This window comes from Rhodopirellula baltica SH 1 (genome assembly GCF_000196115.1).
GTDB classification, from domain to species: Bacteria; Planctomycetota; Planctomycetia; order Pirellulales; family Pirellulaceae; genus Rhodopirellula; species Rhodopirellula baltica.
This window is the reverse complement of the sequence record NC_005027.1, coordinates 3,171,933-3,229,603: the sequence shown is the minus strand read 5'-3', so window position 1 is coordinate 3,229,603 and position 57,671 is coordinate 3,171,933. Positions and strand designations below refer to the sequence as shown.

The 57,671-nt window shown below is 55.6% G+C and carries 36 protein-coding genes and 1 tRNA gene (2 of these 37 cut by a window edge); 15 read left to right on the top strand and 22 right to left on the bottom strand.

Annotated elements, in window-relative coordinates:
• Positions 1–313: the start of a 3-dehydroquinate synthase gene (locus tag RB_RS12490; RefSeq protein WP_007332818.1), read on the bottom strand. 839 nt of this gene lie to the left of the window's left edge; the window shows 313 of its 1,152 coding nt (coding positions 1–313); its start codon is at positions 311–313; the stop codon falls past the left edge of the window.
• The gene (locus RB_RS12485; protein ID WP_007332819.1) at positions 310–1,179 is read right to left on the bottom strand and encodes an alpha/beta hydrolase; all 870 of its coding nucleotides are present in this window, start codon (positions 1,177–1,179) and stop codon (positions 310–312) included. Before RB_RS12485 ends, RB_RS12490 begins: the two co-directional genes overlap by 4 nt.
• A gap of 293 nt (positions 1,180–1,472) precedes the next feature.
• Between RB_RS12485 and RB_RS12475 the strand changes: the two genes are divergently transcribed.
• Positions 1,473–2,510 carry an aldo/keto reductase gene (locus RB_RS12475; protein WP_011120774.1) on the top strand — a complete coding sequence of 346 codons (1,038 nt, stop codon included), beginning with the start codon at positions 1,473–1,475 and terminating at the stop codon, positions 2,508–2,510.
• A gap of 480 nt (positions 2,511–2,990) precedes the next feature.
• Here RB_RS12475 and RB_RS12470 read toward each other — a convergent pair whose 3' ends face one another.
• A complete protein-coding gene (locus RB_RS12470; protein WP_011120772.1) occupies positions 2,991–3,554 on the bottom strand; it encodes a GrpB family protein in 564 nt (187 codons plus the stop codon).
• A gap of 302 nt (positions 3,555–3,856) precedes the next feature.
• Here RB_RS12470 and purE point away from each other — a divergent pair, with 302 nt between their 5' ends.
• The 3 genes from purE (at position 3,857) to RB_RS12450 (ending at position 10,511) form a co-directional block, all read left to right on the top strand.
• Positions 3,857–4,375: a 5-(carboxyamino)imidazole ribonucleotide mutase gene (purE, locus tag RB_RS12460; protein WP_007335444.1), complete on the top strand. Its 519-nt coding sequence runs from the start codon at positions 3,857–3,859 to the stop codon at positions 4,373–4,375.
• Positions 4,372–5,592, top strand: a complete 1,221-nt coding sequence (locus tag RB_RS12455; RefSeq protein ID WP_007335445.1) for a 5-(carboxyamino)imidazole ribonucleotide synthase — start codon at positions 4,372–4,374, stop codon at positions 5,590–5,592. The genes purE and RB_RS12455 overlap by 4 nt, the downstream gene beginning before the upstream one ends.
• A 425-nt stretch (positions 5,593–6,017) precedes the next feature.
• Positions 6,018–10,511 (top strand): hypothetical protein, encoded by a 4,494-nt coding sequence (locus RB_RS12450; protein WP_164921939.1) that lies wholly within the window; start codon positions 6,018–6,020, stop codon positions 10,509–10,511.
• 17 nt (positions 10,512–10,528) lie between these two features.
• On the opposite strand, the gene ribD is transcribed toward RB_RS12450, so the two are convergent.
• The 6 genes from ribD to RB_RS12420 form a co-directional block, all read right to left on the bottom strand.
• Complete coding sequence (gene ribD / locus RB_RS12445; RefSeq protein ID WP_164921938.1) at positions 10,529–11,713, bottom strand: bifunctional diaminohydroxyphosphoribosylaminopyrimidine deaminase/5-amino-6-(5-phosphoribosylamino)uracil reductase RibD; 1,185 nt, start codon at positions 11,711–11,713, stop codon at positions 10,529–10,531.
• Positions 11,713–14,007, bottom strand: a complete 2,295-nt coding sequence (locus RB_RS12440) for a tetratricopeptide repeat protein (RefSeq protein WP_007328585.1) — start codon at positions 14,005–14,007, stop codon at positions 11,713–11,715. The genes ribD and RB_RS12440 overlap by 1 nt, the downstream gene beginning before the upstream one ends.
• A gap of 76 nt (positions 14,008–14,083) precedes the next feature.
• On the bottom strand, positions 14,084–15,001 hold the full coding sequence (locus tag RB_RS12435) for a hypothetical protein (RefSeq protein ID WP_011120766.1): 918 nt from the start codon (positions 14,999–15,001) through the stop codon (positions 14,084–14,086).
• Positions 14,998–18,222 carry a M28 family peptidase gene (locus tag RB_RS12430; protein ID WP_011120765.1) on the bottom strand — a complete coding sequence of 1,075 codons (3,225 nt, stop codon included), beginning with the start codon at positions 18,220–18,222 and terminating at the stop codon, positions 14,998–15,000. The genes RB_RS12435 and RB_RS12430 overlap by 4 nt, the downstream gene beginning before the upstream one ends.
• Entirely contained in the window at positions 18,219–18,611 is a 393-nt protein-coding gene (locus tag RB_RS12425) for a hypothetical protein (RefSeq protein ID WP_007328582.1), read from the bottom strand. The genes RB_RS12430 and RB_RS12425 overlap by 4 nt, the downstream gene beginning before the upstream one ends.
• 23 nt (positions 18,612–18,634) lie before the next feature.
• Complete coding sequence (locus RB_RS12420; protein WP_164921937.1) at positions 18,635–20,617, bottom strand: Mur ligase family protein; 1,983 nt, start codon at positions 20,615–20,617, stop codon at positions 18,635–18,637.
• A 231-nt stretch (positions 20,618–20,848) separates the two neighbouring features.
• On the opposite strand from RB_RS12420, the gene RB_RS12415 reads away from it, so the two are divergent.
• From RB_RS12415 to RB_RS12395, 5 genes are all read left to right on the top strand, one after another.
• On the top strand, positions 20,849–21,358 hold the full coding sequence (locus tag RB_RS12415; RefSeq protein ID WP_007335453.1) for a hypothetical protein: 510 nt from the start codon (positions 20,849–20,851) through the stop codon (positions 21,356–21,358).
• A 60-nt stretch (positions 21,359–21,418) separates the two neighbouring features.
• Positions 21,419–24,709: a hypothetical protein gene (locus tag RB_RS12410; RefSeq protein WP_011120762.1), complete on the top strand. Its 3,291-nt coding sequence runs from the start codon at positions 21,419–21,421 to the stop codon at positions 24,707–24,709.
• 17 nt (positions 24,710–24,726) lie between these two features.
• The gene (locus tag RB_RS12405) at positions 24,727–26,676 is read left to right on the top strand and encodes a polymorphic toxin-type HINT domain-containing protein (protein WP_164921936.1); all 1,950 of its coding nucleotides are present in this window, start codon (positions 24,727–24,729) and stop codon (positions 26,674–26,676) included.
• Between the two features lie 310 nt (positions 26,677–26,986).
• Positions 26,987–28,420 (top strand): hypothetical protein, encoded by a 1,434-nt coding sequence (locus RB_RS12400; protein ID WP_164922843.1) that lies wholly within the window; start codon positions 26,987–26,989, stop codon positions 28,418–28,420.
• Positions 28,421–28,647: 227 nt separating this feature from the next.
• Entirely contained in the window at positions 28,648–29,367 is a 720-nt protein-coding gene (locus tag RB_RS12395; RefSeq protein ID WP_164921935.1) for a hypothetical protein, read from the top strand.
• A gap of 118 nt (positions 29,368–29,485) precedes the next feature.
• Here the strand turns inward: RB_RS12395 and RB_RS12390 are convergent, their stop codons facing one another.
• The 12 genes from RB_RS12390 to RB_RS12335 form a co-directional block, all read right to left on the bottom strand.
• The gene (locus RB_RS12390) at positions 29,486–30,805 is read right to left on the bottom strand and encodes a DUF1501 domain-containing protein (protein WP_011120758.1); all 1,320 of its coding nucleotides are present in this window, start codon (positions 30,803–30,805) and stop codon (positions 29,486–29,488) included.
• 74 nt (positions 30,806–30,879) lie between these two features.
• The gene (locus RB_RS12385) at positions 30,880–33,681 is read right to left on the bottom strand and encodes a DUF1549 and DUF1553 domain-containing protein (protein ID WP_164922841.1); all 2,802 of its coding nucleotides are present in this window, start codon (positions 33,679–33,681) and stop codon (positions 30,880–30,882) included.
• A gap of 369 nt (positions 33,682–34,050) precedes the next feature.
• Positions 34,051–36,018 carry a glucuronate isomerase gene (locus RB_RS12380; protein WP_011120754.1) on the bottom strand — a complete coding sequence of 656 codons (1,968 nt, stop codon included), beginning with the start codon at positions 36,016–36,018 and terminating at the stop codon, positions 34,051–34,053.
• Between the two features lie 113 nt (positions 36,019–36,131).
• A complete protein-coding gene (locus tag RB_RS12375) occupies positions 36,132–37,217 on the bottom strand; it encodes a site-2 protease family protein (RefSeq protein ID WP_011120753.1) in 1,086 nt (361 codons plus the stop codon).
• A 3-nt stretch (positions 37,218–37,220) separates the two neighbouring features.
• Positions 37,221–37,688: an aspartate 1-decarboxylase gene (panD, locus tag RB_RS12370; protein ID WP_164921934.1), complete on the bottom strand. Its 468-nt coding sequence runs from the start codon at positions 37,686–37,688 to the stop codon at positions 37,221–37,223.
• A 4-nt stretch (positions 37,689–37,692) separates the two neighbouring features.
• Positions 37,693–38,067 (bottom strand): response regulator, encoded by a 375-nt coding sequence (locus RB_RS12365; protein ID WP_008656289.1) that lies wholly within the window; start codon positions 38,065–38,067, stop codon positions 37,693–37,695.
• Positions 38,068–38,266: 199 nt separating this feature from the next.
• Positions 38,267–38,563: a hypothetical protein gene (locus RB_RS12360; protein WP_007332142.1), complete on the bottom strand. Its 297-nt coding sequence runs from the start codon at positions 38,561–38,563 to the stop codon at positions 38,267–38,269.
• A gap of 185 nt (positions 38,564–38,748) precedes the next feature.
• Positions 38,749–39,369 carry an RNA polymerase sigma factor SigZ gene (sigZ, locus tag RB_RS12355; protein ID WP_011120749.1) on the bottom strand — a complete coding sequence of 207 codons (621 nt, stop codon included), beginning with the start codon at positions 39,367–39,369 and terminating at the stop codon, positions 38,749–38,751.
• 124 nt (positions 39,370–39,493) lie between these two features.
• The gene (locus RB_RS12350; protein ID WP_164921933.1) at positions 39,494–41,041 is read right to left on the bottom strand and encodes an NAD(P)-binding domain-containing protein; all 1,548 of its coding nucleotides are present in this window, start codon (positions 41,039–41,041) and stop codon (positions 39,494–39,496) included.
• A gap of 232 nt (positions 41,042–41,273) precedes the next feature.
• A tRNA-Pro gene (locus RB_RS12345) sits at positions 41,274–41,347 on the bottom strand.
• 152 nt (positions 41,348–41,499) lie between these two features.
• The gene (locus RB_RS12340) at positions 41,500–41,964 is read right to left on the bottom strand and encodes a hypothetical protein (protein WP_007328560.1); all 465 of its coding nucleotides are present in this window, start codon (positions 41,962–41,964) and stop codon (positions 41,500–41,502) included.
• A gap of 223 nt (positions 41,965–42,187) precedes the next feature.
• Positions 42,188–42,793, bottom strand: a complete 606-nt coding sequence (locus tag RB_RS12335) for an HNH endonuclease (RefSeq protein WP_007328559.1) — start codon at positions 42,791–42,793, stop codon at positions 42,188–42,190.
• 235 nt (positions 42,794–43,028) lie between these two features.
• Between RB_RS12335 and RB_RS12330 the strand changes: the two genes are divergently transcribed.
• The 4 genes from RB_RS12330 to RB_RS12315 all read left to right on the top strand — a co-directional run bounded on the left by RB_RS12330 (position 43,029) and on the right by RB_RS12315 (position 50,716).
• Complete coding sequence (locus RB_RS12330; RefSeq protein ID WP_164921932.1) at positions 43,029–43,838, top strand: DUF456 domain-containing protein; 810 nt, start codon at positions 43,029–43,031, stop codon at positions 43,836–43,838.
• Positions 43,839–43,973: 135 nt separating this feature from the next.
• Complete coding sequence (gene smc / locus RB_RS12325) at positions 43,974–47,552, top strand: chromosome segregation protein SMC (protein WP_164921931.1); 3,579 nt, start codon at positions 43,974–43,976, stop codon at positions 47,550–47,552.
• Between the two features lie 19 nt (positions 47,553–47,571).
• A complete protein-coding gene (gene corA / locus RB_RS12320; RefSeq protein WP_007335471.1) occupies positions 47,572–48,696 on the top strand; it encodes a magnesium/cobalt transporter CorA in 1,125 nt (374 codons plus the stop codon).
• 169 nt (positions 48,697–48,865) lie between these two features.
• Complete coding sequence (locus RB_RS12315; RefSeq protein ID WP_011120741.1) at positions 48,866–50,716, top strand: phospho-sugar mutase; 1,851 nt, start codon at positions 48,866–48,868, stop codon at positions 50,714–50,716.
• A 16-nt stretch (positions 50,717–50,732) separates the two neighbouring features.
• On the opposite strand, the gene RB_RS12310 is transcribed toward RB_RS12315, so the two are convergent.
• A complete protein-coding gene (locus tag RB_RS12310; RefSeq protein ID WP_164921930.1) occupies positions 50,733–53,333 on the bottom strand; it encodes a DUF4159 domain-containing protein in 2,601 nt (866 codons plus the stop codon).
• On the opposite strand from RB_RS12310, the gene RB_RS12305 reads away from it, so the two are divergent.
• Complete coding sequence (locus RB_RS12305; RefSeq protein WP_011120739.1) at positions 53,245–54,348, top strand: AAA family ATPase; 1,104 nt, start codon at positions 53,245–53,247, stop codon at positions 54,346–54,348. The two genes, RB_RS12310 and RB_RS12305, sit on opposite strands and share 89 nt — an antisense overlap.
• Before the next feature lie 257 nt (positions 54,349–54,605).
• Positions 54,606–57,671: the 5' portion of a PSD1 and planctomycete cytochrome C domain-containing protein gene (locus RB_RS12300; RefSeq protein WP_164921929.1), read on the top strand. 21 nt of this gene lie beyond the right edge of the window; 3,066 of the gene's 3,087 nt are visible here — the first part of the coding sequence; it begins with the start codon at positions 54,606–54,608; its stop codon lies off the right edge, out of view.

Here is a 57,671-nt window from a genome sequence, read left to right as displayed (position 1 = left end):
GTGAGTTGATCGCGGCGAGCAGATCGCGAAGGGTGTGCTCGGAGTTTTTGCATGATTCACCACCGGGCACGATCATCGGTTCGCGAACCAACCGCATTGCGTTGCTGGTTCGCATTTGTGCGATCAATGCGGTGGCGAATTCGCCGCCCTCCAGGTTGCTGTCCAAGCAGAACAGAACCTTCGGCGCGGCGGTGTCACTTTGTTCGCCGTGCAGGACAGATTCCAGCACGGGGAAGTCGGCTTGAGAGACGTCGTCGGTTTGTCTCAGGCGATGAACAAATTTGACTTCGAATGAAATGTCATGTTCGGTCACGGCGTCAACTCTTTCCATCCACGCCACAGCCAACGCAACGAGTCGGGGAAGATCGAGCCCCCGTGTTTTCCGTTGTGGCCGCCTTCGCCGTAGACAAACTTGTAGTCGTATTCTTGAAAGGCCAGTGCGGCGGCCATTTGTTGGTTGGCCAAGGGCCAGTTGCCGTGGCTGTTGTCCAGGTCTCCGCTGCCGTCTTGCAGGAAGACTCGGATTGGCTTCGGGTCGGTTTTGCGAATCATGGCGGGGTAGTTATGTCCGCCACGGATGTTGACGAAGCTGCCGATGTGCGACATGACCTTTCGAAACGAGTCGGGACGGAACCAAGCGACCGAGAATGCACAGATGCCACCGGAGCTGTTTCCGCAGATGGCTCGCAGTTCAGGATTGTCGGTGATTTTGTATTGCTCTTGGATCACCGGCAGTAGTTCGGTCAGCAAGAACTCGGCGTAGTCACCCGAGACGGTGTCGTATTCAAAGGCTCGGTTGGATGGCGTGGGTTTCCAGCCTCGTTTGGGTGGCAGTTCGCCTTTGTGGCCTGGATCAACCATCACGGCGATTGTGACGGGCATGTCGCCTGCCGCGATCAGGTTGTCGAACACAGTCGGAAGACGAAAGTCACCGCCAGGGCCTTGGAATGTGTGCCCATCTTGAAAGACCATCAGCGCGGCGGGTTGTGAGCCATCGTATTGAGCCGGCACGTAGACGCTGTATCGCCGCCGGGTGCCTGGGAAGATTTTGCTGTCTGAAAACTCGTGCTGTGTGACCTTGCCTTGGGGAACACCCTCTTTGGGGTCAGAGTCGGCCGACCATGTGTAGGCTTCTTCCGCGGCGAGGTTGGTCGCCAATTGGGGTGTCAGCAGTACCACGAGTGCGGTCAGGAGGATGCTAGTTGAGGTGAGTCGACGGGAGGTGGGAAAGGTCCGTTGTGCGGCAGAAGGGCGAGAACGCTCTGGGGTAGGAATCATGCGGGTTTGGTTCTTGCGAGGTGGGATTTTGGCGGGAAACGACGAGGGAAAGGCGGGAAGCGATCAGCGGCAGCTCATACAGGCGGGTTTTGACGACGAACGGGCATGTGGTGGGATTCCAATGCGGTTTGAGCTAAAACCTCCGCCGTCAAAGACCGAACAGTGTAACCCAATTTTCTCTTGGTGGATCAGTCGTGCAACAGCGTCGTTTAGGAAGCAGCGGAATTGTCGTTTCTGACATTTGTATGGGAACGATGACGTTTGGGAGTTCCTGCGACGAATCGACCAGCCACGCGATTTGCGATCATGCGTTTGATGCCGGGATCAACTTCTTTGACGCGGCAGAGATTTATCCGGTCCCGCCCAAAGACGAAACCTTTGGTGTCACGGAAGAAATTTTTGGACGGTGGTTGCGAACCAAACCTCGAGATTTAGTAACGGTCGCTACCAAAGTGACGGGGCCCGGGCATGGATGGTTCACGCCGCCGGTTCGGCATGGTCGGACGACGCTGGATCGTCATCAAATTATTCGAGCATGTGAAGATTCGCTGCGTCGGTTGGGTGTGGAAACCATCGATCTGTATCAGATCCATTGGCCCGATCATGGGATGCCCTACGAGGAGGTGTTGGAATCATTGACTCATCTTCGCCGCACCGGAAAGGTTCGCGTGATCGGATGCAGTAACGAGACATCGTGGGGGTTGATGAAAAGTTTGTGGGCGGCCGACATTCACGGCGTTGATCGTTACCAAACCGTGCAAAACAATTTCAGCTTGATCAACCGTCGCTGTGAAAACGAGTTGGCTCAGGTTTGCCGTCGAGAGAACGTGAGTCTGTTGCCGTACTCCCCTTTGGGCGGCGGAGTTTTGACAGGTAAATACGAAAATGGACCGCCACCGGGAGGTCGTTTTTCGGAGTACCTGCAAACGGGGAATGATCGGCAAAAGGCAATGGCGCAGCGTTTCGTCAACGATCGCACCATTGAAACCGCGGTTCGAATGCACGAGATCGCTGAATCGATCGGAACGACGGGAACGGCGTTGTCAGTCGCATGGAGCAAGCAACATGACTTCGTCGCATCGACGATTGTCGGTGCCACGTCGATCGAGCAGTTGAAAGAAATTTTGGTCTCCGACGATATGATTTTGGATGATGAGACGATGGCACGAATCGATGCTGTCGAGGTCGAGATTCCGAACGCGATGACGGAAGATGGATTGCGGCGTCTGTAGGGAGTTTCTCTGGTCACAAACGCGATGTTGCTCGTAGGCCAGGTTCCACCTGGCGCGGGTGACTGGTCGATTGAGTTTTCTGCATCGATGACACCTGGAACGGTGCAGACGCCTCGCTTTGTTCCAAAGCATTGCCTTGGTTGCCAGGTGGGACCTGGCCTACAACTCGGCAAACCCGCTTCGGGGCGAGGGGAGCCAGGGCAATTTGGATAGGGGCATTCCATATGGTGCCATTCATCATTCGGAGTTCTCTGGTCACAGACGCGATGCTGCTCGTAGGCCAGGTTCCAGCTGGCGCGGGTGACTGGTCGATTGAATTTCGTGCGTCGATGACACCTGGAACGGTGCAGACGCCTCGCTTTGTTCGAAAGCATTGCCGTGGTTGCCGGGTGGAACCTGGCCTACAACTCGGCAAACTTGCTTCAGGGCGAGGGGAGCCAGGGTAATTTGGATAGGGGCATTCTATATAGTGCCACCTGTCTAGAGACCTGAGATTTGATCCTCGAGTCTCGAAAAGACAATCGCTTTGTCTTGTTCGTATCGGTTTGGATCGCCGCCGCTTTGCTTCCAGCGGTCCACTTTGATGCTTTCGAATCGCAGTGCTTCTTCGGGGTTGGCTCGCAAATAGTCTCGCATTTGAATCACTCGCTGGTGAGCGGGATTGCCCAGAACCATCAAGAGGACTTGGTGGGTGGTTTCGCCGTGTCGAGGTTTCTGCAACATCAGCGATTGATCCAACCACTTTGGCGTGGCCACGACTCGATAGTTGAGACCCTCGATGTGCAGAGAAGCGGCGTCGAGGCTGGAAAGATCGGAAACGAGAGCAACGACATCAATGATCGGTTGCGCGATCAGGCCGGAAATCGAAGTGCTGCCCACGTGGTCGATTTGTGTGACGTGACCCTGGCAGGATTGCAGTAGGCTGCTGCGGGTTTGTTCGAATTCTTGTTTCCAACGGGCGTCGTGATGCATCAGCCGGATGGGTGCGGGGCCCTCGGGATCCAATCCATCCCAAGGCGTCAGGTCGAATGGCGGCGATGTCATGGACGACTCAGGCGAATGGGTGGTTGTGGAAAGCGAGTGGTTGTGGAAAGCGGGCGATGGAAGACGATCGCAAGCGGTCAATGGGCCAGTGGTCTGTGCCAGGGCCAATGTGCTTGAGTCGATCGAACGTGCTCAAGTGGATCGAAGAGGGGCAATTCATCGCGGGGAGTCGTTGCGGTATAACCCGTGGCAGATTGTTGGCGTGGCCTGTGCTGGCTTTTTCGTCGAAGATTGAACGCTTTCCAGCTGGTTGGCACTGTCGTACCCGCATTGTTCCAGATGATTCGTATTCAGAGTAGCTGATGACTGACCAAGACGATTCCGCGACCGATTCGCTTTTGCCTCGTGTTGGTGTGATCATGGGCAGCCGCAATGACTGGGACACCATGTCAGCGGCCTGCGAGATGCTGGATCTTCTCGGCGTAGAGCATGAGCGATCCGTCGTTTCCGCTCACCGTACACCCGAACGCATGTTCGAATACGCTCGATCGGCCGCGTCCCGAGGATTGAAAGTCATCATTGCGGGAGCCGGTGGCGCCGCCCATCTGCCGGGAATGGTCGCTTCGGAAACGGTTTTGCCAGTGATCGGCGTGCCCATTCAAAGCCGGGCTTTGCAGGGATTGGATTCGTTGCTTTCCATCGTCCAGATGCCAGGTGGAATTCCGGTAGCGACGATGTCGATCGGTGTGGCGGGAGCGAAGAACGCAGGGGTGATGGCAGCTCGTATTTTGGCGACCCACGACGAGGCACTCCGCGGTCGTCTCGAGGCATTCGTTGCAAAACAACGTGACGACGTGATCGCATCGGCAGAGCTTCCATGAGTGACAACCAGATACCCAAAACCGAACAAACTTCTGCCTCAACACAAGTCATCCTCCCAGGTGCCACGATCGGTATGGTCGGTGGCGGACAGTTGGGACGGATGTTTGCCATGGCGGCGGCTCGCATGGGTTATCGCGTCGGTGTGTTCTGTGGCAGCAGCGATGAGCCGGCCGCCGAGGTGGCTGCGTTCACGGTTTGCGGCCCTCTGACAGATCATTCCGCGATCGAAGCGTTTGCAAAGCGTTGCGACGTAATCACGTTGGAATTTGAGAACATTCCCGCGGACACGATCGCGGCCTGCAGCAAACACGCCCCGACCTATCCCGATGCATCTGTCTTGGCGATGGCCCAAGATCGCTGGATTGAGAAGACGACGCTTCGCGAAGCGGGGATTCCGGTGGCTGGTTTTGAGCCGGTGCATGATCGCGAAACGGTAGTTGCTGCGGGCGAAAAGTTGGGGTGGCCGATCATCGTCAAGACTTGTCGAAGTGGCTATGACGGGAAGGGGCAGCATCGTCTGAACTCACCTGACGACGCAGCAAGTGTCGAATGGGCAGGGGCCGAGAGTGGCGGCGATGGCCAACCGCCATGGGTTGCCGAAGCGTTGGTTCCATTTGAACGAGAAGCGTCGGTGATTGTGGCCCGGACGCTGGATCAGCGAGTCGAGACGTTTCCGGTCTTCGAAAACGATCACCAAAATCACATCTTGGACGAAACCAAACTTCCCGCCGATGTTTCGCCTGAGATGGAAACCCAAGCTCGCGAAATCGCAAGGCGGGTGGCGGAGCACTTGGGATTGGTGGGGCTTTTGTGCGTGGAATTGTTCGTGACGAAGGACGAGTTGATCGTCAACGAGGTGGCGCCGCGGCCTCACAATTCGGGGCACGTGACGATCGAAGCGTGTGCGACCAGCCAGTTTGAACAGCATGTCCGAGCGATCTGTGGTTTGCCGCTTGGTGATACATCGATGGTCGTTCCGGCGGCCAGCATGTTGAATTTATTGGGTGACATCTGGGTGGCAGCTGAGTCCCATGGGGCGTCGCCCAATTGGGAATCGTGTCTGGAGACGCCTGGCGTTGCATTGCATTTGTATGGCAAGCACGCGGCGCCAGCGGGACGCAAGATGGGGCACCTCACCGCAGTCGGAAACGATCTGCCAGAGGTTTCCGAGCGTTTGCGTCTGGCTCGCGAGCGATTGCTCGGTGGCTTGGGCTGAGCGAGCTGGGCTGGGCTGAGTTGGGGAGAGTGGGTTGAGCTGAGGCGACTGGGCAGAGCTTGCGGTTGTGAGAGAGCCGGCTTGTTCACCGCGCTTGCTCGGGTTGTTTCGCCCCTGATTTTGGCCCGGAAATCGCGTTTCTATTCCTGCGAAGCCATTGAGAACCCGATTGCGGCGGACTGCTGCGGCGTTTCGCAACAAGTGTTGCAGAATGCTACACCCTACAATCGGAATTCTTGGCGGGTCACCAGCCGTTTGAAGCGGTTTTTTCGTGGAAATTGCAGTTTCCAGAAATAGACTGAGTGGTCCGCGCATGGCTTTTCGCTGTCTCGTCCCGCGTCTTTTCGCCGAGAATTACGATGAACCTGCCACCCGACGCATCCCAGCATCTCTCCTCTGGTCCCCACTCCTTCTCTGAGTTGTCGATGAAGATCTTTTCCACTTTTGGCTGCAAATTGTCGGCCTTGTTGACGTCGGCGGTCATGGCGACCGCGGTATCGGCGGCAGCACCGCCGGCGACCGAATCCCAATCTGTTTCCTCTGAAGCGACCATTCGCGTCGTTGCTCACACCACGGACGAGGGCGGTCAATCGATCGCAGCTTCGATCCAGCCGGGTGCTGAGGATGCCATGCTTCGAGCGGTACGACAGTCCGCCGGTGACATTGTCATCGTCGTCGATACGTCGGCCAGCCAAGTGGGAGCGTATCGTGAAGACGCTTTGAAAGCTGTTCGTGCCGCATTGGATTCGGTCAGCGAGCGTGACGTACGTGTGGCTTTGTTTGCCGCGGACGTGCAGGCGAACGAGCTGACCAGTGGTTTTGCTGCTCCCGGCGGCAGCGATTTGACATCCGCGACTGCGAAACTGACATCGCGTTTGCCGCTGGGCAACACGAACTTGGTGTCGGTTTTGGATACCGTCCGGGCATCGTTGACCGGTCGTCCTGAATCACGAACTCGCTCGATCGTTTATATCGGCGATGCCTCTTCGATTGATGCGGCTCAGAACCTTTCGCGTTTTGAGAATCTGATTGATGCTTTGCGAAACGATCATATCGCCGTTCACTCGGTCGCAATCGGGCCGACGAAGAACGTGGAAATGATGGGCGTCTTGGCAAATCAAACCGGTGGTGTTCTGGGGGTCGTGGGGACCGACGCAACGCCAGCCGAGATCGCTGATTTGGTCGCTGACGCGGCCGTGATGTCGCCCATCTGGATTTCTGAAATCAAATCGGACGCGAGCATCGACTGGGTTCACGGCAAACGTTTGCCGCCTCTGCGATTGGATCGCGATTCGATCTATTTGGGACAACTGAATTCGTCCGTTGAAGAAGTGTCGATCAATTTGGTCGGTGGCACGCTGAACAGCGATATTCAAATCAAGGCCAACTCGAGCGTCGAGTCGGACAACCTTGACTTCGCTTTCCTAACCGGTCTGATCGAAGAGCACAAAACCGCTCGCGGATTGTTGTTGGCAACCGCTGGTTCGCCGATGCTGCGACAAACGGCTCAAGCGATGACGGCCCGCGCAGAGTCGTTGGCTAACGCTGCCACGATGGCGATGCAACAAGGCAACATGCGAGGTGCTCGTGCGGTTGCTCTAGAAGCATTGCAAGCCGACCCGAATAACGCGGAGGCAAAAGCGGTCCTGAAGATGGCGACCCCGGAAGGCAAGCGATTGATCTTGCAAAACGGTGATGACAACCCATTCGATGACATCTTTGGTGGCGGTGGTGATGCCGCTGCGGATAGCCCATTCGGCGCAGAGCCCACCGATGGAGACGATGTCTTTGGTGCGGCGGCTGATGATACACCAGCGATGGACGCTCCTGCCGCAGAAGCACCTGCTGCAGAAACTCCGGCTCCCGCAGCACCAGCAGTCGATGCCGCTCCTGCTGCTGACGCCGGTTTTGGTGCTAACGACGATGTCTTCGGTGCTCCCGCGGATGTCGCACCAGCGAATCCTGCTCCAGCAAATCCGGGCGCAGCCATGGGAGGCGGAGGTCAGTTCGATGGCGGCTTCGGGCCTGTCGTTGGTGACAATGAATTGCGAGAAGACGGTGGCGATTTGTTGGGGCGTTTCGAGCAACTTCGTTCACGAGAAGAAGGTCGTTTGCGAGGCGAAGTCCGCGCTCAGTTGCGTGAAGCACGTCGATTGATTCGCCAAGACCCTGTTGGTGTCGCCGGCAGTCTGAAAAGCCTGCTTTCGCGTGTCGAGACGACGCCTGATATCGATCCGCAACTGCGTCGTGAATTGCTCGGCCAAGTTCGCTCGGCGATTCAGATTGCCAGCGCTCGTGAAGCCGATTTCCTTGAACAGGAAGCCAACCTCGAACAGCTCGCAGCAGGTGCCACCGCATCGGCTCGTTTGCTGCAAGAAACCTATCGACGTGAAGATCGTTTGAAACGATTGTCTTCGCAGATGAACGCTTTGATCGACGAGGGTCGCTACACCGAAGCCGATGGTGGCGTTTCTTTGGAAATGGCAGCCTTGGCTGGCGACACAATCACCGATGACAGTGTTCTCGGACGTCACGTGACTGACGAAACACTTGCGTTGCAAACCTATGCTCGTGACCGTCGTTATCGCGAACTGCGTCAACGTAACTTCGTGGACGCATTCTCGTTGGTGCTGAAGTCGGCGGTTCCATTCGTCGATGATCCACCGATCGTTTACCCCGAAGCTGAGACCTGGCAACGCCTGAGCCGTCGTCGTATCGAACGATACGGTTCAATCGAGTTGGTTGGCGACAGCGAAACGGAACAACGCATCGAAGCGAGTTTGTCCGATGAAGTCACCTATTCATTTCCCGACACTCCGTTGAATGATGCAATTCGAATCATCAGTGAAGATCGTCAGATCCCGATTCGAATCGACGTCTTCAGTCTGGAAGGTGAAGGTTTGTCCGAAGACATTCCGGTGAACATCTCGCTGGAAAACGTTTCGCTTCGATCATTCCTGCGATTGATGCTCCGTGATCAGAACTTGACTTACATGATCAAGGACGAAGTTCTGAACATCACCACCGTGACCGCAGCCGAAGACAACTTGGTCACGAAGGTTTATCCCGTCGGTGACTTGGTCGTGCCTATCGTTAGCCTCGGTGGCGGCGGCGGCATGGGCGGCGGCATGGGCGGCGGCATGGGTGGCGGCATGGGCGGCGGCATGGGTGGCGGCATGGGCGGCGGTGGCATGGGCGGCGGCGGTATGGGCGGAATGGGAGGCGGCGGTGGTATGTTTGTCGTACCTGATGACGCCTCGCTCCGATCCAAAACCAGTTCGTCTGCTGCTGCGACCACTCCGAAGTCTTCCGATGGCGAAGTGATCGAAAACATCGACCGTGCGATTCGTCTCGAAGTTCCAGAAGGAAAGTCGTTGGATCAGGTTTGGTCCGAGCATTTCGCCAACTGGAAAGTTGAATCGGCTCGGGACCTAACGATCTTGGATCGTCGAGTTCGTGCCACCGTGTCGCATCTGAACGTGAAGGCATCGGCAGCAGAAGAAGCTGGCGACAAAGCCGCCGCGAAGGATCATTTCAATGAGATTCGTGCGGTCATCGCAGGTGCTATCTCGGCCGGACACATTCAGCCTTGGATGTACCAGGCCTATGCGTTGTCGTTGGCCGCCACTGATGCACCCGATGCCGATGTCGAACGAGCTTTGCTTTCCGCTGCTGACTTTGCTGAAACGCCAGAAGATCTGCTGAACGTTGCTGCTCGATTGGAAGACATGGGGCAGCTCTCCGCCGCGATGAAGCTATGCCGTCAAATCTCGGCAGCCGACGTGGACCGCCGCGAACCTTACGTGATGGGGCTTCGGCTGGCAAAACGTTTGGATCAACCTGCCGATCTGGCTTGGGCTTGCGAGGGTGTTCTGGGATTGGCTTGGAGCGATAAGTTCCAACCTTTGGTCGAAGAAGCTCGTTTGGTGGCCCGTGCAACTCATCAAGAGTTGTTGGCCGAAGGTGACAACGAGTCAGCGAAGCAGTTCAGTGAAGCTCTGCGTCGTGCCGCATCTCATGACGCGATCGTACGAGTGAGTTGGACTGGTGATGCTGATATTGACTTGGCCGTTGAAGAACCATCGGGAACGGTTTGCTCATTGGATTCGCCTAACAGCACCAGTGGCGGTACCTTGCTCGGCGACGCTTACCCAGGTGCCAACGACGATGCCACCGGACAGGTCTCGGAAACTTACTTGTGCCCCAAAGGTTTCTCAGGTGAGTACCGCGTCTTGCTGCGTCGTATCTGGGGCAACGTTTCGACTGGCAAAGTAACCGTTGAGATTTTGACCGATGTGGGACGTCCTGAGCAAAAGTTCATTCGTCAGGACATTCCATTGATGGAACAAAACGCGTTGGTGATCTTTGAGGTCAAAGAAGGTCAACGCAAAGAGAAGCTCGCCGATGCCCAAGTGGAGCATCTGGCTGATTTCGGACGCAACGTGGGTCATGAAATGTTGGGGCAATTCATCGGCCCGGCAGCCGGTGGTGGCTTGAACAATCAACCCGCCAATGCACTGGGTGACAATCGCCAATTGCTGCAAGAATTCTTCAGCGATTATCCATCGTTGATCCCAGGGGCAACCGGCGGAGCGATCGGAACCGGCGGAGTGAATGGCATCAATGGATTCAACCCGCAGGGTGGAGTTGGTTATATGCCGGTTATTACTACTTTGCCTGAAGGTGCTTCGTTGACCACGTTGGCAATCATCTCTGCTGATCGACGTTATGTTCGAATCAGTCCGGCCCCGATCTTCTCTCAGATCAGTGATGTCACGACGTTCAACTTCGTTTCTGGCGATACCGGAGCTGGCGGTGGTGCCGGTGGTGGAGCTGCTGGAGGCGGAGCTGGTGGAATCGGCGGCGGCGGTGGTGCTGGCGGTGGAATCGGCGGAGGCGGCGGCGGATTTGGCAACTGAGTTGCAATCGGCCCAACCTATCGGCGATAGATCAATCGCACGTCGTTGTCGAATGAGTCCACGCGGCTCATTCGCAGCGACGTCGCATCGGATAAGGCTTTGATCCCAGGGTCACCCAGTGGCCCAGGGGCTGATCGTCCGCCGATGCATTTGCCAGCGATGAAGGCGTGTACCTCATCGATCTGATCCGCGGCGGCAAAGCTGCCGAGCAATTGGCTGCCGCCTTCAACCATCAGGTGGGTCATTGCGAGACCGCGTGGGTTGTCTTTGCTGCCCAGCCAAAGCAGAGACTGCTGAACCATTTCGATTGGATCAGCGGATTCGCATTGCCAAGTCTCGACGTCGTGATCCGCCAGTCGTGCGAGATCCGCGTTGGCAATCTGTGGTCCCGCGATAAGCCAGGTGGGCGTCTGCGAAGCGGTCTGAACAAGCTGGCTTTGCAGATCCGGCAATCGCGAGCGGGAATAAACCAACCGAACCAATTGGTTGGATCGATCCTCGGTGTGAGTACTCTTGGCCGCGGAAACTTTTGCAAGCTCGGACAGCCGAACGGTCAGCAAAGGATTGTCCGCAATGACTGTCCCCATTCCCACCGCGATGGCATCGACGCTGGCACGTAGTTCATGCACGGCACCGCGAGATGCTGGACCGGTGATCCACTTGCTCTCGCCCGTTTGCGTTGCAATGCGCCCATCCAAACTCATCGCCCATTTTGCGATGACCCAGGGCATGCCAGTGCGGACGCGTTTGAGATACGCGGCGAGCAGTTCCTCGCCGGCTTCCTTTGCGATGCCGGTGACGACTTCAATGCCTGCGGCACGAAGTTTCTCAATTCCGCCACCGTCAACTTGGTCAAATGGATCAACCACCGATACCACGACTCGAGCGACTTTCGCTCGGATCAGTGCATCCGCACAGGGCGGCGTTTTGCCATGGTGACAGCATGGCTCGAGCGAAACGTACGCGGTCGCTCCGGTGGCGTCATCGCAACTCGACAGGGCCTCGACTTCAGCATGAGGTCCCCCAAATCGTTGGTGGTATCCTTTGCCGATGCAGACCGAATCTCGGACCAACGCGCAGCCGACCGGAGGGTTCGGTTCAACCTTGCCTCGGCCCTGATATGCCAATTCGATGGCTTCGGTCATCCAGCGGACATCAACCGCCGAATGACCATTCGGGGCCGCGTTGGTCTCGCTTGGCATCAGTCCATTCCGGGGACCCAGAGCTTGCTTCCACCAGAAGCCTCGCCACCCGCTGGTCCGGCGGGGGCCGCTCCACCACCGTCGCCATCCGGTGTCCAAAGTCCGCCGCCGGCGGGTTCCTGTGCGGCTGGCCCCATACCGGGGGCTTGGCGTGGCGACCCGTCGGGGTTGATCAGTCCGAGCTGAGCGAGGATTTGTTGCAACCGGCCCATGACTTCGGGATTGTCGCTGTGTTTCTGAACAATCGCCTGAACGGTGTTTTGGAACAGGTCGATCTCTTGACGACGCAAACGCAGTCCGAGTTCCGCCAGCAACAGTGACGCGTCGGAGAGCTTGTGTTCCTCGGCGTAAGCTTTGGCTTTGTCCAAGTAGTCGACCGCCACGTCGGATTCCGTTGCACGCTGCATCAGGAACGAGTAGGCGATGATCTTCGCGCCAATGAAGCGACCTTCGTCGACCGATTCGGTGTCGGCTTCTAACAGAGCGAGTGATGCCCGGCGGCCGATTGAAGTGGCGGATATTTGCTGAGCACGCTGGATCAGGTAAATCAGGTTCTCAGGATCCAATTCCGATGGATCGATACGATCCAAATCGCTGCCGGGGATCTCTTCAAGTTCGTCGCCGGTGATTTTTTTGCGTTCAATCTTCGGCACGTTGCCGATTTCGCAAAGGCGATTGATCAGATTTTCGTCCCGAGCGACCAAGTTGTCTTCGCCTTCGATGTAGCGAATCATCGCAGCTCGAAGCAGAGTCTTGCTTTCGTCGCTGGCGGCTTCCTTCAAGGACACACCACCCAGCATTTTGACCGGAGTCGTGGACAGTGTTTCCGGAACGCGTTGGCTGATCAGCTCTTTGACCACTGCATCCAATTCGGACTGGTTTTCTGGACGGATCCCACCAATCTGAGGCGTTGCGATCATCGTCAGAGGCAGTTTGCCGATCTCTTCCGCTTCGACCCACTCCACGTTGGGAGCGACTTGCTGCATCAGTTCTTCGACCTGGGCTCGCTTGGTCGCGGGCAAGCCGATGATTTGAAGGCGAGCGGAACGGTCGGTTTCACGGCCGAACAGGAACACTGCGGCGAGGGCAACTGGAATGTTGTCAGCAGTCAGCTTTTCGCCTTCGCCAAGGACGTCGCTGTCCAAGATTTGGAAAGCGGAGCGAGGTGCGACATCGCCTTCGCGTTTGACTGATTCCAAGGCGTCAGCGGGCAATTCCTCAAAACGAGGGTTAGCGATCATCGCCATTTGGAACTCGTCGATCGATTCGACGTCAGCACTGAGTTCCAGGTGATCGACGGCCAGGCCATCGGCATCGGGGCTGGCCATTTGCGACATCGCGAGGAAACGAGCACGCTCGTCGAAGCTCAGTTCTTCGCATTGCGAAAGCTTGACCAGCGTTTCGGTCTGAGTTGCGTGGTCGCCTCTCCAGATGGCACAGTTGAGCAGTCCGGACAGGATGGCTGGCTGAAGCGGAGCGGAGCGCTGGAGCGATTCAAATTTGGTTTGTGCGAGGGCAACCTTGTTATTGGATAGCAACAAAGCAGCTTCGTCGTAGCGTTCAACCCAGTCCGCGTTTTCCGGTGGTGGAATGAGGTTCGGAACGGCTTTGGCAAGTTGGTTGACCGACGGGTCGCCATTGATTTGTTGGAGGACGTTGGCCGCCATCCGGCTGTCTTCATAGCCGGTGGAAACCAATGCCAACGTGGCATAAACGCGGGAAGTCAGCAGGATTCCGTTGCCAGCCAATGCGTATGCAAGGAGCGAAGCGACGTCCAAGACGAAGGAATCGACGGTTTGACCGCTTTCGGTCAACGCTTCCAGCATCAGCTCGGTCGCAGCTGACAAATCCTGGCGGAAAAGGGCTGCGGCGGCACTCTGCGTGAGTGCCAACGGGTTGGATGGTTGGAGACGACGGAATCTGTCCGCGTTTTCTTCCAAGGACGTGTATTCACGCAAATCCATGAACAAGCGGCCGCGAATGGCGAGAGCCCAAGCGGCGTCGGGGTGTTCTTCCAGGATCGTGCTCAATCGGTCCAAAGCGGGGACGAGTTGGCCCCCATCGATCATCTTCAGCACACGATCCAATTCGTGTACGGAATCCTTGCATTTGCAAAACTTGATCTTCTTGCCGCTACCGCAAGGGCATATCGAGTAGGTGTCGATGGACATAAACAGTCGCAATAAATGGAGGCGTGCGGACAGCTTGGCTGCCGAGTGAGCGAGTGAAGCTGGCAACTTACCACGCGGAACGATGTGTCCCAAGATGCGATCTGCCGTCGGATTGTCAGGCAAACGAATTTCGAGCGTTTCAGCGCATCACCGAATTCCCACGGCAGACGCAATGCATACGCAAGTGGATCGTCGCTCGCTATCGCGAGGGCGGATCCTCTGCGGGTTCGTCGGTCGGGTCGGTCGCCGACCGGTCGAGCCAACCGCGAAGCGGACCATCCTCGGGAATGGGGAATGATCCGTGGGCGGTCTGGCGATCGAGTTCTCGATACCGAATCTCGACCAGCTGAACGGTTCGGTCAAAGTGATCTCGAACGCGCTGGTTGATCAGCATTCGAACTTGGTCGGCTGATAAGCCTCGTGACCGGTCGTTTCGGCTCGTTCGATTGTTTGAATCAGGGCCACGGTTTGAACTAGGGCCATTGTTCCGTTCGGGAACGGCATCGTCGCCGAGCACCGATCGCATCTCGGACCGACTGAACCGCAGGCTCTCGTCCTTGCGAACCGCGGTCTCGAATCGGTTGAGCACGCGAGGGTCGGTCGATAGCCGGATGTGGTCCATCTCGTGCTGAACCAATTTCAGATTCCAGAACTGGCTGAGATCATCGGGTCGCCGGCGAAACCAAACCGTGTGGTCGACTTTGAGTTTCAATTCGGGGTAGCGAACTCGAACCACGATGCCCTCCTCGTTCCACCACCACCGACAACGACTGACGAAGTGATAAGAAAGATTGAAACGCGTTTCAGCATCGAACTCTCGATTGATGAAACCGGTTGATCGTAGACCGTACGTTTCCGATGGACGCGGGCCGCCGGAAATGAATTGAACCTGCCCCGCCTCAAGCAACCCAGCAATTTCTTCGCTCGGTGCGGGCAACGAAGATATGGCGATCGGCTCCGCGATCAATTTGTCTTCGTCGATCATTCCCTCCACGATGTCAAATCGCGGAGCGTCCTGGGCGATGACCGTTTGATGGTTGCAAACGAGATGCAGAATCAGACCGGCAATGCAAAGTTTGCAAAGCCTTCGCCAAGCGGTCTGATTCAGTGCGATCAATCTCGTGACCCGGGGGTGATAGACAACGTGACGTCTTGGCCTTCTCGATTGACAACGATCTCAACCGTTTCGCCGATCTTCAACGCTTCGATTGCATAAGTATAGTCGTAGATGTCTTCGATCTTTTGTGAGGCCAACTTCACAATCACGTCTCCGCCGCGAACGCCGGCGGTTTCGGCCGGCCCCCCCGAAGCGACTCCACTCAACTTCAAACCTTTGACTTCACCTGCCGCGTAATCAGGAATGGTGCCCAAGTAAGCGGTCAAACGGGCTCGCGGAACCTCCTCGGTGGATTGACCCTCGTCGAGTTTGAATTCTGGCACATCGCTGGACATCAAGAATCCGCGAGTTAGCAGACCAAACAAATTCGCGATGTCCGCGTTGCCGTCGTAGTTCAGTTTGTCGGGGGTATCGCGAGGGGTATGGTAGTCCTCGTGGGCACCTGTGAAGCCAGAAAGAATCGGCACCTTGCGAGCTACAAACGCCGACGCATCGGTTGGCAATCGTGTGCTGGTTCGATCAAGTTGCAAGGCGACACCAACCGGCACATTGCGGCGTTGGACTTCGCCTTCAAAACCGGGTGAGGACCCAATCCCTTGCACGATCAGCTTGTCGCGCAGTCGGCCGACCATGTCGAGGTTCAAATAGACTGCGACAGCATCTCCGAGTGATGCCGCATCGGGTGTCATCCCGTGAGCGTGAGCAATCGCGATGTCATCTTCGCTAGGTTCTTGAATCGGAGCGGCCGGGTACAGCTTGCTGAAGTCGTCGACAAACGCTTGTGATCCAAACAGCCCAAGTTCCTCACCGCTCCACGCCGCAACCATCAGGTCTCGTTTCATTTTCAAGCGACCGGAATTCCTTTGATCGACAAGATACTGAGCGATTTCCAGCATGGCCGCGACTCCGCTGGCGTTATCATCAGCACCAACGTGAACCTGGTTTTCCTCGTCCGATCGCGCCAGTGAGTTGCTGCCTCCGCCGCGACCGAGGTGATCGATGTGGGCACCCACCATCACGACCGGGAATTGCACGTCGTCGGTGGAGTTCGCTTCTGAATCAACAGGCAAACGGGCGATGACGTTTCGGCCAGTGCCGGTACGGCGATTGATTTCGATTGACGCTTCGACGGTGATGCCCGACATGGGAATTCCCATCGCCATCTTCCCATCGTCAAGATGCGATTGCAGTTCTTTCAAATCGTGCCCGCCGGCGCGAACCAGCTTGGATGCGACTTCGTTGCTGATTGAAATGGCTGCCAAGCTGACTTGTGCCTGGGATGCGTTGGCGTCGAAGCGAATCACATCGCGTTTCACTTGGCTAGTCGGGCCAGCAACGAAGATGATTCCGCGGGCGCCCAAATCACGGGCGATGGTGGCTTTTCGCCGAGGGTCGCCATAGCGTGCCATCCGTTGACGTTGCTCGGCTGAGATGTCTTGAGGCAAGTCTCGCAGCACGAGAACCCAGCGGTCAGCGACGTTCAGGTGAACGTAGCTGTCATATTCATCGTTCTCTTCGTCGCCGGGGACTTGCAATCCATATCCGGCGAAAACCACTTCGCCCGATTCGATGTCTCCGGTTTGCGAAAAAGAAAGCGGCGTCCAGGACTCGGTCAATTTCGCATCAGTCGTCGCGGAATCTCCACCGGGCGATGAGGTGGTGATCGTCAATTCGTTGGCTGGGCCCAGCGTTGAGCCTGCCGGGAATTCGAAGTCATGAAAGAACGTTCCGTTTTGCCCCGCGGGAACAAAGCCGAGGCTTTCTAAGTAAGCGGCAACATAGGCGGTCGCTCGCTTCTCACCCGGGGTTCCTGTTAATCGACCACCAAGTTCGGGACGAGTCAGATAGTCGACGTGTCGCATGACATCGCCTGGACGAAACCCTGGTGCGGTGGCGGTTAAGTTCGATCTTGCCAGCGAAGCATCTTCATCTGTCGAGTTATTGTCGCTCGACTCGGTCAAACCCAAGCGTCGGCGGGCGGTCTCAACATCAAAGTCCGCCAAGTAGATTTGCGAAGTGCTTTTCTTTGGTTCGCCATCTTCCATCACGATCTTGCCGTCGCTGTCGACAACGCGAGTTGTTGTCCAAGACAGTTGGTTGCCATTGGGAAGGAAGACGGGCAAACCATCAAAGCCTTCTGTGGTGGTCAATCGTACTGGTTCACCTTCGCCATCGGCACGGACGAGATACAGTTCAAAGTTCGCGAATCCGTGTTTGTTGGTCGTGAAGACCAGGAACTCTCCGCTGGGGTGATAAAATGGTGCCCAGCTCATCGCGTTGATTTCGGTCAATCGTTGGACATCGGAACCATCCGTTTTCATCGTAAAGATTTCTGCGGTGGCACCGTTGGGAGCGAACCGTCGCCAGCAAATCCGTTGGCCATCGGGCGAGAAGAATGGACCACCGTCGTAGCCCGGTTCGTTGGTCAATCGTTTCACGTTCGAACCATCCGCGTTCATGATGTAGAGATCAATCATGAAGGCGGGATCGCGTTCGAACTGTTCTCGCTCTCTCTCGGTCAATTCGCGTGAATAGGCAGCACGATTGGATGCGAAGACAATTTGTTTTCCATCCGGGCTGTAGCTGCCTTCGGCGTCGTAGCCCATTGCACTGGTCAGTGCCGTCAAACCCTTTGTTGAGCCAGGTTCGATTTGGTCCAGTTCAGCGGCGTACAGTTCATAGTTTGGGTCATAGTCCCACGAATAGCGTCGGGATTCGCCGGATGCACGAAAGTCGAGTTCTTCCTTTTGCAACCGTTCTGAGTTCGCGTCAGCATGGGTGCTGGCGAACAAAACTTTTTCGCCGTTGGGATGAATCCAACCGCAAGTGGTTTTTCCGAAGCCAGGCGAGACACGTTGGATATCGCCTGTTTCGAGATCGGACACATAGATTTGGTAAAACGGATTGGATGGATCTCGTTCGCTTTGGAACACCATCCGGGTTCCATCCGCACTGAAGTAGCCTTCGCCGGCTCGTCGACCTTCGAACGTCAGCTTACGGACGTTGGATAGCAAGTCAGATTCGTCTTGAGCGACCGCGAACGCGCTTCCGCTCAATAGCAATGCGAATGCTGCGAGAAGCCGGAGTGGCGACGGCGTCGCCAGAAGCGTTTTCGAAACCGAAGAATCGCGAGAATCAAACATGGCGGCGATCGAGCTTGCAGTGAAAATGGTGCGGGGACGGCAAAGGAAGGAAAGCGAACGACGTCGCTTCTGAATCAACTTAGCAGTCCTTTCGCACCCCGCAAACAGATCAACCCCTCACTCCAATCACGAAACAGTTCGACGCGCTGTTCGGGCGTGTCGAACACGCGGACTTGGCTGCGGTTGTGACGAATGTCTTCGTGAACCAGTCCGTACAGGTTGTGGTAGACCGGTTCGGGATCCGGTTGATCGTCGGGGGTTCGGAAATCAACACGGGCGCAAACATCAAATCGGAACAGTTGTTGCCAACCGGGCCGCTGAACCGCAACCAAACGCACGCCGCTGAGTTTTGCGGTCGCGCCGAAGTACCCATTTTGACTGAGGTGTCGACGAATGGATTGCTCCATTTCGCGATCGCCACACCACCCATCCCACTTGGATTGAAGTCGTTGCCACCAAGAGGTCATGAGTGTCTCAGAGGTAGAAAGAATCAGTTTCCGTCAAACAACTTGAGGTCGGGTTTGTCGGATTTCGTGGAACTGTTTGGACCCGTCAAGTCTTTGCCGGGTGTTGCATCGGCATGCGACCCTTTCAAGATCGATGGGTGTGAGTTCGCTTGGCGAGCTCTCTGGCTTTCTTCCGCACACGCCGCGATGACCTGCGTGACCGCGTCCAGTGACCGGCGTTCCGAGTCGGGATGGCTGCGGTCGATTCCGCCAACTACCAAGATCATGTCGTTGTTGCTTGCTTCGGCGTGAGCCCATTGAATGGCGCGGCTTGAATCCGCGACCAACCGCATGGCGGCAACGTCTTGAATCCCATCCAAAACACCGTGGCTCATCGACAAAAAGTTTGCTTTGTCCTTGTCGGCACAGGTCAAAACACAGTGGTCGGGCATGGATTCCAAAAGTCGCCCGTATTGCATTAGCGTTTCCGCATCGTCGTTTTCGCTCACCGACAAAACGCACCAAAGTTTGGGTCGCTTTGTGTTGTTCACGCTCGATGATCCATGCATCGGCAATGTCATCGGGGCGGTGCTGGCGGGAGTTTGCAGCAGCTCTTTGCGAGCGGCTTGCAGGGCGAACTTCACTCGTTCGGGCGATCCGCCAATATCCAGACGGACGACCGGATTGTTCTGGTCGGTTTCCCAGTCACCGCTGGTGATCGCTTCGAAACGTCCAGGCAATTCGCGAAGTTTGCAGAGCGATTCTGCGATCTGTGGCAATGGGTTTTCGGTCACGACGCCAACGGCTGCCGCGGCAGCCAAACACTCAGCGAAGTGTCCGCGACCGAGGAATGATTCCATCACGGCAGCTCGTGATTCGTGCCGTAACATGGCGGTCAGTGTTCCGTCCTCTAGCGAGATCGTTCGGATCGAAACGTCAGCTCCGTTGTCCACACCGTAGGTGACCACTTCGATGTTCTGTGATTGGGCCGCCGTGTGAGCAGCTGAAACGGCGCGTTGATCGGATTCAGGAACGATCAACACACCGCCCTGCCCTGCCAATTCAAAAGCACACTCGATGGGCGAAGGGCCAAAGTCGTTCCCGCCCATGTCAAGTCCGGTCACGACCACGATGTCGAGTTCGATTTGATCGTAGGCTCCCAGTCGCAATTGAGCTGAGTCCATCTCGGTGATGCTGACCGCGGCACCCGCATCGACCGCATCAGACAATGCATCAATCAGCGACGCGCCGTTGGTGACTTTGGCGGTGCCTGCTTCCGTGACAACGGAGTCACTCGAGCCAAGGTCCGTTTGGTAAGCAACACGGCAGGGGATGTCACGAAGAACCGATGCGGTTAGAAACGAAGTGATCGTTTTCCCTGCCGATCCAACGATTCCAATGGTGATGAGTTTTTGGTCGGGGCGATCGGTTTGATTGGATCGAATTTCCGCGAGAGCACGATCCGTATCGGCAACGATCGCTTGTGGAATCGGAGCGGGAAGAATTTGCTCGGTCAGAATGCCAGCGGCACCTCGAGCGAGCGCTTGCGAAATCAACTCAACCGGGCAGTCGTCGCCCAAGCGATAGACCACCAATTGACCGGGTTGGCAGGTTTCCGCCGATTGAGCGATCGAGGTGAACTCGATGTCAGAACCGGAGAAGAAACGGACTTTCTTCAGCAATCCAGACAGGCGAGCGGTGGCGTCATCACGTTTGGTTGCGGATGAATGGGAGGTCGCCGATTCTTGTTCCGTCGCCGCGGCCAACTTCGCCGTTCGAGATTGAATCTGCTCGGTGGCAGAAGATTGTTCTACTCGGCGAACCGTTTGGACGCTTGTGCCCGAGGGATCGGTCCACTTCACCGCTTCGTGAGGCGGAAGAGAAGATGAGCCGAAAGATGACCGGAAAGTTCCGCCCGGTTTTGTTTGGCTCAACCATTGATCGATTGCGTGACGCATCTCGTCGCCTCCTTGCTGACGTGAATGGATCGTCTCGGTGCTTCTTTGTTCACGCGAATCCAGTTTCACGCGAACCCAATTCCTGGAAAGCACACTTCTTGGGAAATCCTTTCCCAAGATTTTCGTGGCCGAAACATTCCGTCTCGTCCACGCAGTCAAATTGTTCCCATCCTTGAAAATCAGTCAAGGTCGAAAATCATTTTGTTGATCCTGACAGATTCCCGGTGGGAGGCTTCCCAGCCCGATTCGCGGGAAGGCTACAATGAAAAGAGTCAATTCACTGCAATGGAAGGTAGCAACATGGCCTCACAAGCGAACAATTCACGCCGTTTAAGCGTCAACGCGGCGTTTATGCAGGACATTAAGAATGACAATCGCGATCTGAAAATATTGATGGATCGTTTGGCTGTTCTGACGCACCCGCGGGAGGCGGCTGCGAATCACTGGCCTGAATTGATTCAGCTTTTCAGTGATTTGAATGACCAATTGGCTCTGCACTTTGGTTTGGAAGAGGCCTACGGGTACTTTGATCAAGCCTTGGATGCCGACCCCGAAATGTCGATCGCGGCCGAGACACTGCGTAGTCAGCATGCCGTTTTGTTCGAAGATTCAAGACACTTGGCCGAAGCGGCTGCGCACGCATGCACCGGAGACGCGCCGATCGAAGGTGTCACTCCCGAAGTCACCACCGCGCAAGAAAAGGTTTTGGTTCGGTACGACTCATTCGTGAAACAGTTTCACGAGCACGAGGAAGCGGAGCTGAAGTTGATTCTCGATGCGTTGGACGAAGACTTGGGCGTTGGCGACTGAGCGGCGGTTGACGGTCGAGTGACGTTGCACCGAATTTATACCCTTTGATGAGGGACAGGCATGTTGATTCGAGTTTGGCTCCTTCGAAGTGCTTCCGGTCTGGCGATCGCACTCACTCTGCTGTTCTCGTCATCTGCGCCAGCGCAACAAGAAGCAGAGGATGCCGCTCGTGAAGCATTGAATGCGGCGGGCATCACAAATCGTTTTGAAAACGTCCCGCGGGCGCAAACGCCGGATAGCGCAGCGTTTCTCGATGTCGCCCCGCCGCTGAGTTACCGGGTGGCACAGCAGGCTTTTTTTCAGGGCGATGTCACTCGAGCGATTGCCATCCTGAATCGGCTTCAGCAACAAATCACGCCTCGCGATTTTACGCGACACCAGTTAGGGCAAATACCAATTCGGACGTTGTTGGGTGAGTGCCATCTTCAAGCCGGCGATTTAGCGACGGCAGCGGAACACTACGAAGCGGCCTTACAAGTCGTGGTCGATCGTCCAACGTTTCTGTCGGGGATTCAGTGGAGAGTTTTGACTGCGCCCACGAGTGAAAGTGATCCTGAACGGGATTCTGTTAGGCATAGAGATCCCCGGGGAACCCGACGCCGACCATGGGAAGAGCTTCCAAATGTGCTCACTCGAACCGAACTAGACCTATGGCCATCGGCTCGCAACGTTCCATTGGTGTTATTGCGGCGGTATCTGTTGGCCGGCGTCCCTTCCGGCACATGGACGATCGATGCTGAGCTGCCAGAAGAAATCGATCAGCTTCGTGGGTTGGACATCGCCGAAACGCTGCGGCAATTGTCGGTGGCCGCTTATCGATTGCGTTGGTTACGAGGCCGCGAAGCTTTGTTGCAAGACGCTAATGCACCGCGCGTGCTTGCTGCGACAGTGCCACCAGGTGTGCTGGGGACGGATCGACGATTTCATGCAGCGGGAACGTTGGTCACATCCTCTCGAACGGCGTTGCGTTACTACGCCGGTGATGACTCTGACATTCAGCTGTCCGAACCGTTGGACCAAATCTCGGGAGGGTTCCATGTGCTGACGCCGATCGCCCGGCTGACTCGCATGCGTTCACTTGGAAATCGCTGGTGGTTGAATCGACAAATTGCTGACGGGCAGCTCCCGTTGCCGGCTGGGCAGGCAGCTGTCGTGCTGCCATCCCCACAAGATATGGAAGAATATGTCGCAACCGCCGTATCAACATCCGAGATCGCCTTCGCGCTCTTTCAGTTTCAACTTGCGATCGAAAGTTATGAACTGGCGTTGGAAGAAATTGATCGTTGGGATGAGACATCCAGATTGGCGGGTCAACTCGAGAACGAGTTGACCGCTCGATCCGAATTCCTGAGGACGGAAGCCCCCTCGATCGCATTTCAGTTGCGTATTTTGGCGGCGAGGGCTGCTTTGTTGGCCGGACGTCCCGCCGCGGCCCAAAGCCATCTGGCTTTGGCGGAACGCTATCGTCGCTCACGCCGCTTGAATCTTCCGCGGTCGACTGCCATGGCGCGTTGGTTGCAACTTCAAGCTGGCGTTCATGGACTGGTTGATTCCGCTCAACTGGACCCGCAAAAAGCCAACGAGATCAATCTCCAAACGTTGGATGAGTTAAAACGCCAGCGTCACGTTTGGGACGAGACGCTCAATCAGAGTCGGATGTTTGCTCGTGGGATTCAAGAAAACGCCCAACCGAATCTTGAACGCTCCATCACCCATCCGATGGGATACCGTTTCTCACGACTTCGCGACGGGCGAAGAAATCAAATTCCGATCGCAACACGAAGTCAGCGTTATCAAACGCATTGGAATGAATCGCAAGCGGGGCGAGATCTAACGTCGTTTGATCATTTCTGTTTCACGCTGGATCGCGATACATGGACGGGATTGGGGATCGAACTTGCCGCCGCAGCGGATGACGATGAGCGGGTCGCGGCTCGCATGGATGAGCATCAATCTTCATTGGCTCGAAGTTCGTTCGGTGAATATCCTACCGTCACTGATTTGCGAACAGCGCTCCGGCAGGTCTCTCTCAATGACGAATTGTCGTTGAACGATTTCTTTCAGAACCACGATGAGTTGGTCGAAGCGTTGCAACCGCTGATCCCTTCGATGTCGCTCAATCCAAAGGTGTTGGGAATGGAGGCAGCGATTTTGCACGAACGCTTGCAAGCTCAACTGGCCGCCTTGGCGCTTGAGCAGATCATGTTGCCTCAAGTCGAACCACCACCAATTCCCCTTCGCAATGGCCGGCCAAATTGGCGTGAATTGCCTGATGGTGTCGCAATCGTTTCTTTTCACATGACCGATGACGAACTGGTTGGGTCGTTGGTGCATCGGGGGCAGGCGAGTCATTGGCAAGTTGAAGATGTCAGCGAGCTGCGTCAGCAAAGTGGACGTTGGGTGACGCAAATTCTGAGTTCGCCAACATTGGTCGATGCGATCGGGAAGGAGGCGGTCCGCCGGAGGATGCAACAACTGGAACTGGATCTGACAAAACGATTGTTTCCTCCTTTATGCGGAATCGATCATCCGGAAATCAAAAACGTGGTGGTGGTTCCCAGCGGATTCTTGTGGCAGTTCCCTTTTGAGGAACTGGTGGTCCAAATCGAAGAGAACAATCAAACGCTCCGTTGGAAGGATCGATACTCGGTCGTGTACGCTCACACCGTCGGAACAGCGATGCAAATTGGGACATCGAGTCGGCGTCCCTTTGCTCCGGAGGAATTCGATCCGGTGGTGAAGTGGGCGACTGATAAGCCAGACGACTTTCCTTCCCTGAATCAGGCTCCACCGGAACAGCTATTCCCAGGACCGAGAGCGACTTGGGGTGATGCGGTCTGGTGGGGCAATACCGGTCGAAACGTTTTGGCCGCCCACGACACTGTCACTCCGCTCTCTTCCTTTTCTGCCGGTCCATTCACCCGAGGAGATGAGCCATGGGATCGACGGCTTGTGCAGATCGGGAATGAAAAATTGAGAAGCTGGGTCGACCTCAGTTCACGTTTCCCGGAACTGAGAAAAGTGTCTACGGTGTTTCAAACGGAAATTCAGAATCATTTGTTCGTTCAAGCGAGTCGCGGTCATGCGGCAGGGCTGGATGACTTGGTGATGGCTCGGTTGCCTATTTTGCCTGAATCCAGCGAGCTACTGATGGAGGAGCTTTCGATGGAACTTGGACACGTTCCTTTCGCGGAGGCATGGAATCGCTCAACGGAAATCTTGCGAGTGTCGGATTTTACTTTCCCAGAGGGGGTGAATCTTGTACCCTTGAACGAAGATGCGGGAGGATTGTCCGGCAATCACCCACTTGTGCAGACTCCCTACATCCATCTCCCCTTTTCTGGCCTCTGAAGTCACTGGAGTTGAAAATGAAGGCGACGCGATTCGATGCTTGGTTTGGTGTTCGATATTCGATGGGACTATTTCTCGTCGGTGCGACTTGTTGGGCGGCAACCGGGGTTGAGTCCCAGGCAGTCGGTGCAGATGCGGATTGGTCTGCCAAGTTGGTTGACGCTTCATCGACGGGTGACGTCGCTCTTCGCGAGCAACTGCTTGCCAATCCTCCCGACGACTCCGAAGTTCAGTCATTAGCAAATGCTTTGAAAGGGCAAATGAAAGACGCCCATGGTCAGTGGGTATCGATTGATGAAACGATCAAGGACGTCAGTCACGCCAATCGCGTGACTGAATACGAGAGCCGTCGTGACTCGATGGATGACACGGCCGCCGATCACTGGCAACTTTCGCGTTGGTGCCGTGGCCAGCACATGCCCGGCCGCGCTCGTGCACATGCATTGCGTGTTGTCGAACTGCAACGTGACCACGTCGCGGCACATCGCTATCTCGGCAATGTTCAAGTGAGGGATGCTTGGGTCCTGGCAGAAGAGGCTGTTCAGCAAGAAAAACAGCTTCGCGAGACGGAACGGAACCTAAAGGCTTATTCGCCTAAAATTCACGCGATTGCAGAGTCGTTCAAGTTGAACGACTCCGGCGTGTTGAAAAAGGCTCGCAAACAACTGACGCGGATCGACACGCCAGACGCCATTGATGCGGTTTTGTTAGAGGCATCCAATGGAACGGATGAATTCGCCGTCGCAGCCGTTGAGTGGTTGCAAGATCGAGAGGAAGCTGACGCCGCAGTCGCACTTGCCCGGTTGGCTGTGTTTGATCAACGGAGAGGACTTCGCGACTTGGCGACGCAGTCGTTGAAGAAAGTCGATCCAGCTTTGTTCGTTCCAACCATGTTGGATTGGTGCCAGGGGACTATCGAGTCAACTCACAGTTTGGTCTTCAACGAAGGGGACCGATCCTACCAAGTCGTTCGGCAATATCGTCGAGAAGATGCGGAAGGTGTGAAGGTTTTAGATTCCGTGACGCAAGTGTTTGCAGTGCAAGGTGGGCAGGCTGTAGGTGGCGGTGTGATCGCTAGCCGCGACGCGGTGGAGAGTCTTCATACGGAAAGTGCTCGCGATGCCAGTGTGGTTCGGTCCGAAGCGGAGCGATTCAATGAACGCAGTCGTTTCCTGCAAAGTCGCACCGCTGCGGTGATCGGACAGCTCGATTCAAGCTTCAGTGGTGAACAGTCCGCGGAAAGCATTTGTGATTGGTGGTTCGCCTATCGCGGATATGGTGACACGGGAATTCCCCCGGTCGAACGCCGGCTGGTACGAAATGTCGCCTATCGTGCGGTGGGCAATTCCGCTCCGATTGGATCGTCGCCGATTCGAGTTCGAGCATTGTCTAATCGCTCAGGGAGTCAGAAAGGGGATTCCTCGGAGCCGCAGGGACCCCAGGAAAAGCAGACATGGGCACAAAAAAAAGCCGCTTCGGTTCCACAGGCCACGATCGGCGTCTACGTTCGTCCAGCTGCGGATTGTTTGGTGGCCGGAACGCTTGTCTGGACCGATCGCGGTATGCGACCTGTTGAAAGTTTGCGATTGGGCGATCAAGTCTTGAGCTGTGATGTGCAAACAGGGTCGCTGAGCTACCAAAGCGTTCTACGGCAAACGGTTCGCGAACCCGAGCCGCTAACCAAAATCCAGCTCGGTAGTGATGAGATTGTCGCTTCCAAAGGTCACCCGTTCTGGGTGGTCGGGCGTGGTTGGACGACGACGGAACAGCTTGTTCCAGGCGATGCACTGCACGGTGCTGATGGGGTGGCAGTGATCGATTCGCTCTCTCCTGCGAATACCGACAAGACTTACAACCTGGTTGTGGAACAGACCCACAGTTACTTCGTTGGCAAATCCCGAATTCTGTCTCACGACGCGGAAGTCGAGCGACCAGATGGAATCGCGATGCCCGGCGTTGCTCTTTAGGTCCAACGCTCCCTGCGAGTCAGCCGGGATTGGTTCCGCTGGTTTGTGAACGAAAATCTTCTTCGCCGCGATTCGATGCTCTCGAGTCGCGGCGATTTTCGTTGAGTGTTAGCTGATATGCACCATTCTCAATCTGAAGATGATGCGCCGTCGGTCCGGAGTTTCCGTTGACACCCGGGGTCGGCATTTGATAACTGAAACTTGAGCTAAAAAATCATTCATCTCTGGTTTCAGGAAAATCCCGTTGTTTCAACGGTCTGCCGTCTCTGCGAACGCTTCACCCAACCCAAGTGGTTCGGGGCGTTTGCGCGTGCACTTTGCCAGTGAAAACGAGCAAGTTTGCCGTTTGAGATGCGTAAATGTCGAAGCAAACTCCCGCTCAAACCAAAACGCCAAACTGGTCCGCGTGCTGTTGATCGCGGTGGCATGTTCGGTTGTTTTCGCAATGACCGGGTGTCGAGGACGTGCCAAGCAAGAAGTTTACAGTCAAAAAATGGCTCGTGAAATTCGGCTACTCGAAGATCAACTCTACGAAGCCGACTACGAGAATCGCGTTCTGATCGAAAAATTGCGACGAGCGAAGGCGGCCGCGGCAGCTGCTGCAACCAATCCTCCGCCTACCCAACGTCGAACTCCAAATCTCAGCCAAGGTTTGTCGAAACCGAGCGTCACTGATACGAAGCGACCACCAGATCCCGTCGTGGACCCCGAGCCGAACTCGTCTAAAGGCGATGCTGGCGAATCCGACAACTTCGATATGGGGAATGGTTTGGAGGACCCTGAGTTCATCGATCCGGGCGTTCCAGACAAGTTCTCACCGCGAGATCAACCGCTGGTGGATCCTGATGACTCGCCGTCGAGTGACTCGGGTGCGACACCAGGAACGGAAGACATCCCGCCAGGTACGAAGAAGCAATTGGACACGCCATTTGACTTCGGAAACGGAATGGATCTCGATTCGATGATCGATCCGGGGGAACCATTCATTCCGGATACCGATCCCGGATCGTTGTTGCCTGCTCCAACCCAACCCGTTCCTCCTGGACTAAATGATTTGAAGTTCGACCCAGTCGTGCCTGGCGATCCAGTGCCGCCCAGCTCTCCTTCGGGACGTCCTGACAATCCGCCGGGACAGATTGAATTGCCAGCCGGTCTGGGGATGCTCGGTGGACTTGGGAAGGTCAACGGAGCACCGGAGAAAATCGAACTTTATGCCGCGAAGCTTTTAGTCAACGAGAAAAATTCGTTGCCTCGTTTCGTAAGCGACACCTCATCAACGCAGCAATCAGCCACCAATCCAGATTACCCACCCACGGAAGGAATCGATGTCGTTGTTGATTCGATGGATCAATATGGACATGGAATAGCATTGATCGGCGAGTCTCATGATCCGCTGACCAAGTTGGCGTCGTCGGAAAAGCCTCAACCGAAGGCGATGCCCGCATCGCTTGAACAAACCTTTTTGAGCGTTGTTGTATTGGACGCCTCCAAGACCGGTGATGACGCGAAGCTCGGACGATGGGACTTTGGTCCAGATCAATTGGTTCGTTTGCAGCAAATGTCGGCGGTCGATTTGCCACGAGAGTCACTACGAATTCCCATTCGATGGAAAGACAAACAACCGACCGGTGAGAAAGTGGTCGTGTTCGTGCGTCTGAAGCAGGGTGAACGAGATGTTCGCTGTGACGTCGAGATGGATTTGCGGTCCAAAGCATCCGTTGCGGGTTGGTTACCGCGACGCTGATTTCCAGCGAAGCAGTTCTTCGAATACGCCCATCTGTTCGGTTACGCCCGTCTGGCTGCGCCGAGGTGGCGATTGTGCCGATTGGATCGATTGTTGAATTCGGCTTTTAGCAACCGGTGCGGATTTTGGTGCGACTGCACCGGGCTGGAGCGAAAGAGTTGTGAGGGATGACCTAGGTTTGAAAGTCATTTCTAAACCGATCCTCTCCAATCAGCTTGGTTGTTCCCATGGGTATGAACTCCATCGATCCCGCTATGGACCTCAGTTCATTACCAGTCGTCCCGATTTTCGTGATGATGGCTGCGCTTTGTTTGATCACCGTCGCTGTCTATGGCTTTTCGATGAAGTGGAGTCTTTCCCTAGCGGGTTGTGGTGAGCACAGCTTTGCGTGGTCCTTCTTCGTCTCCGTCGCAGCGGGCATGGCGAGTGGGGTGGTGTCGATCGTCTGCGTCTTTGCCGCCGATTCGATCCCTCCGTACTTGCCCTTCATCCTGATGTTAATCGCTTCCATTCTGACGATTTCCGTCATGACGCAGAGTGGTCCCATCTCAGCGAGCGTCGCCTACTTCGCCTTCGTGGTCATCGGCGGTTTTGGAATGGTACTCAGTGTTGTCCTGCTCGCGGTCGTATCCACTTCATTCATTGATATGGATGAGTTCGCAAAAGTGGCTCAATCGATGGAGCCCGGTGTGATGCAGGACGCTGAAACGACTAGCGACGAGGAAGACATCTGGGCCAACATGCCATCGCAATTTGACAATGCATTCTTCGAGAGTGAGGAAGCGGTCAGCGAGGTCAGTGCGTCGAGTGAAGCACAGTTGATGGATGACGAAAGTCCATCAACGCAGCCGTATCTTGATGAGCGAATTGATACCGGATCGCAAGGTCCGCACGCTCCACGGAAGGCAAACCCAAACGCCGTCCAGGTCAATCCGTTCGTTCAATAAGCAACGGTCGTCGAAGCAAGGGTTGCCGCCTTTCGACGCGGCGAACCGGCGCGAGCTTCGCACAACGGCACCCGCAAAACCTTTCAAATCGATTGCCAACTCGCGTGTGGAAAACGCGTTAGCTGAATAATGCGTCGATCGGTCGACCGTCGCGAACCAAAGTAATGGGACGTCCGGTTTCGCTTGCGAATTCCATCGTGGGATCGATCCCCAAATTGCGATAGAAACTCGCAGCGACGTCATCGGGGGTGATCGCTTCGTGCCGCGGACCAGATGCGGTGTCATCGCTCTCTCCGATCACCTGCCCACCGCGTACGTTGCCGCCTGCCATCAGCATGAACATGCAACGAGGATAATGGTCTCGACCACCTTCTGCACTGCGATCATTGATCTTCGGCGTGCGGCCAAATTCGCCCGTGACGAAAACCGCGGTGGAATCGAGCAGCCCACGCTGTTCCAACCCGGTCAGCAGGCCGCTGAGTCCCGAGTCCAACTTGGGTAGCTGTTGTTCTTTCAGCTTTGTGAAGTTGTCTTGGTGCGTATCCCAACCACCTAATTGCAGCGACACAAAACGAACATCGGATTCAATCAAACGCAATGCGAGGAGACAGCTTTGACTGAAGGCATCGTCCGCAAACTGCTTTCGCATGCTCTCGGGTTCACGTGAGATGTCAAAGGCTTCGCGGGCTCGTGACGACGTGATCATCGCGTAAGCTTGCTCGCCAAAGCGGTCCAATCCTTGGAGCAACGATTCGTTTTTCTCGATGGATGCGAATCGACGATCGAGTTTCTTGAGGAGGCTCTGACGGCGTGTGACTTCGTCGATGGAAACGTTTCCCGGTAGTGCAATTCCACGTACCGAGAAGGGTTTGTTCGGAGCTGGAGTTGACTTGGTTTCCAATGCGGCATGTTGAATGCCTAGGAACCCTGCACCGTGTGACGCTTTCGGAATCGCGACGTGGTTGGGAATGTCATGATCGCCAGGACATTCACGTGTCATCACTGCACCGTAGCTGGGGTATTCCAGCGATGGGATGGGGCGTGTGCCGCAGTTGATGTATTCGCGACCTAGTTGGTGTGCCGCGAGTGTGTGGCTGACGCCCCGTAGGATCGCAAATTTATCCGCGACTTGTGCCAGTTTCGGCAGGTGCTCACTGATTTGAACGCCAGGAACGTTCGTTGAGATGGGATTGAACGGTCCGCGAACCTCATCACTCGCATCGGGTTTTGGATCGAACGTGTCGATGTGCGAGGGGCCACCGTTGAGCTCGATGAAAATGGCTCGTTTAGCGCCGCCCGGCAATACGCGCCCGGTTTCTTCAGCTCGGAGCAACGAAGGCAGCGATATTCCATTCAATGCAACCGCACCCAAACCCAGTGTTCCCGCACGAAGAAAATCGCGGCGAACGATTCCATCACATGTTCGATGAAGTTTCATTTGGAAGTTCCTGGGAAAAACGGTGAGTGCGTGATTGAGGTTGGAACTGGCCGCGCATCACGCGGCAGGAAATGTCAGTGAGTGATGATGAATTCTTTGGTATTAACCAATGCCCACATCAGCGACTCGATGCCGACTTTGGGAGAGTCAGATTCAGCGATGAACTGAAGCGAAGTTTCGCGTTCATCCGCGTCGGGGAAACGAGACAGGGTTCGCAGGTAGGCGTCATTGACGACCTGTTCCATTGAGGTGCCTGGTTCTGGTTGTTGATCAGATTCGACTCGAGTCAATTCCCATGCGCTTGGATCATCAAGCAAGTCGGATAGCTTTGGCGAATCGAATCCGTACTGGCTTAGCTTCTCTCGAACTCGTTTGTATTCATCGCGGATCCGATCTTGGTTGGCACGACGTTGTTTCGGAGCCATCTTTTTGTACCGCTTGATCTTTGCAATGGTCTGATTTTGAAATTGCTCGGCTCGACGTAAGACTTGCGCATCAACTCCGGCGTCGCCTGACTCGATCCCAAGCGATTTCATCGTTTGCGTGACCCAGCCATCTTTCGATCCGAGTTGGCGATACATTTCGAAGTCGTTTCGCAAATAGATCGACTGAAGCAAGCTGGGCGAATCACTGCGGTCGCAATCGCAATTGCTTTCCCGTTCTGATTGGCCGAATACTTGGAGAGCAAAGTTTCGATTGTTGCGATTCTGAGTGACTCCGTTGGCAATCGCCATTTGCTCCATTTCGTCTCGCATGCGATCTGCTTCTTCGCTGGACTGGGTCGCAAGCAACACGGCATCGTGAATCACTTCCGCCGGCAGTCGTCGTGGAACGTGACGGGCAAAGTTGTGGTCGTCATGTTCGTTGCTGGCGTTGGTGTCCATGCTTCGCTGATACGCATCGCTCGTCGCGATTTCGCGAGAGAGCCACTTCAAGTCATAGCCGCTGTGAATGAATCCGCTTGCAAGCTCGTCGAGTAGTTCGGCATTGCTAGGAGCATTGGCGAGGTTCATATCATCGGTTGGGTCGATGATGCCAATGCCAAAGTAGTTTGCCCAAACGCGATTGACGATTGCTTTTGCGAAGTATGGATTATCCTTTTGGCGAAGCCAGTTCATCAGCTCACCTCGTGGATCACGGTCCAATGCAACCGGTTCTGATTGTCCTAAGATGAAGCCTTCAGGAATGCTGAGCGGAGCAGCCTTGGGATTCTTTTTTGCTTTGGCTTTTGCACGTCGCTTCAGCGATTGAATTGCTGAGTCGTTGTAGACCAGTTCAGGGAATGGAACCGTTTCGCCTTGCGCGGCGGCCTTGTAGATTTTGCGGCGTAGGTCGCCGTTGCGAAGTTTTTCTTCGCCGGTGATTTTCGAGATCAGCTCATCGCGGTCGGCTTTCGAGTCTCGTGCGACAGTGTTTGGACGAGCTTCGATGCTTTTGAAGAGCATGGCGAACTGATCGAAGTCATCTTTGGACCATTGATCAAACGGATGTTTGTGGCACTGAGCACATTCAATTCGAATCCCAAGGAACGAGTAGGCAAATCCAATCGCTCGTTCTTCGGGCTTTTGAAAGTTGCGACGAGCCCAATACAGCGGCATGCCGGAACGCTCCGCGAATTGCGATTCGTTGCCCGGGCGGCAGGCTTGTGTCATCGATTCGCAGTACTGCAGGTAAGACTCGTCTTCTTCGCGATTGTCAGCCATGACGATGCCTTCGACGATTTGGTCGTAAGGCAAATTGTCTTCCAGGCGAACCCGCAACCATTCGTACCAAAGCCGTGATGCTGAACCGCGAATCGGCAAGGCATTGTTGAGCTGCTCATCACTGTTGCCGGTCCAATCTGCAAGGCGGGTTGCCCACCAAGCTGCGTAGCCCGGCGAATCAAGCAGTTCGTCAATCAAACGTTCCCGTTTGTCCGAGCGAGTGTCGGCCAAGAACGCACGCACGTCTGCGGCGGCGGGAAGTGTGCCGGTGATGTCCAGGCTGGCTCTGCGGATGAAGTCGGAATCATCGCAGAGTCCTGACGGGGTAATGCCCAGTTTATCGAGTTTGACTTCAATCAGCTGATCAATTCGATGTTCGGAGGGAGTCGGTGAAGGATTGGGATCCGTTGCGACGACACGACGAATGACCGGAACCGGAACGACGGCCCGGTCGTACGCGATCACGACATGGGTGTCGCCAGTTTCGCCGGCGGAGACCAACCCGTTTTCGTCGATGACGGCAATCGCATCATCATTGGTCGTGAACCGGCATAGGTCAGTGACGTCTTCCCGGGTACCGTCCGCCCAGTGTGCAATGGCTGTCAGAGCCACCGATTGAGACTCGTTTTGGAATTGAATCTCGGATGGTTGAATCTCGAGGCGATCGAGTTCGTCGACGTTCTGATTGTCGAACTTGGCTCCTGCGGCGATCCAATTGCGAAGCGTGTTGTATTGCCAGCTACCTTCTTCCAAACGCTTGCCTCCCTCATGCATGTCCGCATCCGTTGGCTTGGCCAGGATCAGACTCTCGGCGACATCGTCGGTATCAACTCGGCCGGTGTCCGGATCGAGCAGTGCCGCGTGGTCGGCGCGGAAGTCGTAGCCAAACAACGAGAGTTGAAAGTCACCACGACCTTGGAAGGATCCATGGCATGCCCGCCCGTTGCATCCTAGGCGGCCAAGCAGCGGGGTGATGTGACGTTGGAAGTTTGGGGTTTCTTCGGACGTCCCATCGGACATGCGAATCGAAAGTGGCTGAGTAACGTCTTGCAGCTCACCATTTGTGGCCGAGGCCGTCGACGGGGCGGGAGATTCAGCCCGAGAAACACTGGCCGAGATTGTGAGAACCAAAACAGCTCCACAAATCAGCCCAACGTGGGCTGGCAAATTCAAGCTTCGTGTACGTCGCACCACGGTTTCTCCCTCAGGACATCAGCGTTGTCGCTTCATCGCGAACAACATCGCCATTCACAGCATTGAACGCGCGTCGACCTCCAAAGTACCGTCCGGGATAACGCAAATGGGGTAAGAAACCTGAGATTCACGCTTCTTAGCGGGTGCGAATTGAGCGGTCGAGTGGTTTTGCGGTGCCTTGAGGAACATTGGGCGAGCTGCGCGGCTGGTGAAGCCAGCAGTCCGGCTACGCCGCCACGACGAAATGCATCCGCAAAGATCGCGAAAGTTCGTTCCGCCCACGGAATCGACCGAGCGACCCGATGCAGGTTCAGCTTGCCGCTAGCGGCATGCACGAACCGAACCCGTTCAGGATTCCTTGGCAGGTTCTTCGTCGTCGTCGCTCAAGAAGTCCAAATCAAACTCTTCCAATTCCTCGACGGTCTCAGCGGTCGGGTCGGTTCGTTCAACAGGCGACTCGTCGCTGCTGGAGTGAGAGTCATCGCTTTCCGTGATGATGACATGGTCATCATCATCGTCGTCGTCACCGACCGGTAGCGTGAACTCGCCCGTGTTTGGATCCGCTTCCAACTGCAGAGAATCGTCGTCGGGACTGAAAGAGGACTCGCCGCGAAGCTGGGTGATTGGCTCACTCGGCGTTTCGTCATCCAGCAGATTGCCGACATCAAGCGGTTCGTCATCGACCAAACTCTCCAGTTGTTCGGCCGATGTTTCGCTCGAGACACTGTCATCAAGCAGTTCAACGTCATCGACGCCGAGTTCCTGGACTTCTTCGTCAGCGGGAAGAGCATCGACGTCCAATGATTCCAGTTCGTCGGATTCAATTTCGACCTGCTGAGTCTCCTCAACGGACGGGGTGGATCCGTAGTCCAACACTTCGGTGACTCCGGCGACCGCGGTTGCAACACCGAGTGCGCCGAGCGATTCGACGCCAGCGTTGGGAGCATCGGCATTGTCGCTGGAGTCTTCTTCGGATGTGGAGTTGGTTGCTCCCTTCGGCAACGGGAAAATCTCTTCAACGTTGTCGCGAAGCACTTTGCGTCCAAGTTCGACGGCTCGCTCGACGGACCATCCTCGATCGCAGACAAACTGATCGGCCAACACACCACTGAGCACTTTGCGGTACATGTCGAATTTCGGCCAGATGAATTCCAGTTTGTACGCGTCGCTGTAGTAGCCGATCTGTTTGGTTTGTGGAACGGCTTCGAGTCTCGCTGCCGCATCGCGAGCGATGAACGAAGGCGTGTTGCTGTACCACCAGTGGCCGTTGGTAATCACGTTGGGGAAGATCCATGCGTAGCTGACCAATTCTTGATTGGTAACGCTCGCCAAAACCGAAACGGGGAACTTCACGTTCGGGAAAGAATTGAACAATTCGCGATACTGAATCAGCGAGACTCGAGAGTCGTAAAGGTCTTGCCCTTGGAAAACGCCCTCGGGATAGACTTGCCGATTGACACCGATCATCAAGTCGAACGGCAGACCAAACTCATCGCAAAGTTCAGCGAGTGTCCAGAAAACTCGGCGAGCCAACGCGTCTCGATGCGACGCATCTGCGGAGATACCTTGTTGTAAAACAGCGTTGAGAGCCGTTGATGCTCGACCGTCACCAACCGGAGTCGGCGTGAAAGTGGGTGGGATCGAAATCGCACAAGCCCGGGCGCCACGGCTGACAAAATGCTCAAAGCGTTGCTTCAGGCTGGATCGCAAGCTTTCGAGGCTGCCGTCCAGTTCGATTCCGGTGCATGCTGCCAATCGGCCGCGGACTTCTGGTTTTGCAAGGTGAAAAACCAAGTCGTCCGTGCGAAGGCATGGGATGTAGGTTTCGGTGTCAAAGCCTTCCAGTGCATCGTCAAAATCATTGGTCAAAAAGACCGCTTGAACGTTGCTTTGGTCGAGCACCGTTTCGGACCACTGGGCCGACGCCATGATCGACTCGCTGCGGTCATAGAGTGCTTCCCAATTGTTCAGGTGCAGTCGATCTTCTTCAAAGCCAAAGAACGTGCGGCAAATTTCGATCAGCCAACTGTACTGGGCTGTGTTCTCGAGCGGTTGCAAACCACCCACCAAACGTTCGACCAACTCTTTTGGGCCGATCGCCTTGTCTTCGATCTGTGATTTCGGCATTCCCGCCGAGTGTGCCAGTTCCGTGTAGTAGTGGTAACCGAGCACATCGGCCAGCGTGGTCGATGCCGGCGAATGCGGGTTGATGTGCGAGTGCGGATCAATCAACCGAATCGACGTCAACGCTTCGTAAATTTCGGATTTTGGTCCGTTGGCAACGCTGGACGAGTCTGACATGGTGGCGGCATTCATGAGTGGCGAAATTCAATCGCACCAGGATACTCACTGATGCCCCAAGGATCGACCGTGGTATGTAACAACCTCGGACGGGATCCAGCAAAATTCCTTCGCAGAATCGTTGCCACTCAAAACACGAGTGAAGTCGATTCCAGCAGCTCGGTGATTACGGCCAGGATGATCTGAGATCCTTTGTCGAAACCGGTCGCATTTGCAAAGCTTTTGGAAAGATCGAGTCTTCCGACGGCGGGATCGTGCCAGCGATGGAGTGACCAGATCCACCATCCAAAAAGCGTACTCACCATGAAGGAGCCAAGATAAGCCAGCCCAACGATTCGCGATGCAAACGCGGTGGGAGGTGGCGTGATCAGCGACTCGTAGAGCTGCAGCACCAGCGATGCCTTTTGCGTTGGCGCGAGAGCACGGAGAGCGGTTTCGTCGATGGCCGATGCGATCGTGTCAATCGCTGTTTCGGGAATCCCGCTCTCGGTGGGCGGTGGAATCTCATTTTCGCACAGTCGCCGACTTAGCCAGCAGGTGCGGTAGGTCAATGGCATGGTGAACAGCAAAGGAAGGATCAATAGCAGCAACATCGGTTCGCCAATGAGAATCCCAAGCCCCACGATGACCAGCATCGTCAGCACACGACCCAAGGCTTCTCGCCAGGGTGACGGCCGGGCGAATGTGGATTGCACGATCCTGCCACCGTCCAGCGGTAGCAAAGGAAGCAAGTTCATCCAATTGAGCAACAGACCCAAACCACCCAGTTCGAAAAGCCAAGGGTGACTGCTGTTCATCAACAGGATTGGTACCGCCGAGACGGATGCGTTCGCGTCGGCGTTGCCTGCTGACGCGATCAAGAGCAACACCATCGAAATCGCGATTCCCGGTAACGGACCAGCAAAGTAGACGATGGCTTTTTTCCAACGCTGGATCCGGATCGGTTGGCCACTGACAGCGGCACCGAGCATGGGGACGAACACCATTCGAATGTTTCGGTACCCGAACGCACGCATGGCAACGAAGTGTCCACCTTCGTGCAGCAGCAGGATGCCAACCAGCATCAATACCAACCGGATGTCCCACCACAGCAGGCCAACCGCAACGAATAATGCGAGTGAGCCCAACAAGACGAAAGTTTGGCGTTGCCAATCGTTGGGCTGGGATTCCTTCGCCCGAACCGCAGCGACGAGCGAAACGCCCGAACCGGACATGCTCTAGCAACCTTCAGCGAGCGGTTGTCCGTCAGGCGTCATCTCAGTGGAGCGAACCAGGTGCGTGTCATCGGAATCGGATCGCAGGTTGGGACCCGCGATCTCAGGGCCGACGTGGGACAACTGATTGTTGTCATCAACAAAGATCAAACGAGGTTTGTGTGTCGCCGCATCGGCTTCGGGAACCATGGCGTACGCCGCCAAAATCACATGGTCGCCAGGACGAATCAAGTGAGCGGCGGCACCGTTGGCACACACGTCATTGGAATTTGGAAGTCCTTCGATCGCGTAGGTTTCCAAACGCGTGCCTCGAGTCACATTCCAAACATGCAAAGATTCGTAAGGGTGAATCTTTGCAGCAACCAACAGTTCCGGGGGAACGGTCAAGCTGCCTTCGTAGTTCACGTCTGCACCAGTCACCGTCGCGCGGTGAATCTTGGCCGCCAGCATTTTTCGATAAGGTGTGTCCACCAACTCAGTCCACCAGGTAGGGCTTCAGTTGTTCGATTGTTTTGTCCGAACCGATTTCCAATTTTCCAAACCCTCGCTCGGCCCCTTCGCTCATGGCCGCTTCTTGATGTTCGTCGTAATTGGTGACCAGCATCACGGGCACTTTGGCCAGATCAGGATCGGATTTGATTTGTTTGATCACATCCAAACCATCCGTGTAGTCGCGATCGAGTTTTCGATTGACCGTCACGAGGTCCACATTGCGCTTCTTCAACAATTCGATCGTGTCCTCGGCACCGTGGGTCTGCAACACCGCAGCGTCAAAGTGTGAGGTCACCATTTGACGAATGGCATTGAAATCAGGACCACAATTGCCGCAGTCGACTAGGGTTTTCGCCATCGGATGAAACTTCTCCGTCGAGGGGGTTCCAGGAAGTTGCCTGGGAACGATCGAACCGAAACATTCTGGTGTAACCGCGCCGGCATGAATCAACAAGGTGCAAGAGTCGTAACTGCTGAGAGCAACGATCGCGCCACTTCGACTGGAAATTGGCCTGATGGACGCGGGACACTGGGAATCGGGCCCCTCAAAACAGGCTTCACTGAGATAGTTCGTGATTTTGGATCCAACGTTGCATATCCGCATGGATCTGCGAAGGCGTGCGATTGTCGCTCAGTGACGGCGACGAGGCGATTGATAGCTCCTTGGCCAGCATTCGCAGGGCCATCGCGTGCAGTTGACCCAGCAAATGGTCGCGTTCTGCGACAGCTTGTCGCAAATCGGCTTTGGTCGCTCGAGACTCAGGCGGTGCCGGTGCACCTTCGACCAAGAATCTTTCAATCCAGTCTCGGTCGGGATCAATCGGGCGTTTGCAACTTCGGCAGGATTTGACCATGGGCGTTGTTTCAGTCCAGCGGACTGGATGGCCGCCTGGCTGGTTTGTCGTGGAAGGATAAGCGTGCTCGGGAAACCGCGATTTGCCAAAGGGTCCACCCTCGCCGCGGCAGTTCGAAACACAATTCGTGTGCCTCAAAGAAGTTTAGCACGTTCACCCAGTGAAGCCGAAGTTGTCGCGATGAATCAAGCGTCCAACCGGTGTGACTCGTTCGAGTGGTTCCTTTCATAGCCGATCAGGTTGCCGCGACGATCGTGCTCGAAACTGCAGCAGTCAAAGAGCACTTGCTTGAGTTTGGACCTGCCTCGTTGGACGCGAGATTTAGCACCGGACAACGATAGCCCCAGTTTGTTCGCGATCTCTTGTTGGGACAGTCCCTGGATTTCATACAGTTCGACCGCTTCGCGTTGCTCCTCAGGAAGTTGTGCCAGCATTTTGGGGAGCCAACCGATGACGACGTCTTCCAAGCTTTCTTCACGCTCACCGTTGGCTGCGATTTCATCGGCCAATGCGGCGGCCTCACGCGACTTCGAACGGTAGTGATCGACGACCAAGTTGCGAGCGATCTGGAACACCCAGGATCGGATGCGTTGTTGGTCATCGACTTCGTTCAGCTTGGTGTGAATGCGAACGAATGTTTCCTGCAGCAAGTCTTCGGCTACCTGAGCGGCGGAAACGCGACGGAGCAAGAATGTCCGAAGTTCTTCCCCGAACAAATTCCAGATCTCAGCGGTTGATGCACTGTCTGGCGACGGTGTGTGTCCCCTTTGTACAAGCCTTTTGTGCGATTCGCTATCTGTGTTCATCCGGTGATCACTCGATGTCGACTGCGCGCGAAATACTTGATGTGGGTTTCAATTGCTGACTCGAAACGAATGCGGTTCAAGGAGCTGACAAGAATATGACTGCGGTGATTACGCTTCGATCGAATCAACCGTTTGCTTCGCAGCGGTTGCTGGTTTCGATCGAGACATTTGTTTCGCAGGAAGAAGTGATTTCGCAGGAGTCACCCCGTTCTTGGTTCACCAGATCAGTGGAGCAAACACCGGTGGATGGCAGTGTGAGTTCGACCTTTCTCGCGGCCTCGTGATCGCCGGAGAGTTCGGCTGCGATGGATCGAACTTGTTCATAACCGGTCCGCATCAAAAACGTCGGTGCTCGACCATAGCTTTTCATGCCAGCCAAGTAGAACCCACGTTCGGGGTGTGTCAGTTCTTTCGCACCGTGCGGTGGAACAGTTCCGCAGCTGTGTTGATTCGGATCGATCAAAGGCCCGAGTGCTTTGGTCGCTTGCGTGGCGGCATCCAGTTCCAAACGAAGTTCGCGAAGCATATTCAAGTTGGGGCGAGCTCCGGTCGCCACGATGATCTCATCGACGATCACCTGCGAAACGCCATGGACGTCGAAGACTTCCAAGCCATCTGGATGCTCGCTGATGGCGCCGATTGAAAGGCCCGTCAGCAGGGTGGCTCTGCCGTCGTCGACAGCCGCTTTGACGCGAGTCCCCAGTGCGCCTCGGGCTTCGATTTCATCTGCCTGGCCACCGCCCCAAAGCTTGGCGGGGTTGGTGCGGCGGACGGCCCAAGCGATCATCGTTTCGGGGGCCTCATTGGCGAGTTCAACCAGGCTCAGCACCGCACCGGTGGCGGAGTGCCCAGAGCCAACGACCAGCACGCGTTTGCCAGCGTAGCGGTCTCGTTCGCGGTCCAACACATCGGGCATGCCGTAGCGAATGTGGTCTTGGAATTGTTGTTCGCCATCCGCCTCGATCCCGCCAGCTCCCATCGGGTTGGGCGTGTTCCAGGTGCCAGACGCATCGATGACCGCTCGGGCATAGAACCGACGTGGGCCGTCAGGGGTATCGGCCACGATCAAAAAGGGGGCCTCGTTGCGGTTGCCATCTTTCATTCGGTCGTGTCCATCGCGAGAGATGGTCGTGACTTGATGGTTCAGTTTCAAACGGGAGGCGATGCGTTCGTTGGCGGCAAGCGGATCCAAGTAGCGTTCCACCAACTCCTTCGCGAATGGGACCTCGTTGTCATCGGGAGCTTGCCACGAATGATCGGCTTGAAGGATTCGCTTGGAAGCTGGGTCGATCAGGTAAAACCAAGGAGTGAACAAGCGAACGTGTCGCCATTCCCAGATGCTCGCGGCAATTCGCTGACCCGCTTCGAGCAAGATGAAATCCTGGTCGCGTTGAATCAGATTCGCAGCGGCGGCCAGCCCGATCGGACCCGCCCCGATGATGGCGATGGGCAACGATTCGCGATTGTCGGCGTGAGAAGTTTTTGCCTCTGGCTTTGCGGAGATCGATGTCGGTTCAGTCGCGCCGCAGCACGAGTCCGCTGGGGCGGCGAGTTCACCACAGCATGGGGCATTGGACGCCGCCAGTGGAGGCGTCGACGTGGGGCTGGAAGGCTGAAAGACGTTGGCTTGTGGTTGGATGAAGTTGCGTGGATTGGGGAGCGATTGGATCATGGTTTTCCTTTTCAAGAACGGCTTCTCTTAAACAGAGACGAACTGGCCATTGAAAAGACGCAGTGGTCGGTTCACTTGGTGCCAACAAGTTTCCCGAGAGGGCGTGAGTCACATTGCGCACAACAGAACCGCAGCCAAGGGCTTTGATTCAGCGTGCCGTCAGAGGGGCTCTGATATGGATTGCCAAGAGGGCGGGCAGCCTGAAGAAAGGACTGCCCACGGCAAAAGAAAATCGGGGCGACACGATTCGAACGTGCGACCTTCTGGTCCCAAACCAGACGCTCTGCCAGGCTGAGCTACGCCCCGATAAGGCAGTTTTCGGACGACCTTGGAACGCCTGTGGAAGACGTTCGCGTCCGAGAAGGCGAGAGATTAGCGAACGTTTCCGTTTCTCGAAAGTCCACTTGGGAGTTCCGGGCCACAGAATTTTTTCGGCGGCCGAAATCTCTCACCCGCATTCAGTGTTGTTGTTGCTGCGCGATGGGTTCGCCGGTCCCGAGTTGAGCAAGTACCTGCAAAATTCCGTTCAGATGGGCCATTCGGGGACCAAACCGATCGATGAATTCGTTCAGCATGTATTCACCTTCGACCAAGTGATCGCCCGAGTCGTCGATCTCTTCGGTCAACGTTTGCAAAAACTCGGTCTGCACTTCGCTGAGCGTTTCGGCGGCGCGGCGGCAGGCGCGAGACAATTGCGGGTTAGCGTCTTTCCATTGCTGCAATTCACCCGCACGTTGCTTGTGCATCGCGGCATTCTGTTGAACCAATTCGGTCAACAATTTGGTCTGTTGCTGCTGGCTGACGACCAATTGACGCAGCAACCCAACCGTCAGTTCCTCGTTCGAAACTGGCACGCCAGCATCTGATTCCGCTGAAACATCGATGCGGAAAACGGGCGATGTGGGGTTGTCGTCGTAGGACATAAGCAATGATTCCGATTCGGGTCCGATGGGGTCGTGTCCGATGATGACCCGAGTATAACCACGCCGAAAATTGTTTGTCGAGCAAATCCTTATTTTCGGATCCAGAGGCAGCGGAAGGCAACGTTTGAACACGATCACGCCGGTTCCGGTGAGTCTGACGACCCACCGGGGTGACAAGCGAAATTCGTTCTCAAAACGCTGGTTTTGCTCTTGCCCAAATTGCCTATTTGGCCGTTTGCAGGAACGTCTTCCACGACGCGTACCGTGGGTCGTCCATTGAATGAGTCATCAATGGATTGAACCGAGGCTTGATCGGGCGGGAAAGCAGTTTCATGTGCGCTTGTTGCGGCGTGCGTCCGCCTTTGCGACTGTTGCAACGCAAACAGCAACACACGATGTTTTCCCAAGTCGTTCCGCCACCGTGAGACCGGGGCACGACGTGATCGAGGCTGAGTTTGTGCGTCGGTTCCGCTTTGCCGCAATACTGGCAAGTGTGATCATCGCGAGCGAACAGGTTCTTTCGATTGAATCGAACCGTTTGGGCCGGCATGCGATCGAACCGGGTCAATCGAGTGATCCGCGGGACCTTCATTTCAAACCCGACGGCCTGAATGTATTCATCCTCTGGTTGCTTTTGGTCTGATGCCAATTGGCTCAGTTCACACCAGCTATCGAAGTCGTACCCAATGAATTGTCCATCGTCGTTGTCAATGACTTCCGCACAATCGCGATACAAAAGCGTCAACGCTCGACGAACATTGACCACGCGAATCGCCATGTAAAAGCGATTCAGCACCAATACGTTGGTTTCTAAAACCCGTCCGCTCATTGTTGCGTCAGTCCTTTCCTCGATCAGAAAGTTGGCTTCGAAGTTGCCCCATCGTAGCGTTTGGGAAAAGAAGAAACCACAGTTTTCGTCGTCTCTTCACCCTTCACTCCGTCGTTCCTGCAACGAGACGGGGCTGGTTCCCAAGGCGCCAATGAGACGGGAAATTACAGGGTCTGGTTCACCCCGTGTGTCCATTTTGCCTTTCCACTTCAATTCTTCCGACAGAATTCACAGCATGACCGCATCGCAAATTGGATGGTTGCTCCTCGCAATTCTCTCGCCAACGGCGTTTGGAGTCGTGGCCGAGGCGAACGCTGGCGCACTCGCAGACAAGCACGTGGTGACATTGGTCGACGAGGAAACAATGGGGCGTGCGACCCGAGACGTAGAACCCTGGTTGGCTCAAGCGGATCCGATCACGACGGAAGAAGCCGGCGGCGGTTTTTGGGCGGGAGTCAGCGACGCATTGGTTTGGACACGGGATGCCGTTCGAGACGTGATGATGCCGATCGGTGTCGTTGCACTGGGAATCGGGTTGATTCTCGCATGCACGATGGCGTGGTTGCTGAATCTGGTCGCTCTGCCAGGCAATTGGTTGGCGATCGCCCTGATGGCTTTGTACGCGTGGCTGGGCCCGGAAACGGGGCGTTGGCAGCTCGGCCTGGTTTCGTTGGCGATCGCGTTTGTTCTGGGTTTGGTCGGCGAATTGGTGGAGTTTTTGGCGGGTGCGATGGGGGCCAGCCGAGCCGGCGCCAGTTGCCGAGCCACGTTGATGGCGATCGTGGGTTCAATCATTGGGGCCATCATCGGAGGGATCGTGGGCCTGCCGATTCCCGTCGTTGGCCCGGTTTTGGCGGCGATTTTGTTCGGAGGATTGGGGGCAACGGCGGGAGCCATGTTCGCGGAATGGAATGACGGAAAGAATTGGCGAGACAGTTGGCGGATCGGCCAAGCCGCGTTTTGGGGCCGAACGACCGGAACGGTCGGGAAAATGGTCGCAGGGCTGTTGGTTTTGGTTGTCTGCGCGTTTGGGGTGCTTTTTTGATCAGCAGGATTGTGGGCCGTTTCACGTGATCGAACTAGGATTTTGCCAGCATTTTGGCTAGTCTTGATCCATCGAAACCACGTTTCACCCGTCCGTCGTCTACTTCTTCTTTCGCTCCCGGCAACACAATCATTCATGCTCAAAGCACTCGAGCTGGCCGGTTTCAAGAGCTTCGCTGATCGAACGCGATTTGATTTTCCCGACGGCATCACGGTCGTCGTGGGACCGAACGGTTCTGGAAAGTCGAACATTGTCGATGCGATGAAATGGGTCTTGGGCAGTCAAAGTGCCAAGAGTCTGCGCGGAAAGGATATGTCGGATGTGATCTTCAAAGGATCACAAACTCGCGGACCCGCCGGCGCCGCCGAAGCGACGATCATCTTCGACAACACCGGCGGTCAGATGCCGGTCGACGCACCCGAGGTCCATGTGACTCGGCGAGTCTATCGCAGTGGCGAAGGCGAATACCTGATCAACCAACAAGCCGTCCGGCTGAAGGACGTCAAAGCTCTGATTCGCGGAACTGGTATCGGAATCGATGCCTACAGTCTGATCGAACAGGGCAAAGTCGATCGGATGCTGCAAGCCAACGCGAAAGATCGGCGGGCCATCTTTGAAGAAGCCGCCGGGATCAGTCGTTTCAAAGCCAAGAAGGTGGAAGCGGAGCGGCGGCTCGAACGAGTGCAGACGAACCTGACCCGGTTGGGCGACATCGTCGACGAAGTGGCGACGCGTCTGAAAACGCTGAAGAGCCAAGCGGGCAAAGCAGAACGCTATCGCCAAGCCAGTGACCGATTGAAGGAGCTTCGAACGGTTGTCGCTTGGAATGATTGGTTGACATTGTCGACTGAACTGAACGAAGCAACCACGCAGTTGGAAGCGGCCCAGCGTCAGCATCGCAAAGCCGATACTCTGCGTGAGTCGTTGGAAGAGCAACGGCAAGCTGCTGAAATGCAACTGCAAACGATTGCCGATGCCGCTCGCGAAGCAGAACAAAGCCGCAGCGAATTGTCGGGGGAAATTGCCCGCATTGGTGGTCGTCGCGAATCGGATCAGACAACGTTGGTCGAGCAACGACGCACATTGATCGGACATTACCGTCGTTTGCGTGCGATGCGAACCGAAGCGGGATCGGCGATCGCTGATTTGCGAAAGACAATTGCGGCGTTGGAAGTTGCCGAAGCGGAGCTGGCCGATGTCCAGCAAAAGAAAGAATCAATCGCCGCCAAACGTGATGTGGAACAAGCGACCGTTCATCGGATCGAATCCGCTCGCGATGATTTGCAACGCGATCACTTGGCAGCGGTGCGCCGCGTCGCCGAGCACGAGGCGAATCGAGGCCGGGTGGCTCAGCAAATGCGGGAAGCCGCGCGGGCTCTCGAGGAGATTGCTCGAAATTCGGTGACCGCCGAAGAAGGGCTGAAGACCGCCCTGCGAGATCATGACGAAGTTGCTCGCAACGTTTCGGAACTCGAGAAACGAATCACCGACGCACAACGCGAAGTCGAAATCGCTGACGCGAAAGTTTGCGAGACGCGGCGAGTCTTGGAACGGCGTCGGGAAGAAATTGGATCGCTGAAAATTCGCCTGCAAGGGATCACCGAACGAGCTCGCGTGCTGGACGAGCTGCAGCAGAAACAGGAAGGCGTCAGCGGCGGCGTTCGCGAAGTGCTGCGGATGAGCAATGCCGAGCTTAAAAAGGATTTGGTCGGGATCGTCGCGGATTGTTTTTCCGTCGATCGACAAGTCGCTCCGTTGATCGATGCGGCTTTGGGTCCACGTAGCCAGTACGTCATTGTTCGTGGTGGTTCGGTGAGCGATGCGATCAGCCGGGGTGATATCAAGATTGGTACCCGAGTCGGGATCATCCGTCTGGATGAACTTCCCAACCGGCGTCCCGGTGACAAGATTCGTTTGGATGGGTTGGCCGGCGTGATCGGTCGCGCCGACAAGATGATCGATTGCGAAGTCGAACTGGAACCATTGGTTCGCCATCTTCTCGGCAACACTTGGTTGGTCGACACGTTAGCCACGGCAATTGGATTGCGAAAACTGTCATCGGCGGGGTTACGCTTCGTGACCGCGTCGGGTGACTTGTTGGACAATGATGGATCCAGTGTCGTGGGGCCTCCCGGTGGCGAAACCGGATTGGTCAGCCGACGCAGTGAATTGGCGGCGGCGAAGTCCGAGATGCAGCACTACAGCTATCAAATTGCCGAAGCGGAAAAAGAAGTCGGTCGTTTGACGGGAGTTGTCGATAGCGAAGCGGCAGAGCTTGGTCGTCACGAGCAGGCGATGCGAAAATGGATCACGGAACACGCGGCCGCAGAAGCCAAGCTGCATCACGTGACCGAGCGATTGTCGGCTCGCCAGGCGACCGTGGACGAACTCAAACGATCGTCGGCTTCTCACACCGAATTGCTCGCAACGGCGAAGCAGCAAGACGGCGAACTGGCCGTTTCGATTCAAAAGGGAAAACAAGAGATCGAAACGCTGGAAGCTCAGCGGACCGAGGTGGATGTGCAACTGACGGCGGCGTCGGAGCAACTTCGCGAAGTGCAATCCGAGGCGATGAGCATTTCGGTCGAGGCCGCACGCAGCGAACAACGTGTCGAGTCGTTGACGATCGCCGCTGATGTCGCCCGTCGCGATCAAAGCCAGCGCGAAGCGGCGAACCAGGAAGTTCGCGATGCGATGACTCGAACGCGCGAGCGGATCACCGAGATCGAAACGCGAATCTTGGAAGCCGACAATCGCTTGGCGGAATTGATGATTGCGATGGAATCAGCCGACGCCAAGTTGCAAGTCTTGGCCGCGGAAGCCAATCAAGAACGCGAAGCCACTCGACGAGTCCAAACCGAATCGCAAGCAGCCATCAAGGCCGTCGCCAAGGCAACCGAAGCTGTCGCGACGATCAGTTCGGCTCGCGATGCCGCAGCGCTGAAACAATCCACGCTGGCGGATCGAATCGCCGAGGATTATCAGATCGATCTGCGGAACGATGAACCGCCCGAAGAACTCGCTGAGATTGAGGATCGATCATCGGTTGATGAAGAGATCAGTCGTCTTCGAGGCCAGGTGCAAAACGTTGGCTCGGTCAACATGGAAGCCTTGGAAGAACTCAACGAGTTGCAGGTTCGCTACGACGAATTGCATGGCCAGTACCAAGATTTGACCGCTGCAAAAGATTCGCTTCAACGCGTGATCGCTCGCATCAACGCCGATTCTCGCCGGTTGTTTTTGGATACGCTCGAAGCCATCCGAATTAACTTCCAAAAGCTGTATCGCAAATCGTTTGGCGGTGGTCATGCTGATTTGATCTTGGAAGAGTCGGACGATCCTTTGGAAGCTGGCGTCGAGATCGTTGCCACACCTCCTGGGAAACCAAGTTTCAGCAATTCGTTGTTGTCCGGTGGCGAAAAAGCGCTGACTGCCGTGGCATTGTTGATGTCAATCTTCCAGTATCGGCCCAGCCCGTTCTGTGTGCTGGACGAAGTGGACGCGCCGTTCGATGAAGCCAATATTGGCCGATTCGTGACCGTGTTGACGGAGTTTTTGGACCAATCCAAGTTCATCGTTGTGACGCACAGTAAAAAAACCATGACTGCGGCGACAACGTTGTACGGTGTCACGATGCAAGAGTCCGGGGTCAGCAAACAAGTCTCGATTCGGTTCGAAGATGTCAGCGAAGACGGACAAATCAACGCCGCGTAAACGCGATTTCTTTCTCGCGATGGGGGCGATGTCGGGGAAGTTGCCAATGCGTCTTCGTGTGCACCGGCCGCGGTGGGCTCGTTCACGATCCAAGATTGGAAACGTTCCCGGGGATCTGTCGAGCGATGTTTCGACGAAAAAGAAAGACACCGTTCCCAGCCACATTCGTGTCATCCAGTACGACGGACGAACGCACACCAACGAAGTCGTCGAATCGATCGATAACGAGGACTCGGACAATCCAGACATCGTGACCTGGATCGATTTGCATGGCATCCGTGACATGGAGGCACTGCGTTCGCTTGGGCGACGATTCGGTTTGCACCCACTCGCGTTGGAAGACGTGGTGCAGATGGATCAACATGCAAAAATGGAACGCTACGGCGAGACGTTGTTTTTTATCGCCAGGATGCCGGTTGGCGACAATGGTTTTCAGACCGAACAAGTCAGCATTTTCTTGGTCGGCAACACCGTCATCACCATTCAGGAGAAGGTCGGGGATTGCCTCGATCCCGTTCGCGATCGAATTTCGCGGGCAATGGGACGTATTCGAGATCGCGGGGCGGACTACCTGGTCTACGCCGTTATCGATGCAATCATCGATGGCTATTTCCCGATCATTGATCGTTACGAAAGCCATTTGTCTGAGATGGCGGAATTGCTTCAGGATGCGGACAACGACAATCTTCCGATGCATTTGCACCACATACGGGCGGACTTGTTGTCGATTCGAAAGACGGTTCAGCAACACCGAGACGCGTTGCGGTTGTTGCTGCGGGAAGGTGACGGCATTTTGGCCAATGACACGCGTTTGTATCTCCGAGATTGCCAGGACCATATCGGGCAATTGATGGAAGCAGCGGACACCGACCGCGAGACATGCGGCGAATTGCGAGAGCTGTATTTTGCGTTGTTGGGGCAAAAAAATAATGACGTGATGAAAGTGCTCACGATCATCGCAACGCTTTTCATCCCAATGAGTTTTGTCGCTGGGATCTATGGGATGAACTTCGACCAGAAAGCATCGCCCCTGAATATGCCCGAACTGGAATGGAGTTTTGGTTACCCGTTCGCTCTTTCAGTGATGATGGTTTTGGCATTGAGTCTGCTGTACTTCTTGTACCGCAAGGGATGGTTGTGGTAGCCGCCCCGGTTTCGATTGGCCCGCTTCTAAGGCTCATTGCGGGCGAATTCGCCCAGTGAAAGGGCCTTCGGATCGTGCGAACGTTAGGTGGTGAGACAGCCCTTCGGGGCGTAGAATCTGGGCCCACTGATTCGACCTGTCTCCCCGTTCTCCCCGGTGCGATCTCATCATGACTTCTGGTTCCAAACCTGTTTCGTCCCCATCCATGACCGTCGACGAAGCCTTGGCCGCAATCGATCAAGCTTGCCAAGAAAAGAAACTGACCGCTGGAGCCGTTGAAAACATTCGATCTTGGTTGACCGAAGATCGTTACCGCGATTATCGCGACCAAACCATTCAACACATCGCCGATGGCATGTGGCAAAAATTGGATGACGTTTTTTGGACGATTATCCCCTTCGGTACCGGAGGACGTCGCGGCCGGATGTACGAAATCGGATCCAACGCGATCAATGACCGAACGATCGGCGAAAGTGCACAAGGTTTGGCGGACTACGTGGTTCAGTATCACGGCGGTGCCAAGCAACTCTCATGTGCGATCGCCTACGACACGCGTCACAAATCTCGTCACTTCACCGAGCTGTGTGCCGGCATCATGGTCGCCGCCGGTTTCAAGGTTTATCTGCTGGATGATTACCGCGCGACGCCACAGTTGTCATTTGCCGTGCGTCATTTGAACTGCGATTGCGGAATCATGGTGACGGCCAGTCACAACCCGCCGAGTGACAATGCGGTGAAGGTCTATTGGTCCACGGGCGGTCAAGTTTTGCCTCCGCACGACAAAGCAATCATTGACGGCGTGATGAGCTGCCAAGAAATTCGTGCGACTCCTTTCGCGGAAGCAATGGCCGATGGACGTATCGAAGTGGTCACTGACCAAATCGATGCGGCTTTCATTGACGCCGCGTCACAGTGTGCATTCGAAGGTTCGCGTGATGTCAAAGTTCTTTACTCGCCACTGCACGGTGTCGGCGAAGAAGCCGTTGTTCCGTTGATGAAGCGAGACGGTTTTACGCAGCTGGACGTCTACGAAGGGCACCGTGAAAAAAGTGGAGACTTCCCGAATGTTCCCGGGCATGTTTCCAACCCCGAGAACGCGGCTGTTTTCGAAGCTCCCATCGAAACGGCGCGTGCAGGCGGATATGACCTGGTTTTGGCAACCGATCCCGATTGCGATCGGTTGGGCGTGGCCGCTCCGCTGACGACCGATCCCAGCGGCGAATGGGGGACGTTCACCGGAAACCAGATCGCAGCATTGCTGGCCGCCTATGTGCTGGAGCAAACGGTGAAGTCAGGCAAACTGACCGAACGTTCCTACGTCATCAAGACCTTGGTCACCACCGAATTGGTTCGCCGGATCGCCGAGTCGCACGGTGCACGCTGCGTTGGTGATCTGTTGGTCGGATACAAATACATCGCTGAGGCGATGGACCGCGAAGGTCCCGAAGATTTCGTGTATGGATGTGAGGAATCACACGGCTACCTCGTCGGCACGTACGCACGCGACAAAGATGGCGCGGTCGCTTGCATGTTGATGGGTGAGCTGGCGGCGAAGTTGAAAGCCGAAGGCAAGTCGATGCACGAGTACATGGCGGGCTTGTACAGCAAACACGGTTTGCATCGTGAGAATTTGATCAACGTGTTCATGGAAGGCAGCGAAGGGATGGCTGCGATGCAAGGCTTGATGAAAGCTTTCCGAGCCGAGCCACCAAAATCGCTGGGCGGAATCGCGGTCTCTCAAGTGCGAGACTACGGCAGTGCAACGATCCTGAATGTGGCCGAAGGATCCACTTCACCGCTGGAAGGTCCAAGTGGAAACTTGGTGATCATGGATTTGGAGATGGACGGCAACTACGTCGCTGTTCGCCCCAGTGGCACCGAGCCCAAAGTGAAATTCTATGTGTTCACCCGCTTGGAAGCCGCCGAGTCGCAGGACGCGAGTGCGGCGGACATCAAACTGTCCGATCGCTTGCGTGCCATCGAAGAAGACGTCCGCGACTTCGCCCGCCTGCACTCGTGAGACACGTGGATTCAACTCAGCGATTGAGCGAGTAGAGGACCAAGCCCGCCAGAATTCGGGCGGCGTCGGTGGTGTTGTAGCCGGGGCACTGGACCGAGTTTTGAGACTCCAGTGCACAACTGAGATCGAGCGGTGAGTAGTACACCGCGGCTTGGTCGTCGACTTGAAGTAAATCGACAATCGGTGTTGATCGCACTCGACTGATTTTGAGCGACTGGTTTTTCTGACGTTCGCCAGATTGGTTGGTTCGCCGGATGGTGACGTCGCTCAGGTCGTAGCCGCCATATCGTGTTGTCCAGGCGGGATGTTCTTGTTCCATCGGCTCGAATGATTCGCCCGAAAACAGGTCGGCGAGTTGCGTGCGGATGGATGTCCCAAACGCTTCGTTGCCGCAGATGGGGCTGGCGATGATGATGCCACCTCGGGATGCAAACGCTCGCAACGCATCTTTCTCTGACGGTTTGAGGTTCACCGCGGTTTGTCCGTGTAAATACAGCACTCCCACGCGGGCCAATGATTCCTCGGTCAGCTCAATCGGATCGTTCACGGCGATGACTTCGATCGCCAATTTTTCGCGGATCAGCGTGGCGGCATTCGGAAGGGCTCGCAGGGCTTGTTTCTCGCCCGCACCAAGTGCACCGACAGCGATTGGGATAGCCCCGCGTGTGGGCGGAGGTGCGGTTGATCCATCGATGATCGATGTTGCATCGAGCTTGTTTTTGAGCTCTCGTCCGGTGGCATAAGCGATGATGTTTTCGCCGATCGAAATGCCCGCTTCAATTTGAGGTCGCAGGGCGGCTGGCATGTCGCCGTTGCGGAGAAGTGGTCCGCTGTGTTGCCATCGACACGACAAACTACGCGGCGAATAGAACACCGGTGTTCGGCAACAAGCACCGATGCCGTAAACCCAGTAGTCCGTGCCGATTTCCGTCGGATCAACGGGGCGTTCGGCAAACCAAACCGGATGGGACGGGGGCAAGCGTTCGAGTTGGTTGCCGGGAAACCATCGTTGACTGAGGTCGATCACGCTCGCTTGAAAACCGGAAGCATCGCCACATCCGTCTCCGCCGATCGCATCGAACAAAATCGTTCCACCTTGATCGATGTATTGCTTCAGTGTGTCGACCAGTTCATTGCTGAATTGCATTCTCTGCGAGCCACGAATCACGATCACGGGAACTCGCAAGAGATCGGCGACCGTTGCGCCTTCGGCTTGGATCGTTTGCCAGGTTAGCTCCTGCGACCAATCGCGTTCGACATGTCGCACCAGTTGTTTGAGAGAAGTCGAGAACGGAAGCGAGGCGGTGTTGTTCGCGTCGAGGGTTCGAAGCGATGGGTGGTCGAGTTGGCCCACCACGACTTGTCGTTTGCCTTTGGAAAGGAACAGCAACGCGAACGAGGTGGCAACTTCCCGTTTGCTTTCAGCGGGCCCCGATCCGATCCAGAACCCGCGAAACGCATCTTGGAGATTGACCAAATGTTCGGCGCCTTCGCGGTACCAATCGTGTCCGCCAATCAAGCGACGACCCGACAATCGCCCGACGCGTTCGATGGCATACAGGTAATAGAAGTCGCTCGACAATGTGCTGCCCGGGTTGGTTTCCACCGTGAAAATATTGCTGAGAAACTGAAAGCCATTTTCAATCGCGGGATCACCGGTCTGTTCGTTGCAGCACTGAAGTGTCTTTTGATCGCTTTGGAGTGTGCTCAAAGCATCTTGCGCGATCAGCAACGAACCGATTCCTGCGCAGGTCATGCTTCCCGTTGGATCATTGGATCGGTATGGCCACCCTCCGCGTTGCAATTGCAAATTCCGCCAATAGGCTTGAGCTCGTTGGAACACGGCTGGCTCAACTTCCACGCCTCGGTTGACGGCTTCCCCGAGAGCCAGCAGCGCAAACTGACTGTTCGATGGGTCGCCATCGCCTTTGCGATCGCCGTAGTCCCACGCTCCCGGATTTCGCGAATTGGCGGCTTTTTGATTGGCGGTCAACCAAGCGACATTGCGACGAATTCGAGGCAGGTCACCGAGAGCACCGACTTGGCAGAAGACCAATGTTTGCAGGCTGACGGCGTAGGTTTGTGTGGGTTCATAGCGGCGAAGGTAATTCAGTGCTCGGACCATATCCGGGTCGTTGCGGGACACACCCGCGTTGAGCCACGCCAGGGTGCAAAGTGCGGACAGGCCGCAAGATTGCCCCGTAAACTCGTCCCATCCTCCCCGGTCGGTTTGTGACTTGCGAAGGTATTCGACTCCGCGATCAATCGCTCGCTGTACCGTGGGAGCATCGATGCGAGCGTGGTTGTTTTGTGCGGTGCAGTGCTGAGCGGAATTCGAGATTGTGGTGACGATGCAAAGCACAACGATGATTGCACACCGATATCGCTTGCTTGCCGCAAGGCGTAAACTGCGAAGACTCCCGCATGCGAGCATTTGGCTGGATTGGTTTGGATTCACAACGCCATCAAGTTGAGCCGTGCGGTGACAACCCGTGTGACTCGATACATTGTGATTTGGACTGTGATTCATGGCTGATCCTTCGGTTCCGACCCCTCCACCGATGAACCCCGCCGCAGGAAATGCAGCGTCAAATGCGAGTTCAGGTGATGCGTCCAAGCCACGCAATTTGGCCGACGTGTTGCGAGAGTTCTCGGAACACCAACAAAAGATGCGGGATGAGTTGGCAAAGGTCATTGTGGGCCAAACAGACACGATCGAACAGTTGCTAGCGGCCATCTTTACTCGAGGGCACTGTTTACTCGAGGGTGTACCGGGGCTGGCCAAGACTTTGATGGTCAGCACGCTCGCGAATATTTTGGATGTGTCGTTTAAGCGGGTTCAGTTCACGCCTGACTTGATGCCGTCTGACATCACCGGGACTCAAGTGATGGAAGAAGATGAAACGGGACGGCGAAGTTTCCGATTCGTTGAGGGACCGATTTTCGCCAACATTCTGCTGGCCGACGAGATCAACCGAACGCCACCGAAAACCCAGGCGGCTTTGTTGGAGGCGATGCAGGAACGTCAGGTGTCGGTGGGGCGGGAAACGCACGCTCTTCCTGAGCCGTTTTTCACGATTGCGACGCAGAACCCGGTGGAGCAAGAAGGCACCTACCCACTGCCGGAAGCCCAACTCGATCGATTCATGTTCAACATCAAGATCGATTATCCCTCGGCAGAGGAAGAAGAGAAGATTCTGATGGCGACCACGCGAGGCGAGTCGGCGACGGTGAACAAGATTCTTTCCGCACGAGCGATTCTGAACTGTCAAAAATTGGTCAGCAGCATCGCGGCCGGACCACTCGTCATCCGATACGCGGCCCAGCTCGTTCGGGCGACGCGGCCTTCGGATGAGTCCGCTCCCAAGTATGTTCAAGAACTCGTCGATTGGGGGGCCGGACCTCGTGCCGGGCAAAACTTGATCGCCGGTGGGAAGGCCATCGCGGCGATGAATGGCCGGTTTAGCGTGGAGCCAGGCGACATCCAGAAAATTGCTTTGCCGGTGTTGCGTCACCGGATTGCGACCAACTTCCAGGCGCAAGCCGAGGGGATGAATACAGATTCTGTGATTCAACGTCTATTAAGTGACATCCCAATTCCGGAACCAGCTAAAATGGAACGCTCTAAATGACGAGGTTTTGTGGGTGCCATGAGTTCGTTGCGGCGTGACGGTCGAAGCGGCAAACAAGTTGTGTTCCCAAACCGAGTCACTCCCGCCTGATGCCCACCCGACAAATTTCTGCCATGTCGTATCGCTCGCAAATCCAATCGAAATGCCACCATGCGCGATCGCTGCAAGCAAGCGTCTGTGAAAAAGGTGTCAGGTACCTTTTTGGTGCGATAGGCAAAATACCTAGTTTGCCAAAAAGGTACCTGACACCTTTTTTGATGTTGTTGGCAGTGACTTGTTGGGCGGACGATGAATCGGATCAGCGTGAGTTCTTTGAGAATCGCATTCGACCGTTGTTGAGCGAACATTGCTACGAGTGCCACGGATCGGATGTTGATGAGCGGCAGGGCAGCCTGCGAGTCGACCACGGGTCGTTTTTGTTGAGCGGTGGCGACTCGGGACCGGCCGTGATCGCGGGCGAGGTCGATGACAGTTTGTTGATCGAGGCGGTTCGTTTCGAATCCTACGAGATGCCCCCTTCGGGCAAACTTTCCGATGACGATATCGGGGCACTGGAAAAGTGGATTGCTGAAGGAGCCTATTGGCCAGAGGAACCGTTGCCAGAAGGAGCCGATGGCGAGGTTAGTTCGTTCGACTTGGACGACCGTCGCGAAAACCATTGGGCGTGGCAGCCAGTCCGTGACAGTGCACCACCGGCGGTCAGCAATTCGGATTGGACTCGTGATTCAATCGATCGATTCATTTTGGCGAGTCTAGAAGACGCTGGACTTTCGCCACCAAATCCCGCCGACCGCAAGACGTTGGTGCGTCGGTTGACGTTTGCTTTGACTGGTTTGCCGCCGACGCCGGGAGAGGTTGCGAAATTCGAAAGTGATTCACGTCCAGACGCGATGCATCGTTTGCTGGACCGGCTGATCGCTTCGCCCGAGTTTGGGAACCGATGGGGCCGACATTGGTTGGACTTGGTTCGCTATGCTGAGTCGCGCGGGCACGAGTTTGACGCCGACATTCCGAACGCGTCGCAGTACCGCGATTATGTCGTGCGAGGACTCAATTCGGATGTCCCGTACGACCAATGGGTACGAGAGCACATCGCCGGCGATCTGATGACTCAGCCACGAATGAGTTATCAAGGACCCGATGGTGGAACCCCGTTCAATGAATCAATTTTGGGAACGGGTTTTTGGCATCTGGGCGAATGGGTTCACTCACCCGTTGATATTCGAAAAGACGAATCCGATCGCATCGACAACATGATCGATGTGATGTCGAAGACATTCCAAGGCGTCACAGTCGCATGTGCTCGATGTCACGACCATAAGTTCGATGCCATCTCGACGGCCGATTACTACTCGTTGTCGGGATTCCTGCAAAGCAGCGACTACGCCGAAATTCGTTTTGACACGATCGAACACAATCGTCGCGTGGCAAGTGACCTTCAGGAGCTGGACGAAACCTATCGCAAAAAGTTTGCGACCACGTTTGCGGATCTGTATCACACTGCTGAGCTTGAGAAGTTGGATGCCGACTGGCCCGAAGCGGTCGTGAATTCGTTTGATCAATTCAAATCGGAGGACTTTCGGCAGAACGGTTTCATCTTTGGCTCCGGACCTCTTGCCGCGGGCGAACCGCAATTGCACCTGCCGTCCGAGGCGAGTTCTGCTGATGCAGAATCAATCGCTCAGCACTTGGTCGTGCTGACAAGGAATTCAGTTGCGAAGAACGATAAGGCTTGGAACGGATTGGAGTCCATTCGATCTAAGGCAACTAACGCGAGAGGAAAGTTAAAGGCTTACCCGCGTCCAGGTCGAACGCTGCGTTTGCCGACGTTCGAATTGACCGAGCCAGTTGTTTCGATTCGGCTTCGTGGAACCGGTAACGTTTTCGCATGTGTTGACTCGCACCGTTTGGTGGATGGTCCGTTGCATGGCGAATCCATCGTCAAGTTCAAAGAAGTCGATGGCTGGGTTCAAATGAATCTTGGTCGATACATCGGCCATCGATTGCACCTGGAGTTCACACCCGCGGAAGACCAAAGCATCGAAATCCTTTGTGTCGCTCAGTCTTCCAAGGAGGATCTCAGTGCGACGCGGAAAGATATCCAACGTCGAATCGACGCGGAAGCGGAACGAGTTGCTTCGTTGGAAGAGACGATTCGAGAGCGTGTCGCCTCGGATGAATCGATTCGATCGGACGTTGTTCAGTGGCAATCCGAGTGGTTGACCCAGCGTCAGAAATTGGCCTCACAAATTCGAAAGCGATCGCGATTAGCGGTTGGCATGATCGACGGCAGCGGTGAGGACGCGGCAATCTTGATTCGCGGCAACTCTTCCAGTGAAGGTGACATTGAACCTCGGCATTTTTTGACCGCCATCACGGGCGGTGAACGCATCGGCGACGCAACCGGGAGTGGTCGTTTGGAACTTGCCGATCAGATCAACGATCCGAACAATCCGCTGACGTCTCGTGTGATCACCAATCGCTTATGGCATCATCTTTTGGGACGAGGCATTGTGCCGACCACGGACGATTTCGGTGTGTTGGGGATGCGTCCGACCCATCCGGAATTGCTAGATCATCTTGCCACGGACTTTGATCGTCATGGGCGCCATCTAAAGTGGATGATTCGGCGAATCGCTCTGACAAGCACCTATCAGATGTCGATGCAAAGTGTCTCTGAAGAGATGGCTTTGCACGCTAAATCAGTTGACCCCAAGAACGAGTTGCTGCATCAAAGCAATCTGCACCGACTGGAGGGAGAGGTCATTCGGGATAGTTTGTTAGCGATCTCCGATCAACTTGATCGATCGTTGGAGGGCGATTCGGTGCCGATTCGTTTGACATCGTTCATGAACGGTCGAGGGCGTCCGGCGAAGAGTGGTCCACTAGATGGTGACCGGCGCCGATCGATCTACTTGGCCGTCCGGCGGAATTTTCTGTCACCGATGATGAGCGTGTTTGATACACCCAATCCGTTCAGCACGATGGGGCGTCGCAATGCGTCCAACGTTCCCGCCCAAGCACTGGTGATGCTGAACGATCCATTGGTGAAGAAACAATCGCAATTGTTTGCCGAGAGGGCGATGCGAGAAGTGCCACCGACTCATTCATCTGGTTCCGGCGAGTCCTCGCGATCGGTCGATACGAAGATGGTCGAGCAGCGAATCGACTGGATGTTCTGGACCGCGCTCGGGCGTCCTGCGGAGGCGGCCGAATTGGATTCCATTCGGGAATACATACAGGCATCGAGTGAGACTACGGGAGCGACCGTGGATGATGTCTCGTTGTGGGCCAACGTGGCTCATGCCATCGTCAACACCAAA

What these genes read in the sequence shown, in the direction of transcription:
- RB_RS12470 (WP_011120772.1), bottom strand. Translation starts at nt 3,554, where the DNA reads ATGACATCGCCGCCATTCGACCTGACGCCTTGGGATGGATTGGATCCC.
- purE (WP_007335444.1), top strand. Translation starts at nt 3,857, where the DNA reads ATGACTGACCAAGACGATTCCGCGACCGATTCGCTTTTGCCTCGTGTT.
- RB_RS12455 (WP_007335445.1), top strand. Translation starts at nt 4,372, where the DNA reads ATGAGTGACAACCAGATACCCAAAACCGAACAAACTTCTGCCTCAACA.
- RB_RS12450 (WP_164921939.1), top strand. Translation starts at nt 6,018, where the DNA reads ATGAAGATCTTTTCCACTTTTGGCTGCAAATTGTCGGCCTTGTTGACG.
- ribD (WP_164921938.1), bottom strand. Translation starts at nt 11,713, where the DNA reads ATGCCAAGCGAGACCAACGCGGCCCCGAATGGTCATTCGGCGGTTGAT.
- RB_RS12425 (WP_007328582.1), bottom strand. Translation starts at nt 18,611, where the DNA reads ATGACCTCTTGGTGGCAACGACTTCAATCCAAGTGGGATGGGTGGTGT.
- RB_RS12415 (WP_007335453.1), top strand. Translation starts at nt 20,849, where the DNA reads ATGGCCTCACAAGCGAACAATTCACGCCGTTTAAGCGTCAACGCGGCG.
- RB_RS12410 (WP_011120762.1), top strand. Translation starts at nt 21,419, where the DNA reads ATGTTGATTCGAGTTTGGCTCCTTCGAAGTGCTTCCGGTCTGGCGATC.
- RB_RS12405 (WP_164921936.1), top strand. Translation starts at nt 24,727, where the DNA reads ATGAAGGCGACGCGATTCGATGCTTGGTTTGGTGTTCGATATTCGATG.
- RB_RS12395 (WP_164921935.1), top strand. Translation starts at nt 28,648, where the DNA reads ATGGGTATGAACTCCATCGATCCCGCTATGGACCTCAGTTCATTACCA.
- RB_RS12390 (WP_011120758.1), bottom strand. Translation starts at nt 30,805, where the DNA reads ATGAAACTTCATCGAACATGTGATGGAATCGTTCGCCGCGATTTTCTT.
- RB_RS12380 (WP_011120754.1), bottom strand. Translation starts at nt 36,018, where the DNA reads ATGAATGCCGCCACCATGTCAGACTCGTCCAGCGTTGCCAACGGACCA.
- RB_RS12375 (WP_011120753.1), bottom strand. Translation starts at nt 37,217, where the DNA reads ATGTCCGGTTCGGGCGTTTCGCTCGTCGCTGCGGTTCGGGCGAAGGAA.
- RB_RS12365 (WP_008656289.1), bottom strand. Translation starts at nt 38,067, where the DNA reads ATGGCGAAAACCCTAGTCGACTGCGGCAATTGTGGTCCTGATTTCAAT.
- RB_RS12360 (WP_007332142.1), bottom strand. Translation starts at nt 38,563, where the DNA reads ATGGTCAAATCCTGCCGAAGTTGCAAACGCCCGATTGATCCCGACCGA.
- sigZ (WP_011120749.1), bottom strand. Translation starts at nt 39,369, where the DNA reads ATGAACACAGATAGCGAATCGCACAAAAGGCTTGTACAAAGGGGACAC.
- RB_RS12350 (WP_164921933.1), bottom strand. Translation starts at nt 41,041, where the DNA reads ATGATCCAATCGCTCCCCAATCCACGCAACTTCATCCAACCACAAGCC.
- RB_RS12340 (WP_007328560.1), bottom strand. Translation starts at nt 41,964, where the DNA reads ATGTCCTACGACGACAACCCCACATCGCCCGTTTTCCGCATCGATGTT.
- RB_RS12335 (WP_007328559.1), bottom strand. Translation starts at nt 42,793, where the DNA reads ATGAGCGGACGGGTTTTAGAAACCAACGTATTGGTGCTGAATCGCTTT.
- RB_RS12330 (WP_164921932.1), top strand. Translation starts at nt 43,029, where the DNA reads ATGACCGCATCGCAAATTGGATGGTTGCTCCTCGCAATTCTCTCGCCA.
- smc (WP_164921931.1), top strand. Translation starts at nt 43,974, where the DNA reads ATGCTCAAAGCACTCGAGCTGGCCGGTTTCAAGAGCTTCGCTGATCGA.
- corA (WP_007335471.1), top strand. Translation starts at nt 47,572, where the DNA reads ATGGGGGCGATGTCGGGGAAGTTGCCAATGCGTCTTCGTGTGCACCGG.
- RB_RS12315 (WP_011120741.1), top strand. Translation starts at nt 48,866, where the DNA reads ATGACTTCTGGTTCCAAACCTGTTTCGTCCCCATCCATGACCGTCGAC.
- RB_RS12305 (WP_011120739.1), top strand. Translation starts at nt 53,245, where the DNA reads ATGGCTGATCCTTCGGTTCCGACCCCTCCACCGATGAACCCCGCCGCA.